Here is a 56,505-nt window from a genome sequence, read left to right as displayed (position 1 = left end):
GGCGCGCTCCAGCGCCCACTTGGTGACGGCCAGGCACGCGAGGACGTCGTTGCCGTCGACGCGGACGCCCGGGAAGCCGTAGCCCTGTGCGCGCTGGTAGAGCGGGACGCGGGTCTGCTTCTCGGTGGGCTCGGAGATCGCCCACTGGTTGTTCTGGCAGAAGAACACCACGGGCGCGTTGTAGACCGCGGAGAAGGTGAAGGACTCCGCGACGTCACCCTGGCTGGAGGCGCCGTCGCCGAAGTAGGCGATGACCGCCGAGTCCGCGCCGTCCTTGGCCACGCCCATCGCGTAGCCGGTGGCGTGCAGGGTCTGCGAGCCGATGACGATCGTGTAGAGGTGGAAGTTGTTGCCGTTCGGGTCCCAGCCGCCGTTGTTCACGCCGCGGAACATGCCGAGCAGGTTGGCGGGGTCCACCCCGCGGCACCAGGCGACGCCGTGCTCGCGGTAGGTGGGGAAGACGTAGTCGTCGTCCCGCAGGGCCCGGCCGGAGCCGATCTGGGCGGCCTCCTGGCCGAGCAGCGACGCCCACAGGCCCAGCTCGCCCTGGCGCTGCAGGGAGGTGGCCTCGGCGTCGAAGCGGCGGGTGAGCACCATGTCGCGGTACAGGCCGCGGAGCTCGTCGGGGGTGATGCCGGCGACGAACTTGTCGTACTCGGAGTTCTTGACGCGCTTGCCCTCGGGCGTCAGCAGCTGGACGAGCTCGGGCTCGCCGCTTGGCGATTTCTTTGCGGTCGGGCGCTTGCCGGCCGTGCTTTTCGTACCGGTCGTACCTGCGCTGCGTCGCGGTGTGCGCGCGGCAGTGCTCTCCACGGTCACGTGTGCTCCTCCGTCGGTCCGGCTACCCGGGTTCGCCGGGTGCCAGTGCGGCTCACCTGTGGCCCTCCGGACGCACGGGGTGGGTGCGGCTCGTTCGGGAACAGGCGTGACAGGTGCCCCGGCGAGCGCCCTGCAGTAGGCACGTTACCCAGTGCTCCACATTTCTGTGAAACCCCTTCTGACCTGCGTTTTTGCTTGGATTTCCAAGTAAAACCGCGAAATCGGGAACAGTTCCTGGTCACAGCCTTGCAGGGGGCCGGAACAACGGCACGTTATCTCGGTGACCCAGCTCACGGGAAGAGTCTCCCTGGGGCGGACCTCAGGGGCGTGTGTGACACCGACCGCGTGCGCGAAGACTGAAAAATCAGGGTATTTCTCATCGACGACCAGGAGGCCGTCCGGCGCGGCGTCCACGAGCTCCTGTCGGTCGGGGCGGACATGGAGGCGGCCGGCGAGGCCGGTACGGCGGCCGACGCGCTGGTAGGGATTCCGGCCACCCGGCCCGACGTCGCGGTGCTCGACGTACGGGTCCCGGACGGCAGCGGGGGCGCCCGGAGGGGCTTGGGGACCTGCCCTCCGGCGCGCTCTCATCTCCGGGAACCACGGGTACCACCGGGCGGGCGCCGTGAGCGTGGTCGCGTACGGCTCCGGTGGGTCGAGCCGCGGTCCGGCACCGTCCACTCGACCGGCGACGGTCTGGAAAGCCACTTCGAGCACATCCCGTGATCGAAAGCGACTTTCTGTGACAACTCCCAGCTCAGGGGCCTGAATTGTGCCCTAGCATCTGGCAGCGTGCCGCACTCTTGTGTACCACCCCTCGTGCCCCACGCGCCCCCGCTGGGCGCCCTCCTCCGCCAGTACGCCGCCGGGTCCGCCCTCACCTGCGAGCCCGTCGACCAGGGGCTACTCAACCGCGGTTACCGGCTCTGGACGACCCGCGGCCGCTACTTCCTCAAGCACCACTTCGACCCCGAGACCGCCGCCCCCGCCGCGATCGCCCGCCAGCACCGGGCGACCGAGTCCCTCGCCGCCCTGGGCGTCCCGGTCGCACCCCCGCTGCCCGGCCGCGACGGGCGTACGGTCGCGGTCGTCGGCGGCCACGCCTACGCACTGCACCCCTGGATCGACGGCAGGCACCGCCACGGCGGCCAGCTCACCACCGCCCAGTGCGGACGGCTCGGGGCGCTCCTGGGGATCGTGCACGCGAGCCTGGAGAGCGTGATGCGGACGTACGCGCGGGCGCGCGGGGAGTCGTCCGAGGCACCGGAGCCGGCGGGACCGGCCGACAGCCCCGACCCCGCCGACACCTTCGCCCTCATCGACGACCTGCTCGTCCACGTACGCCGCCACCGCCCCGCGGACTCCTTCGACGAACTGGCCCGGCACCGTCTCCTGGAGCGGCGCGCGCTCCTGGAACAGCACGCCGACCGGCGTCCGCGGCGCGGCGGTTCGGTGGGCTGGGTGCACGGCGACTTCCACCCGTTCAACCTGCTCTACAGGGGGGACGCCCCCGCCGCGATCGTCGACTGGGACCGGCTCGGCGTGAAGCCCCGAGCGGAGGAGGCCGTACGCGCCGCCGCGATCTTCTTCGTACGGCCCGCGGGGGCACTCGACCTGCCGAAGGTACGGGCCTACGCGCGCGCGTACCGGCGTACGACCGGCGCCACGCCCTCCGAACTCGCGGCGGCCGTGCACCGCGTGTGGTGGGAGCGCCTCAACGACTTCTGGATGCTGCGCTGGCACTACGAACGCGGCGACACCCGAGCCGACCCCCAGTTCCCGGCGGCCTCGGCGCTCGCGGTGTGGTGGACGCGGGAGTACGACACGGTGTGCGACGCGTTCGCGGACTGAGGCCCCGAGAGGGCCGCAAACCGGCACGCGCGCGTACAGCCCGTTTCCGGGTGCACGCGCGCGTGGATGCCGCTGCGGTCGGCCTCAGATCAGCCCCCGGTGGTTCCGCCGTTGCCCGTGACGCCCCCGACGGTCTCGCCCGTCGGGTCCGAAGTCGTCGGCTCGTCCGTCGGCTCGGTGGTCGTCGGCTCGTCCGTCGGCTCGGTGGTCGTCGGTTCGTCCGTCGGCTCGTCCGTCGGCTGCTGGGTGGCCGACTGCGACGGCGTGTACGAGGGCGTGTACGACGGCGTGTAGCCCGAGCCGCCGGTGTTGGTGCCGTCGTCCGTGGACGTGTCGGTGGGCTCTTCGGTGGGCTCTTCGGTCGGCGACTCGCTGGCCGTCTGATCGTCGGTGGTCTGCGAGGTGGTCGGCGACTTCGTGGTGTCCGCGCCCCCGCCGTTCCCGTCACCGCCGTTGAGCGCGAGTGCGACGCCCGCCGCGATGGCGATCACCGCGAGCACGGCGAGGATCCACAGCTTGCCGCGGCCGCCGCTCCGGTTGCCGTGTCCCTCGAAGCCGCCGTCGTCCCCGCCGCCGTAGCGGTTGGGCAGGATCGGCTGCGGGATCTGCGTGGTGCCGGAGGAGTCGCCGCCGGGGTGCGGCAGCACGGCCGTGCCGGCCATGCCCGCCATGCCCGCCGCCGGGGTGTGGCGGCCGTCGTGCATGTCGACGGGCCCGGTGTTCCAGGTGCCGGTGTGGCCGCCCTGCTCGTACAGCATCTGCAGGCCGTACTGGATCAGCCCGCGCATCTCCTCGGCCGTCTGGAAACGGTCGTCCGGCTCCTTGGCCAGCGAGCGCATGACAAGGCCGTCGAGCTCCGGCGGGACCGCGTCGGAGACCTCGGACGGAGGCGTCGGGATGTCCTGGACGTGCTGGTAGACGACCGACAGCGGGGTCTCGCCGGTGAACGGCGGGCGCAGCGCGAGGAGTTCGTAGAGCAGGCAGCCCGTCGCGTACAGGTCGGAGCGGTGGTCGACGGCCTTGCCGAGGGCCTGCTCCGGGGAGAGGTACTGCGGGGTGCCCATGACCATGCCGGTCTGCGTCATGGTCGACTGCGCGCCGTGCAGGGCGCGGGCGATGCCGAAGTCCATCACCTTCACGGCGCCGCTGTGCGTGATGATGACGTTGGCCGGCTTGATGTCGCGGTGCACGATGCCGTGCTGGTGCGAGTAGGCGAGCGCCTCCAGGACCCCGGAGACGATGATCAGGGCCTGCTCGGGGCCGGGCGCCTCGGCGTTGAGGAGCAGGTCGCGGATCGTGCGCCCCTCGACGATCTCCATCACGATGTACGGGACGGACTGGCCGCCCACGAAGTCCTCGCCGGAGTCGTACACGGCGACGATCGCGTGGTGGTTGAGGCCGGCCACCGACTGGGCCTCGCGCGTGAAGCGGGCCTTGGAGACGGGGTCCTCGGCAAGGTCGGCACGCAGCAGCTTGACCGCCACGGTGCGTCCGAGGCGTACGTCCTCGGCCGCGAACACCTCGGCCATGCCGCCCCGGCCGAGTCTGCGGGTCAGCCGATATCGGCCGTCCCCGACCAGTCCGCCGTTACCCCACATTTCCGGCGCGTCTGACATTCCGCCGCCAGTCGCCTCGGGGTCGGACGGGCCCTGAGCGCGCTGCTGCTGTGCCATCAGTCCTCGCCGTCGTTTCTGCCCGCGGTGCGCGCGGTGTTGTTACGGTCTCCGTCGGCCACGCTACAGCCTCCGCGCAAGCCTCCGGTCCGGGAAGACCCCGGGGACCGGCCCGCGACAGACCGGCCATCAAACCTGTAGTACGTGCAGGCGTGCAAATTCTGTGTACCGGCCGTACGCCCGCTGTAACGCTTGCGCGACCTTTCTTTCGCGTACGGTCACGGAACGGGCACCGCGCTTGACGTGTCAGTGGCCTCCGGCAGACTTGGCCGGGAATAGCACTTTGGATCAATGGCACGCACGGCGCCTGAAGGCCTACGGGGGACGCAGAGACATGAGCCAGGACGGCGCACAGGGCCGGTACGCGGGGCGGGCGCTCGCCGGCGGCCGCTATCAGCTGCGCGACTTGCTCGGCGAAGGCGGCATGGCCTCGGTGCACCTCGCGTACGACGCCGTGCTCGACCGCCAGGTCGCGATCAAGACTCTGCACACCGAGCTGGGCCGGGAACAGGCCTTCCGCGAGCGCTTCCGCCGCGAGGCCCAGGCCGTGGCCAAGCTCACGCACACCAATATCGTCTCGGTCTTCGACACGGGCGAGGACGATCTGGACGGCTCGACGATGCCGTACATCGTCATGGAGTACGTCGAGGGCCGGCCGCTCGGCTCGGTGCTGAACGAGGACGTGCGGCAGTACGGCGCGATGCCCGCCGACAAGGCGCTGAAGATCACCGCGGACGTGCTCGCCGCGCTGGAGATCAGCCACGAGATGGGCCTGGTCCACCGGGACATCAAGCCGGGCAACGTGATGATGACCAAGCGCGGCGTCATCAAGGTGATGGACTTCGGCATCGCCCGCGCCATGCAGTCCGGCGTCACCTCGATGACGCAGACCGGCATGGTCGTCGGCACCCCGCAGTACCTGTCGCCGGAGCAGGCGCTGGGCCGGGGCGTCGACGCCCGTTCCGACCTCTACTCCGTCGGCATCATGCTGTTCCAACTGGTCACCGGCCGGCTGCCGTTCGACGCGGACTCGCCGCTGGCGATCGCGTACGCGCACGTGCAGGAGGAGCCGGTCGCTCCTTCGTCGATCAACCGCGCCCTGCCGCCGTCGGTGGACGCGCTGGTCGCCCGCGCGCTGAAGAAGAACCCGAACGAGCGCTTCCCGAGCGCCGAGGCCATGCGCGACGAGTGCCTGCGGGTGGCCGCGTCCTTCCAGGCCGCCGCGCCGAGCATCGTCCCGGGCGCGCCGACGCAGAGCGGCGCGGGCGTCGGCTCCGCCGTGTTCCCACCTGTCGACCAGGCGACGCCGGGGCCCATGGGCAACGTACAGACGCCGTACCAGCAGGCTCCGACGCCGAATCCGTACGGCACCCCGCAGCCGGCGCCTTCTCCGGCGTACGGCTATCCGCAGCAGGCCGGCTACCAGACGCCGGGCCCGGCCGGCTATGCGCCGCAGCAGCACCCGTCGACCCCGCCGCCGTACAACCTCACGCCCCAGACCGCCTCGACGGCGTCCTCAGGCGGCGGCAAGGGAAACAGGCCGGTGATCATCGGCTCGATCGTGGTCTCGCTGGTCGCGGTCGGCGGGCTGATCGCGGCGCTGATGATGAACAGCGGCGGCGGAAGCGCCGACCCGAACGCCAGCGGCAGCCCCAGCGCGTCGACGTCGACCAAGGTGGCGGGCTACCGCGGGCCGGACACGTCGAAGACCATCGAGAAGACCGAGTGCACGGAGCCGGAGGAGTCGTACAACGACCCCGACCAGGTGCGGATGCCGGACTTCACGTTCAAGAACTGGGACTCGGTCCTCGCCTGTCTCCAGGCCGCCGGATGGCAGTACGACCCGACCCGCGTGGACGAGAACACCTACGGCGAGGACACGGTGATGAAGCAGTACCCCACGGCGGGGACGGACTTCGACCCGAAGAACCCGCCGGAGATGCAGTTCGACATCTCCACGGGCAACCCGGCGTCGTGAAGTGAACACCTGAAGCGAACGCCTGACGTGAAATCGTGAAGCGACATCGTGAAGTGAAATCGTGAAGGAAAGGGCCCGGCAGCTTCGGCTGCCGGGCCCTTTTCGTCAGTGGTCGGGGTGCCGGGCTTACAGGTACGGGCCGCCCGAACGGCCGCCCGTGCGCAGGTCGTCGCCCTCCTCGTGGCCGCCCACGCCCGGCGGGAGGGCGCGGCGCATCTGCTCCAGTTGGGCCCGCGCGGCCATCTGCTGGGCGAACAAGGTGGTCTGGATCCCGTGGAAGAGCCCTTCCAGCCAGCCGACCAACTGGGCCTGCGCGATGCGCAGTTCCGCGTCGCTCGGGGTCGCCTCGTCCGCGAACGGCAGGGACAGCCGCTCCAGCTCCTCGACGAGCTCCGGGGCCAGCCCGTCCTCCAGCTCCTTCACCGAGCTGGAGTGGATCTCCTTGAGCCGGGCCCGGCTCGCCTCGTCCAGGGGAGCCGCGCGCACCTCTTCGAGCAGCTGCTTGATCATGCTCCCGATCCGCATGACCTTCGCCGGCTGCTCGACCATCTCCGTCACGGGAACCTCGCGGGAGTCCTCGTCGCCTCCGCCGCCGAGAGCCATTCCGTCCTGCCCTACGACCAGGATCTGGGGGTTCTCCGGCGACCGTTCGTTCCTCGGCATCTCCATGCCGCCATTCTCTCGCACCCGTACACCTCATCACCGTGGTGCCCCCGGTAAGGGCTGATCCACCGTTTACGGGGGCATGTGCCTCGCCATCGATCTTCTGGAGCAGCCTGGAATGCCGGTATTGCGGGTGAATGTCAGTCTTGGTCCGTGACTTCATGGCTGCGATCGCTGCGCGTGACGGGGGTGCTCGTCGCGGCGGTCGTGATGGCGTACGGGGGTGAGTCGTCGTACGCCGCCGAGTCGTCGCCGACGGCCACAGCGTCGGCATCGGGATCGGCGTCCGCATCCGATACCGATACCGCATCCGATTCCGATTCCGGTTCCGATTCCGCACCCGGTCCCGCACGTGCCTCCGCCTCGCCCTCTCGGTCCCCCTCCGCCTCCGCCGCCGAGCCCTCCCGGGCGGGGAGCCGGCCGGGTGAGGGGCGCCAGCGGCCCGGGCGGCCGGACGAGGCGGCGGAGGCGGAACCGGTGGACACGGATCCGGCGGTGCCGGAGGACGAGGGTGCGGCGGACGAGGACGAGGACGCTGCCGCGGACACCGACCTCGACAGTGGGACGGACGGCGACCCCACCGCCGTACCGGAACCGCCGCGCGAGACCGCTGCCGTGCCCCCCGCACACCCGCAGCGGCCCGCGAGGGGGACCGTGGCCCGCCCCGCCGAGCCCAGGCTGCCGATCCTGCCGCTCGGCAGCGGGCTGATCCTCGTCGGGCTCGGCCTGGGCCTCGCCTTCGTGGCACTCAGGGTGCGGCGGAGGGTGTCGTAGAGGGCGCCTCCTGCCTCTCTGCCCCCTGCCTCTTGCCTCCTGCCGCGTGGAGGGCCTCCTACGGCGTGACGAGCAGGACCTTTCCGATGTGGCCGCTCTCCTCCACGACCCGGTGCGCGGCGGCCGCGTCGCTCATCGGGAGCTCGCGGTCGACGATCGGGCGCACGTGACCGGCGTCGATCAGCGGCCAGACGTGCTCGCGTACGGCCGCGACGATCGCCGCCTTCTCGCCCAGCGGGCGGGCACGCAGCGAGGTCGCGCTGATGGCGGCCCGCTTGCCCAGGAGCATGCCGATGTTCAGCTCGCCCTTGATGCCGCCCTGCATGCCGATGATCGCGAGCCGGCCGTTGACGGCGAGGGCCCTGACGTTGCGGTCGAGGTACTTGGCGCCCATGTTGTCGAGGATGACGTCGGCGCCGGCCCCGTCAGTGGCCTTCTTGACCTCTTCGACGAAGTCCTGGTCGCGGTAGTTGACCAGGATGTCGGCGCCCAGCTCGGCGCAGCGTTCCAGCTTCTCCGCGGTGCCCGCCGTGACGGCGACCTTGGCGCCCACGGCCTTGGCGAGCTGGATCGCCATGGTGCCGATGCCGCTGGAGCCGCCGTGCACGAGCAGGGTCTCGCCGGGGCGCAGGTGGGCGATCATGAAGACGTTCGACCAGACCGTGGACACCACCTCGGGGAGCGCCGCGGCCTGCTTGAGGTCGACGCCCTTGGGCAGGGGCAGCAGCTGGCCGGCCGGGACGGCGACCTTCTCGGCGTAACCGCCGCCCGCGAGCAGTGCGCACACCTCGTCGCCCACGTTCCAACCGGAGACGCCGGGGCCGACCTCGGTGATCCGTCCGGAGCACTCCAGGCCGGGGTGGCGGGAGGCGCCGGGCGGCGGGTCGTAGAAGCCCTGCCGCTGCAGTATGTCGGCGCGGTTGACGGCGCTGGCCGCCACCTCGACCAGTACCTCGCCCTCGCCGGGCACGGGATCCGGGACCTCGTCCCACACCAGCGCCTCGGGCCCACCAGGTTCGGGAATCGTGATCGCATGCATGCAGGGGACGCTACCCCTCGGTCCCCGGTCGGACCCTCGTCGGTCCTTGGACCGATCCCCTGAGAATTCCCTGTGCGGCGGCGATGAGTTTGCGCGACCGTAAAGGTCTCCCCATGCGTAACCCGAGTACGCGGAAGGACACCCCCATGAGCCAGCACACGTCCGGCCTGGCCATCGAGACCGCAGGCCTGGTGAAGACGTTCGGCGAGACACGGGCCGTCGACGGAGTCGACCTCGCGGTGCCGGCCGGCACGGTCTACGGCGTCCTCGGCCCGAACGGCGCCGGAAAGACGACCACGGTGAAGATGCTCGCCACCCTGCTACGACCGGACGGCGGCGAGGCCCATGTCTTCGGGCACGACGTCGTACGGGACGCCGACGAGGTCCGCAGCCGGGTCAGCCTGACCGGCCAGTACGCCTCCGTGGACGAGGACCTCACCGGCACCGAGAACCTGGTCCTGCTGGGGCGGCTGCTCGGTCACCACAAGAAGGCCGCGCGGGAGCGGGCCGCGCAGCTGCTGGAGGCCTTCGGCCTCACGGACGCGGCCGGGAAGCAGGTCAAGCACTACTCCGGCGGCATGCGGCGCCGTATCGACATCGCCGCCTCCATCCTCAACACCCCCGAGCTGCTCTTCCTGGACGAGCCGACGACCGGTCTCGACCCGCGCAGCCGCAACCAGGTGTGGGACATCGTGCGCGCGGTCGTCGCCCAGGGCACCACCGTGCTGCTGACCACGCAGTACCTGGACGAGGCCGATCAGCTGGCGTCCCGGATCGCGGTCATCGACCAGGGCAAGGTGATCGCCGAGGGCACCAAGGGCGAGCTGAAGGCGTCCGTGGGCGCCGGTTCGGTACATCTGCGGCTGCGCGATCCCGCGCAGCGGCCGCAGGCCGAGGAGGTGCTGCGGCTGGCTCTGGACGCGGACGTGCAGCTGGAGCCGGATCCGGTGGCCCTGACGGCCCGTGTCGGGGGCGGGGCGGCGAACGGGCAGGGCGCGGCCGAGCAGGCGGCCCGCGCGCTCGCCGAACTGGCCCGCACCGGGGTCGTCGTCGACAACTTCTCCTTGGGCCAGCCCAGCCTGGACGAGGTCTTCCTCGCCCTCACCGGACATGACACGAAGGCCAACGACACCACGAGCGAGGTGGCGGCATGAGCACCGCGACGACAACCGAGAGCAAGGACCTCGCCCCGGTCAGCGCCGAATCCCTCGCCGCGCTGCTCGTCACCGGTGAGCGGCCGCCGCGCCCGAGCGCCCTGTCGGCCTCGCTGACCTTCGGCTGGCGGGCCATCCTCAAGATCAAGCACGTGCCCGAGCAGCTCTTCGACGTCACCGCGTTCCCGATCATGATGGTGCTGATGTACACGTACCTGTTCGGGGGCGCCCTGGCCGGGTCCCCGAAGGAGTACATCCAGTTCCTGCTGCCGGGCATCCTCGTGATGTCGGTCGTGATGATCACGATGTACACCGGCGTCTCGGTCAACACCGACATCGAGAAGGGCGTCTTCGACCGGTTCCGCACCCTGCCGATCTGGCGGCCTTCGGTGATGGTCGGCTATCTCCTCGGCGACGCCCTGCGCTACACGATCGCCTCCGTCGTGATGCTCACGGTCGGCATGATCCTCGGCTACCGCCCGGACGGCGGGGTCGGCGGCGTGCTCGCCGGGATCGCGCTGCTGGTCCTGTTCTCGTTCGCGTTCTCGTGGATCTGGACGATGTTCGGGCTGCTGCTGCGCACCGAGAAGTCCGTGATGGGCGTCAGCATGATGGTGATCTTCCCGCTCACCTTCCTGTCCAACGTCTTCGTCGACCCGAAGACCATGCCGGGCTGGCTGCAGGCGTTCGTCAACAACAGCCCGGTGACCCATCTGGCGTCGGCGGTGCGCGGCCTGATGGCGGGCGACTGGCCGGCCGCCGAGGTCGCCTGGGCGCTGGGCTGGGCGGGCCTGTTCGTGGCTATCTTCGGGCCGATCACGATGCGGCTGTACAACCGCAAGTAGCCGGACCCTGCACTGTGATCAGTCCTGGGGCAGCGGGCGGACGTCGGGGGCGATCTGCGTGCCCGGCGTCGCCCGCACGATCGTGATCAGCCGGTCCGTCAGCTGCAGCGTACCGACGGCCACATCGTCGTATCCGAGCACCCGGTGCCCGCGTACGACGCTCACCACCAGGTCGACCGTCTCCTTCGGGCGCTTGCCCACCTCGGCCTTTATGACCGGCCGTTCGATGATGTCGAGTCCGCTGCCCTGCTGGATCAGGTCCTCCATCACCATGCCGGCCGCGGGGCTCAGCACGGACAGGCCCAGCAGCCGCCCGGCGGCGCTGGCGCTGGTGATCACCGCGTCGGCGCCGGACTGCTTCAGCAGCGGGGCGTTCTCCTCCTCCCGCACCGCGGCCACGATCTTGGCGCCCTTGTTGAGCTGCCGGGCCGTCAGCGTCACGAGGACGGCCGTGTCGTCGCGCTGGGTCGCGATGATGATCTTCCGGGCCCGGTGTACCTCGGCCCGCATCAGGACGTCGCTGCGCGTCGCGTCCCCGACGACCCCGGCATACCCGTCCGCGGTCGCCGCCTCGATCACCTTGGAGCTGGGGTCGACCACGACGACCTGCTCCTTCTTGAGCCCCGTCGCGCAGACGGTCTGGATCGCCGAGCGTCCCTTGGTGCCGAAGCCGATGACGACGGTGTGGTCGCGCAAGGTGGACCTCCAGCGGTTGAGTCGCCACTCCTCACGCGTGCGTTCGGTGAGGACCTCGAGCGTGGTGCCGACCAGGATGATCAGGAACAGCACGCGCATCGGCGTGATGACGAAGATGTTGGTCAGCCGGGCGGCGTCACTGACCGGGGTGATGTCGCCGTAGCCGGTGGTGGAGAGGGTGACGGTCGCGTAATAGCAGGCGTCGAGGAAGTCGACGGAGCCGTCGGAGTTGTCGTTGTAGCCGTCGTGGTCGGCGTAGACGATCACCGCGGTGGCCATGAGCAGGAACAGGGCCATGAGCACCCTCTTGGCGACCTGCCGGAACGGGTGCTCGACCACCTTCCGGGGGAGCAGCACCCGATGGGTCACGAGATGTTCGTCCGCCTGGCGGGCGATCGCGTCCTGGCCCGGAAGTTTCACGTGAAACACACCCCGATCCCGGCCGTGGCCCAGGGCAGGTCGAGCAGTTCCGTCTCCTGACCGGGCCGCACCCCGCCCGGAGGTACGACGGCGAGAGCGTCGGCCGCCGCGATGCCCCGCAGCATCGCCGGGCCGTTGTAGTGCAGCGGCCCGGCACTGTCACCGCGCAGGACCACGGGGATGAGCCGGGTGTCGTGCGGATGCCCGTGCGCCTCGTCCCGCAGCGGCAGCGTGTACGGCTCCGGGGCGGGGCGTGCCGCCAGGGTGCGCAGCAGCGGTTCGGCGAGCGTGAGCAGGCCGGAGACGGCCGCGAGGGGGTTTCCGGGCAGGCCGACGAGGTGCTGGTTCTCCTTGGTGCGGGCCAGCAGCATGGGGTGGCCGGGGCGCACCTTGACACCGTCGACCAGGAGTTCGGCACCGATGCGCCGAAGGGTGGGGTGCACGTGGTCGACGGGGCCGGAGGCGGTGCCGCCGGTGGTGACGATCAGGTCGGCGGCGGAGGTGGTGATCGCCTTGTGGAGTGCCTTGGCGTCGTCGCCGAGCCGGCGTACGGCGGTGACCTCGGCTCCGAGGGCCCGCAGCCAGGGCGGGAGCATGGGGCCGAGCGCGTCCCGGATCAGCCCGTCGTGCGGCTTGCCCTCGGTGAGCAACTCGTCGCCCAGGACGAGGACTTCGACGCGGGGACGGGGCACGGCGGTGACGGTGTCGTATCCGGCGGCCGCGGCGAGGCCGAGCACCGCCGGGGTGACGAGGGTGCCGGCCGGGAGGAGCTGGTCGCCGCTGCGGCACTCCTGTCCGCGCGGGCGGATGTCCTGGCCGTGCACGATCTCGCGCGTGGTGTGGAGGTGGCCCTTGTCGTCGGTGCGGCCGTGCTCGCTGCGCAGGACGGCGGTGGTGTCGAGGGGAATCCGGGCGCCGGTGGCGATCCGGACGCCCTCGCCGTCGGTGAGCCGCTCGGGCTCCGCGTGTCCGGCCAGCACGCCCTCGTCCCGTACGGCCCAGGGGCCGGGACCGGCGACCGCCCAGCCGTCCATCGCGGAGGTGTCGAAGGAGGGCAGGTCGGTGAGGGCGGCGAGGGGGGCGGCCAGGGTGAGGCCGAGGGCGTCGTCGAGGGCGACGGAGACGGGAGCGCGGCGGCCCCCGGAGCGGGCCGCGCGGGCCGCGATCGCCCGGGCCTCGGGCCAGGGGGTGGCCCGGTGGCGGGGGGTCGGTTGGTGGGACGCGTCGGGCCGGCCGGCCTGCGGGGCGGGTGCGGGCACGTGATCACCGGCGATGTGGCCGTTGCCTTCCTTCACGAGGGCGAGCACCTCCTCGACGTCGAAGTCCTCGGCGTCCTCGGCGTCCTCACCGGTCCGGGCGGCGCGGGCGGTCATCCGGCGTCCGGGCGGGTGTCGGGCGTGGCGTCGGGGGCCACGTCCGGCTTGGTGTCGGCGGTGTCCTCGTCGGCCCAGCGGAGGGCGAGGGCGGCCGCCTTGCGGGACGCCTCGGCCACCGCCTCGGGGCCTCCCCCGGCCTGCGCGGCCGCGTAGCCGACGAGGAAGGTGGTCAGCGGTGCCGCGGGCCTCGCCACACCGTGGGCGGCGTCACGGGCGAGGTCGAGCAGCACACCGGTGTCGACGTCGAGGTCGATGCCCAGCTCGTCCTTGACTGCGGAAATCCATTCATCCAACACGTGCCCATGCTCCCTGATACGTGCCCTGGCGGCGGCGATGTCGTCCCAGGTGTCGCAGTCGAAGGACGCGACGGGGTCCGGGACACGAGTGAGGTCGAGACCGGCGGTGAGCCTACGCAGGGCCAGCCCCGTAGTGCCGCCCTGCCCGCTGCTGAGGGCGGTCAGCTCGCGGCGCAGTGCGGGCGCGCGGTACGCGGCCACCAGCGGCTGGTCACGGCCGTCGGCGTCGGTGAGCAGCACGCCGTCGGCGCCGGTCGCCCGCAGGGCGGTCAGCAGCCGCCGTACCGTCGCCTCGCCGAGGAACGGCAGGTCGGCGGAGAGTACGACGACCTGCTCGGCCGTGGTGTGTCGCAGCCCGGCGTCCAGTGCGGCCACCGGCCCGCCGCCGGGCGGGTCCTCACGCGCCCAGGTCACGGGCCGCGCGGTCGGCCGGGGATCGGCGACGACGACGGTGGTGCGCGCGTCGGCGCAGGCGGCCAGCACCCGGTCGAGCAGCGCCCGCCCGCCCACACGCACGCCGGGCTTGTCGGCACCCCCGAGCCGCCGGGCGGCACCGCCGGCGAGTACGACGGCGTCGTACGCGGCGGCGGGGGGCGGTTCGCTGACGGTCACCCCCCGAGTATGCGTGCCGCCGTGATCACAGGGAACGCGGGGGAAGCCGCGCAATCACCGCGTGATCAGAGTGTGCGCAGCAGGACCGAGGGTTGTTCCACGCAGTCCGCCACGTACCGCAGGAAGCCTCCCGCCGTGCCGCCGTCGCACACGCGGTGGTCGAAGGTGAGCGACAGCTGGACGACCTGACGCACGGCCAGCTCGCCCTCGTGCACCCACGGCTTGGGGACGATGCGGCCGACGCCGAGCATGGCCGCCTCGGGGTGGTTGATGATCGGCGTGGAGCCGTCGACGCCGAACACTCCGTAGTTGTTCAGCGTGAAGGTGCCGCCGGTGAGTTCCCGGGGGGTGAGGGTGCCCACGCGGGCCGACTCGGTCAGCCTGGCGAACTCCGCGGTGAGCGACTCGGCGTCCCGCGTGTGCGCGTCGCGTACGACGGGCACGACGAGTCCCCGCTCGGTCTGCGCGGCGAACCCGAGGTGCACGGCGTCCAGCCGGACTATCTCCCTGGCCTCCATGTCGACGGTGGAGTTGAGCTCGGGGTGGCGGGCCAGGGCGGCGGTGCAGATGCGGGCCAGGAGGGCGAGGAGGGAGATCTTCGGCCCGCCCGCCGCGTTCATCGCCGTCCGCGCCCGCATCAGTTCGGTGGCGTCGGCGTCCACCCAGCAGGTGGCGTCCGGGATCTCGCGCCGGCTGCGGGAGAGCTTGTCGGCGACGGTGCCTCGGATGCCCTTGAGGGGGATGCGGGTGGCTCCGGCGGTTGCCGCGGAGGGGGCCGGGGTGGCGGTGGTGGTCGGCGCCGCGGGCGGGTGGGCCTCTGCGGCCGGCGCTGTCGTACGCCCCTGGGCCGCTGCGGCCCGCAGCGCGTACTCCACGTCCGCCCGCAGGATCAGCCCGTCGGGGCCGGAGCCGTTCAGCTCCTTGAGGTCGAGGCCGTTCTCACGCGCCAGGCGGCGCACCAGTGGCGAGATCACCGCGACCGGGCCGTCCGCCACCTCGGGGGCGCTGCCCTGCCCGTTCGCCGCTTCGGGCACCGGGTCCGGCTGCCCCGGCCGCACCCTGCGCCTGCGCGCGGGCGCCTGAGAGGTGCCATAACCCACCAGCACGTTCCCCGAGCCCTCGGTCTCCCCGCCCGAGGCCGCCGCACCCACGGCGACCGTGATCAGCGGAGCCCCGACGGGCAGTTCCGTGCCCTCCTCGCCGAAGCGGGCGGTGACGACACCGCCGTAGGGGCAGGGCACCTCGACCATCGCCTTGGCCGTCTCGACCTCGACGACCGGCTGGTCGACGGCGACGAGGTCTCCGACCTCGACGAGCCAACGGACGATTCCCGCTTCGGTGAGCCCCTCCCCGAGGTCGGGAAGCCTGAACTCCAGACTGTGCATTTCAGAAGCGTGTGCCATCAGCCCTCGGCCTCCCATTGCAGACGCCCCACGGCGTCCAGGATCCGGTCCACGCCGGGCAGGTGGTGACGCTCCAGCATCGGCGGCGGGTAGGGGATGTCGAACCCGGCCACGCGCAGCACCGGCGCCTCCAGATGGTGGAAGCAGCGCTCCGTGACACGGGCCGCGATCTCCCCGCCCGGGCCGCCGAACCCGCCCGACTCGTGTACGACGACCGCTCGTCCGGTCCGCCGTACCGAGGCGCAGACCGTCTCGTCGTCGAACGGCACCAGGGAGCGCAGGTCGACGACTTCGAGGTCCCAGCCCTCGTCCCGGGCCGCCTCGGCGGCTTCGAGGCAGACGGGCACGGACGGCCCGTACGTGATGAGTGTGGCGCTCCGGCCAGAGCGCCGCACCACCGCGCGGCCTATCGGTTCAACGGTCTGCGGATCGTCCGGGTTCCAGGAGTCCTTGGACCAGTACAGGCGCTTGGGTTCGAGGAAGACGACCGGGTCGTCGGAGGCGATGGCGGCGCGCAGCAGCCCGTAGGCGTCGGCGACCGTGGCGGGCGTGACGACATGGAGCCCGGGAGTCGCCATGTAGTACGCCTCGGACGAGTCGCTGTGGTGCTCGACGCCACCGATGCCGCCGCCGTAGGGGACGCGGATGGTGAGCGGGAGCGGCATCGTGCCGCGGGTGCGGTTGCGCATCCTCGACACATGGCTGATCAGCTGCTCGAACGCCGGGTAGGCGAACGCGTCGAACTGCATCTCCACGACCGGGCGCAGCCCGTACATCGCCATGCCGACGGCCGTGCCGAGGATGCCGGCCTCGGCCAGCGGGGTGTCCGTGCAGCGGTCCTCGCCGAACTCCTTGGCGAGGCCGTCGGTGACCCGGAAGACACCACCGAGGGTGCCGACGTCCTCGCCCATGACGTGCACGGCCGGGTCGGCGGCCATGGCATCGCGCATCGCGCGCGTGAGGGCCTGCGCCATGGTGGCCGGTTTGAGGGCGACGGTGGTCATCGGTGCGCCCCTTCCTGTTCCGCCGCCAGCTCGGCACGCAACTGGGCCTGCTGCTCGCGCAGCTGCGGGGTGGGCTCGGCGTACACGTGGGCGAACAGGTCCATGCGGTCCAGGAGCGGGTCCTGGTTCATGCGCTCGCGCAGGTCGGCGGCCATGGTCTCGGCGGCCTCGCGGGCTGCCTGGATGCCGCTGTCGTCGATCAGGCCGCGTTCGCCGAGCTCGTGCTCCAGGAGGGCGATCGGGTCGTGTCCGCGCCAGGTCTCGACCTCGGCGTCGCCGCGGTAGCGGGTCGCGTCGTCGGCGTTGGTGTGCGCCTCCACCCGGTAGGTGACGGCCTCGACCAGGGTGGGGCCGCCTCCCTCGCGCGCGTGCCGTACGGCGTCGGCGAGCACCTCGTGCACGGCGACGGCGTCGTTGCCGTCCACCAGGCGGCCGGGCATGCCGTAGCCGACGGCCTTGTGGGCCAGCGACGGGGCCGCGGTCTGCTTGGCGAGCGGGACGGAGATCGCGAAGCCGTTGTTCTGGACGAGGAAGACGACCGGGGCCTGCCAGACGGCGGCGAAGTTCAGCGCCTCGTGGAAGTCGCCCTCGCTGGTGCCGCCGTCGCCGACCATCGCCAGCGCGACCACGTCGTCGCCCTTGAGGCGGGCGGCGTGCGCGAGGCCGACGGCGTGCGGGAGCTGGGTGGCGAGCGGGGTGCACAGGGGGGCGACGCGGTGCTCGCGCGGGTCGTAGCCGGTGTGCCAGTCGCCGCGCAGGAGGGTGAGGGCCTGGACGGGGTCCACACCGCGGGCGATGACGGCGAGGGTGTCGCGGTAGCTGGGGAAGAGCCAGTCCCGCTCCTCGAGGACCAGCGCGGCGGCGACCTCGCAGGCCTCCTGGCCGGTGCTGGACGGGTAGACCGCCAGGCGGCCCTGCTTGGTGAGGGCGGTGGCCTGTGCGTTGTAGCGGCGGCCTCGCACCAGTTCGGCGTACAGCCGGCGCAGCAGCCCGGGATCGGCCTGGGCGGCCGCCTCCGTGCCGAGGACGCGGTACGGACGCGCGTCGGGCAGCAGCGGCGCGGGATCCGTGCGGGGCTGCCAGGCGGGCGGCGGGGTCGGCTTGTACCCGCCCCGCTGCTCCATGACCGTCATGACGGCACCTCCTCGTGGGAGCGGCTTCAGGCGCGCCAGGGGTGTGATGCGCGCCTCACCTACCGATTGTTCGGTCGTCGGCACATTTTGGCTACAGGCACCCTCAGGCTGTGGACAATCGGTTCTGCACAACCTGAAATGAACGCAGTACGTCCATGGTAGAGAGGCGGGGGGACATGGCATCTGAACAAATGGCCGAGAGCCCGGAAGGCAGCGGCCCCCTGCCGCCCGCGCGCCCGCTCGACGCCATCGATCTGGACATCCTGCAGATGCTCCAGGCGGACGGCCGCGCGTCCATAAGGTCGGTGGCCGAACGGGTCCATGTCTCGCGCGCCAACGCCTACGCACGTATCAACCGCCTCATCGAGGACGGCGTCATCCGCGGCTTCGGGGCCCGCGTCAACCACGAACGCGCAGGTCAGGGCACTTCGGCTTATATCACCCTGAAGATCGTCCAGAACTCCTGGCGCACGGTGCGCGAACAGCTCAGACAGCTGCCCGGCGCCTCCCACATCGCCCTGGTGGGCGGCGACTTCGACGTGCTGCTCCTGGTGCACACGTCCGACAACCGGGCCCTGCGGGAGCTGGTGCTGACCCGGCTCCAGGCGATCCCCGAGGTGCTCAGTACCCGCACGCTGCTGGTGTTCGAGGAGGAGGACCTGGAGCCGCAGGGCTGAATCTCAGGCTTCTCGCAGCCCCGAGAAGACCAACTGCGCCACCGCGTCGGAGACTTCCCGCTCGTTCATGCCCCGCCCGTCCGGCCGGTACCACTCCACTATGGAGTTGATCATCCCGAAGACCAGCCGCGTCGCGAGCCGCACCTCCACGTCGCCGCGCACGTCCCCGTCGGCGGCGGCCGCCTTCAGGAGCTCGGCGACCTGGTGGTCGAAGTCGCGGCGGCGCTCCAGGGCCCACCGCTCGGTGCCGGTGTTGCCGCGCACGCGCAGCAGCAGGGTCACGTACGGCAGCTCGGCGATGAGCACCTCGACCATGCGCCGCACGACGTACTCCAGGCGCCCGGCGGCAGGCCCCACGCGCGCGTGCTCCTCGTCGAGGATCCCGAAGAGGCCGTCCAGCGCCCGGCTGACGGCGCGGCGCAGCAGCTCCTCCTTGCCGGAGACGTGGTGGTAGATCGACGACTTGGAGATGCCGGCCGCCTTGGAGAGGTGCTCCATGGAGGTGCCGTCGTAGCCGCGTTCGTTGAAGACCTGGACGGCGACGGACAGCAGCGTCTCCGGCGTGTACGTGTCGCGCTTGGCGGTGGTCATGAGGTGCTGCCCTCCCGCTTGTCGGTGGCGTACGCGTGGCGGTACAGCGCGAGGGACGGCGCGTAGCGCCCCGAGGGGTCGCGCAGGTGCAGGTCGTCGAGGAGGGCGTAGGCCCAGTTGCGGCCGAGCCGGCGGCTCCACTCGAAGGGACCCAGAGGGTAGTTGACCCCGAGGCGCATCGCGGTGTCGATGTCCTCCTCGGTGGCCACGCCCTTGGCGACGGCGTCGTGCGCCAGGTCGACGATGCGCGCGACCGTGCGCGCCACGATCATGCCGGGGACGTCACCGATGACGCTGACCTGCTTGCCGAGTGCCTGGAAGAGGCCGACGGCCTCGGCGAGGGTCGGCTGGGAGGTGTCCTGGGAGGCGGACAGGGCGATGCGGGTGGCGCGGCGGTAGTCGAGCGCGAGGTCGAAGTAGACGACGTCGCGGAACTCGACCGAGGTCTGCCCGTCGGCGAGGGCCAGCTGGCCGCCGCTCGGCAGCACCAGGCGGGTGCCGTGGTCCTCGTCGTCCTCGCGGACCGGGATGCCCGCCTCGCGGATCAGGGCGAGCAGCTCGGAGGCGGGGCCCAGGTCGCCCTCGACGACGACGTACGCCGGCGGCTGGGCCGGTTCCGCGGTGTGCGGCTCGGGACGGTCGGCGTCCTCGGCGTGGTCGTACCAGCCGTGTCCGGTCTTGCGTCCGAGCCTGCCCGACTCGACCAGGCGGCGCTGGGCGAGCGACGGCGTGAAGCGCACGTCCTGGAAGAAGGCCTGCCACACGGAGTGCGTGACCGACTCGTTGACGTCCTGACCGATGAGGTCGGTGAGTTCGAAGGCGCCCATCTTGAAGCCGCCGCACTCGCGCAGGACCGCGTCGATCGTGGCGGGTTCGGCGCCCTGGGCCTCGTAGACCGCGAAGGCCTCCGCGTAGAAGGGCCGCGCGATGCGGTTGACGATGAAGCCCGGGGTGTCGGCGCAGGCCACGGGAGTCTTGCCCCAGGCGCGGGCCATCTCGTACGCGCGCGTGGCCGACGAGACGTCGGTCGCGAACCCGGAGACGACCTCCACGAGGGGGAGCAGCGGGGCGGGGTTGAAGAAGTGCAGGCCCACCAGGCGGCCCGGGTTGCGCAGGGCGCCGCCGATGGCCGTCACCGACAGGGACGAGGTGTTGGTGGCGAGCAGACAGTCCTCGCCGACGACGTCCTCCAGCGCGCGGAACAACTCCTGCTTGACGTCCAGCCGCTCCAGGACGGCCTCGACGACCAGGGCGCAGTCCGCGAGGTCGGCGAGGTTCTGCGCGGGCAGCAGGCGGGCACGTGCCGCGTCCCGGTCGGCGCCGCCGAGCCGGTCCTTCTCGACGAGCCGGTCGAGGCGCGCGGCGATCGCGTCGGCCGCCTCCTGGGCCCGGCCGGGAGCGGCGTCGTACAGCCGTACGGAATGGCCGGCCACCAGCGCGACCTGGGCGATGCCCTGGCCCATGGTGCCGGTGCCGACGACGGCCACGGGGCTGCTGAGGTCGAGTGCTGTCATGTGCGCGATCCTCCCGCACGGGGTTTTCCACAGATGCGGCGGACCCCCTTGTCCCGACCGATCGTTCGGTTACTCTAACTCTCACTGGCCCACCCGTCACCCGCCACCACCCAGACCGAGGCGCTTCGCGCCGCACCTCTCGATTTCCTGCCCATGTTTCTGCCCAGGTCATGAGCTCGACGAAGAGTTCTTGAGACGAGGAGTTGGTCCCGCATGGCCGCCGAACTCACCGCGCACGATCTGATCGCCAAGCACCGGCCTACCCTCGACCAGGCGCTGGAAGCGATCCGCACACGCGCGTACTGGTCCCCGCACCCCGAACACCCCAAGGCCTACGGCGAGAACGGCAGCCTGGACATGGCGGCGGGCAAGGCCGCCTTCGACACCCTCCTGGGCACCCGCCTCGACCTCGGTCAGCCCGGCACGGACGACTGGGTGGGCGGCGAGGTCTCGCCCTACGGCATCGAGCTCGGGGTGAGCTACCCGCACGCGGACGTCGACGAGCTGCTGCCCGCCATGAAGGCCGGCCAGAAGGCCTGGCGGGACGCGGGCGCGGAAATGCGCGCGGTGGTGTGTCTGGAGATCCTCAAGCGGATCAGCGACCGGACGCACGAGTTCGCGCACGCGGTCATGCACACCTCCGGCCAGGCCTTCATGATGGCGTTCCAGGCGGGTGGCCCGCACGCGCAGGACCGCGGCCTGGAGGCGGTGGCGTACGCGTACGTGGAACAGGTCCGCACGCCCGACACGGCGGAGTGGACCAAGCCGCAGGGCAAGCGCGACCCGCTGGCGCTCACCAAGCAGTTCACGCCGGTCCCGCGCGGGATCGCGCTGGTCATCGGCTGCAACACCTTCCCGACGTGGAACGGCTATCCGGGCCTGTTCGCCTCCCTCGCCACCGGCAACGCGGTCCTGGTGAAGCCCCACCCGCGCGCGGTACTGCCGCTCGCGCTCACCGTGCAGGTCGCGCGCCAGGTCCTCGCCGAGGCCGGCTTCGACCCGAACCTCGTGGCGCTGGCCGCCGAGCGTCCCGGCGAGGGCGTCGCCAAGACCCTGGCCACCCGCCCCGAGATCCGGATCATCGACTACACCGGCTCGACGGCCTTCGGCGACTGGCTGGAGGCCAACGCCCGCCAGGCGCAGGTGTACACGGAGAAGGCCGGCGTCAACACGGTGATGGTCCACTCCACGGACGACTACAAGGGGATGTTGTCCAACCTGGCCTTCTCGCTGTCCCTGTACAGCGGCCAGATGTGCACGACTCCGCAGAACCTCCTGATCCCCAGGGACGGCATCCGCACCGAAGAGGGCCCCAGGACCTTCGACGAGGTGGTCGCCGACCTCGCCCGCTCGGTCGACGGCCTGCTCGGTGACGACACGCGCGCGAACGCCCTGCTCGGCGCGATCGTCAACCCGGACGTCAAGGCCCGCCTGGAGGCCGCGGCCGGTCTCGGCGAAGTCGCCCTCGCCTCGCGGGAGGTGAGCAACCCGGAGTTCCCCGGAGCGGTCGTGCGCACTCCCGTCATCGTGAAGCTGGACGGCGCGCGGAAATACTGGGAGGGCGCCGACGACGAAGCCGCCTACATGAGCGAGTGCTTCGGGCCCGTCTCCTTCGCCGTCGCGATCGACTCGGCGTCCGACGCGGTGGAGCTGCTGCGGCGCACGATCCGCGAGAAGGGCGCGATGACGGTCGGCGCGTACACCACCGACGAGGAGGTCGATCAGGCCGTGCGGGAGGTCTGCCTGGAGGAGGCGGCCCAGCTGTCGCTGAACCTCACGGGCGGGGTGTACGTCAACCAGACGGCCGCCTTCTCCGACTTCCACGGCTCGGGCGGCAACCCGGCGGCCAACGCGGCGCTCACCGACGGGGCGTTCGTGGCGAACCGCTTCCGGGTGGTCGAGGTGCGCCGCGAAGCCTAGGGGCTAGCCGATCGCGCCCCCGGTGGCGCTCCAGTGGTACAGCGTCATGGCCACGCTGGTCGCGAGGTTGTAGCTGGAGACCTGGGGGCGCATCGGCAGCGCCACCAAGTGGTCGGCACGCGCGCGTAGTTCGGCCGACAGCCCGCTGCGTTCCGAGCCGAAGGCGAGGATCGCGTCGTCCGGGAGCTTGGTGCCGCGGATGTCCTCGCCCTCCGGGTCCAGAGCGAACACCGGTCCCGGCGGCAGCTCCTGCACCGTCAACCGTTCCACGGCGGTCGCGAAGTGCAGCCCGGCGCCGCCGCGTACGACCGTGGGATGCCAGGGGTCGAGCGTTCCGGTGGTGACCACTGCGGTCGCGCCGAAGCCGGCGGCCAGCCGGATCACCGCCCCCGCGTTGCCCAGGTTGCGCGGGTTGTCGAGGACCACGACGGGCGCGGTGCGGGGGGTGTGCGCCAGCCTCTCAAGGTTGGCCGCGCGGGACGGACGTACGGCCAGGGCGGCGACCGCGGTGGGGTGCGGGCGTGGGACCAGACTCCGGTACACCGGCTCCGGCACCTGTGTCAGGAGCGCGTCCAGCGTGTCCCGTACGTCCGGCGCCAGCTCCTCGGCGAGGGCGAGCGCGGCGGCCCGGTCGACGGTGACCGCCACCGGGACCTCGGCGCCGAAGCGCAGCGCGTGCTTGAGGGCGTGGAAGCCGTCGAGGAGCACGGAGGTGTCGGCGAGCCGGTGCCAGACGTCGAGGGGATCGGGGGCACTCATGCCCTGAAGCCTACGGGCGCGTCGCCCACGTCCCCCGCGTCCGTCGCGTCTTCCGCGCTCTCCGGGGCCCGCGGCTTCGGCAGCGTCGTACGGCCCGTGCCCGCGACCAGCCGTCCACGCGCGCGTGCCGCCCAGCCGCCGAGCCGGCGCAGGAACGACGTCGGCAGGAAGACCGCGTCGGCGGCGATCATCGCCAGCGAGAAGAACGGCAGCCCGAGAAGCACGGCGATCGCGGCGTGCTCGAACATCATGACCGCCAGCAGAACGTTCTTGACGCGCCGGTTGAAGAGCGTGAAGGGGAAGGCGACCTGCGCGACGACGGTGCCGTACGTCACCAGCATCACCATCGTGCCGCTGGCCGCCAGCACGTCGGCGAGCGCGGGCCACGGGGAGAAGTACTCGAGGTGCAGGGGGTAGTAGACGGCGGTGCCGTCCTGCCAGCGCGAGCCCTGGATCTTGTACCAGCCCGCCGTGGCGTAGATCAGACAGGCCTCGGCCATGATCACCAGGAGGGCGCCGTTGTGGACGATGTTGGCGACGACGTCGAGCAGGATCCGGGGTTCGCCGCTCCTCGCCCGGCGGCCTATGAGCCACCACAGGGCCTGCGCGAGCCAGACCGTCCAGAGCAGCAGCGGCACGAACTCCTCGCCGTCGAACAGCCGGCCCGACAGGGTCACCGCCGCCAGCGCCAGGCCGAGCACGCCCCACAGGGCCGGCCCGGCCCGGTCCGGAACGTGTTCCCCACGCGCGCGTGCCTCGCGGCCGGGCCGAGCCCGCCGCGCGTCCAGCGACCACACCTGGCCGCAACGCGTGAAAGCCAGGTAGATGCACATCAGGTGCAGGACGTTGTCGCCGCCGTCCCCCATGAAGATGCTGCGGTTCTGCAGCGAGAGCACGCCGACCATGAACAGCACGGACATCGTGCGGGTGCGCCAGCCCAGCAGCAGCAGAGCGCTCGTCAGGACGGCCAGCGCGTAGACGGTCTCGAACCAGAATCGGCCGTCGGACCACATCAGGGCCGAGAAGGCGCCGTTGTTCGAGACCAGCTGCTGGGCGAGGTCCCAGCTCCAGGGGCCGTCGGGGCCGTACATCTCCTCGCGGTGCGGAAACTCGCGCAGCAGGAACAGCAGCCAGGTCGCACTGAAGCCGATGCGGATCACGGCGGTCTGGTACGGGCCGAGGGCGGCCCCGGTGACACGGGCGATGGCGGAGGAGAAGCAGAGCGCGAAACGGTTCACTTCACGTACCCCTCGGCGCTGTCCGCCGGAATCGACCACCAGGCCAGCACCCGGTACACCGGCTGGTCCGACACCTTCTCCTCGCTCCACTCGGGCGGGCGAACATTGGTGGTGCGGGAACGGATCTGGACGAGATCGATCGTGCCGCCCTTCCCGGCCGCGTCCTCGCGCTCCAGTCGCAGCAGCACGATGCGCCGCAGATACGTCTCGGACAGGGAGCCGCGCAGGCCCACAGGCCGGTTCTCGCCGTCGTGCGTGGCGACGAAGAAGTCCCAGGCACGGCGCAGCTCGTTCTGCTGGGTGTGGCTCGGCAGCAGATTGCCGTCGATGGCCCGGCCGTCCTCGGCGGAGAGGTCGTACCAGCCGGTCATCCGCGTGCTGCCGTCCGCGCTGTCGATCTGAGCCCGGACCTGGACGGCGATGTTCTGCTGCAACGGGTTCGGCGCGAACAGCTTCCAGTTCTGCTCGAACTCCGGGTAGATCCAGTCGTCGATCGCCCTGCCGTGCTGCTTGGTCACCGTGTTCGAGGGCGCGACGTGCAGGAACACTATGCCTATGTGCACACAGACGGCCACGGCGACGACCGCGAGGGCCACGGCGGCGGCGATCTGGTAGCGCAGGGAGAGGGCAGCGACGCCTGTGCGAGCTTCGCGGGGTGCCTCGCGGGGCACCTCGCGGGGTGGAGGGTCGGCCGGTCGGCCGGTCGCCGGGGCCGGGTCGGGCCGGGAGCCCTGGGAAGCGGGTGGGTCGGCGGGCGCGGCGCCCGGCTCGACCTGCCCGTGCAGGGCGTTCGAGCCTCCGTCGTGCACGTCCATTCCGCCCCGTTTCCGATTCCGGTCCGTCTTCCGGCCGCCCTGCCGCCTGGCACTCGGCGCCTGCCGTCCGCCGCAGGCGCCGTACCACCCACGTGCCACCACGCCCGCGACGCTCGCACGGAACGGTACTCAGGCCCGCGCGCCCGGCACAGCCCCCACCGGCCCTTCCGCGAAGCCACCCCGGTTGTCCACAGGCGGAGCGCCCGGACGCCCGCAGGTTATCCACAGCGGTTGACACCTTACGGCGCCCGTCCCACCATGGAATCGCACGAACCGAACGATCGGTCGGGAGCAAGACCGGCAGAGCCCAGGTCGAGGGGGACCTCATGGCGACAGCAGCCGCGCACAGGACGGCGCGCACCCAGGCGTACGACGGCCAGGACGGCACAGAGGCCGGCGGCGACACCGCCGCGTACGAGAGGGCCTTCGACGCCGCCGTGGCCGCCGACGAGCGCGTCGAGCCACGCGACTGGATGCCCGACGCCTACCGCGCGACGCTCGTCCGGCAGATCGCGCAGCACGCCCACTCCGAGATCATCGGCATGCAGCCGGAGGCGAACTGGATCACACGCGCGCCCTCACTGCGCCGCAAGGCCATCCTGATGGCCAAGGTCCAGGACGAGGCCGGGCACGGGCTCTACCTCTACAGCGCGGCAGAGACCCTCGGCACCGGCCGCGACGAACTGCTCGACAAGCTCCACACCGGACGCCAGAAGTACTCCTCCATCTTCAACTACCCGACGCTGACCTGGGCGGACGTCGGCGCGATCGGCTGGCTGGTGGACGGCGCCGCGATCACCAACCAGGTGCCCCTGTGCCGCTGCTCGTACGGCCCTTACGCGCGCGCGATGGTCCGTGTCTGCAAGGAGGAGTCCTTCCACCAGCGCCAGGGGTACGAACTGCTGCTGGCCCTCAGCCGCGGCACCCCCGAGCAGCACGCGATGGCGCAGGACGCGGTGGACCGCTGGTGGTGGCCGTCCCTGATGATGTTCGGCCCGCCCGACGACGAGTCCGCGCACTCCGCGCAGTCGATGGCATGGAAGATCAAGCGCCATTCGAACGACGAGCTGCGTCAGCGCTTCGTCGACATCTGCGTCCCCCAGGCCGAGTCCCTGGGCCTCACACTCCCCGACCCGGACCTGACGTGGAACGAGGAACGGGGGCACCACGACTTCGGCCCGATCGACTGGACGGAGTTCTGGGACGTCCTCAAGGGCAACGGCCCTTGCAACGAACAGCGGATCACGCAGCGCAGGCGGGCCCACGAGGAGGGCACCTGGGTGCGGGAGGCGGCCTCGGCGTACGCGGCGAAGCACGGTGCCGGAAGGGGAGTGGAGCAGGCATGACGAACACCGACTGGCCCCTGTGGGAGGTTTTCGTGCGCTCTCGTCGCGGCCTCTCGCACACCCACGCCGGCAGCCTGCACGCGCCGGACGCGGAGCTCGCCCTGCGCAATGCCCGTGATCTGTACACCCGGCGTGGCGAGGGCGTCTCGATCTGGGTCGTCCCGTCGTCCGCGATCACCGCGTCCTCGCCCGACGAGAAGGACCCGTTCTTCGAGCCGTCCGCCGACAAGCCGTACCGGCACCCGACGTTCTACGAGATCCCGGAGGGGGTGAAGCACCTGTGACCGCGGATGTGAGCGTGAACTCCGCCGCCCTCGCCCTCGGCGACGACGCCTTGGTGCTCTCCCACCGTCTCGGGGAGTGGGCGGGCCACGCCCCCGTCCTCGAAGAAGAAGTGGCCCTCGCCAACATCGCGCTGGACCTCCTCGGCCAGGCCCGGGTGCTGCTGTCGCTGGCCGGCGACGAGGACGAACTGGCGTATCTGCGCGAGGAGCGCGCCTTCACCAACCTCCAGCTGGTGGAACAGCCCAACGGCGACTTCGCCCACACCATCGCCCGCCAGCTGTACTTCTCCACCTACCAGCACCTGCTCTACGCCGAACTGGCCGCCGGGGAAAGCCTGTTCGCCCCGCTTGCCGCGAAGGCTGTCAAGGAGGTCGCCTACCACCGCGATCACGCCGAACAGTGGACCCTGCGGCTCGGCGACGGCACGGACGTCAGCCATGAGCGGATGCAGCGGGCGTGCGAGACGCTGTGGCGGTTCACCGGGGAGATGTTCCGGCCCGTGGCAGGGGTGGACGCCGACTGGGCGGGGATGGAGTCGACTTGGTCCGAGTCCGTCGAAGACATCCTGCGCCGCGCCACCCTCACCGTCCCCGAAGGCCCGCGGTCCGGGGCATGGACGGCCGGGGCGGGCCGTCAGGGCCTGCACACCGAGTCCTTCGGGCGGATGCTCGCCGAGATGCAGCATCTGCACCGCAGCCACCCGGGGGCGTCATGGTGACGACCACTCCGCTGGAGGCGGAGCTCCTGAAGGTGGCCGGTGCCGTACCCGACCCCGAACTGCCCGTGCTCACCCTCCAGGAGCTCGGCGTCCTGCGCGCGGTGCACGTCCACGGTCCCGACTCGGTGGAGGTCGAGCTGACTCCGACGTACACCGGCTGCCCGGCCGTCGAGGCGATGTCCCTGGACATAGAGCGGGTGCTGCACGAACACGGCATACGAGACGTCACCGTGCGCACGGTTCTCGCGCCGGCCTGGTCGACGGACGACATCACGGACGAAGGGCGGCGCAAACTCCAGGAGTTCGGCATCGCCCCGCCGCGCACGGGGCGGGCAGCCGGCCCGGTCGGCCTGCAGCTGGGGCCCACCCGCACGCTCGCTCCGGAAGCCGAAGAGGCCGCCGACCCCGTCCGCTGCCCGCACTGCGGCTCCGCCGACACCGAGCTGCTCAGCCGTTTCTCCTCCACCGCCTGCAAGGCGCTGCGCCGGTGCCTGTCGTGCCGTGAACCCTTCGACCACTTCAAGGAGTTGTGATGGCCCGCTTCCACGCGCTCCCCGTGGCCGCGGTCGACCGGCTCACCGACGACTCCGTGGCCCTGACCTTCACCGTGCCCGAGGATCTGCGCGAGGAGTACCGGCACGCCCCCGGCCAGCATCTCGCCCTGCGGCGCACGGTGGACGGTACGGAGATCCGGCGCACCTACTCGATCTGCTCCCCGGCACCGGCGCCGGACGGCGAGGGGCCCCGCACCCTGCGCGTCGGAGTGCGGCTGGTCGACGGCGGCGCCTTCTCGACGTACGCGCTGAAGGAGATCAACATCGGCGACGAGCTGGAGGTGATGACCCCGGCGGGCCGCTTCACCCTCGAACCGGCGCCCGGTCTGTACGCGGCGATCGTCGGCGGCAGCGGCATCACCCCGGTGCTGTCGATCGTGGCGACGCTGCTGGCGCGCGAGCCGGAGGCCCGGTTCTGTCTGATACGCAGCGACCGCACGTCCGCCTCGACGATGTTCCTGGAGGAGGTCGCCGACCTGAAGGACCGCTATCCGCAGCGGCTGCACCTGGCGACTGTGCTGTCCCGGGAGGAGCAGCAGGCGGGTCTGCCGTCCGGGCGGCTCGACAAGGAGCGGCTCGGCGGGCTGCTTCCGGCACTGCTGCCCGTGGAGGACGTGGCGGGGTGGTTCCTGTGCGGGCCGTTCGGGCTGGTGCAGGGGGCCGAGAGAGCACTGCGGGAGCTCGGCGTTTCCCGCACCCGCATCCACGAGGAGATCTTCCATGTGGACGCCGCGCCCGTGACCACCGCGCCCGTGACGGCTCCCGCACACAGCACGGTGACCGCCCGGCTCGACGGCCGCGGTGGAAGCTGGCCGGTCCAGCAGGGCGAGTCGCTCCTGGAGGCGGTTCTGCGCAACCGGGCCGACGCGCCCTACGCCTGCAAGGGCGGGGTGTGCGGGACCTGCCGGGCCTTCCTGGTCTCCGGCGAGGTGCGCATGGACCGCAACTTCGCGCTGGAGCCGGAGGAGACGGAGGCGGGATATGTGCTGGCGTGCCAGTCGCATCCGGTGACCGAGCGGGTGGAGCTGGACTTCGACAGGTGAGGGGCTGAGAAGCGCCCGGCGTTCCCCAGCTGGTCCTCGGCAGCCCGTTCCCTTCTTCTAGAACCTGTTCTATCTTGACGGACCGTCAGATCGGCGGCCCGGCGGAAGGACAGGACCGTGGACTTCACCTTCACCGAGGAGCAGGAGGCGGCAGCCGAGGCGGCGCGGGGGGTGTTCGCCGGGGTCGCCCCGGACGCGGTGCCCAGTCCCGCGCTCACCGCGGGCGCCGTCGCGGACGACTTCGACCGTGCGCTGTGGGCGAGGCTCGCCGACGCGGACCTGTTGAGCCTGCTGCTGGACCCGGAGTTCGGCGGCGCGGGACTGGACGCCGTCGCCCTGTGCCTGGTGCTGCGCGAGGCGGCAAAGGTGCTGGCACGGGTGCCACTGCTGGAGAGCAGCGCCGCGCTGGCCGCCGTACAGGCCTTCGGCGGCGAGGAGTTGAAGGCCGGCCTGGCGGCGCGGGCGGGCCGCGGGGAGGTCGTCCTGACCGTCGCCGCGAGCGGCCGCACCGGCCACGACCCGGCCGAACTCGCGGTGACCGCACGGCAGGAGGGCGAGGTGTGGGTGCTGGACGGAGTACAGACGGCGGTGCCGTGGGTGTACGGCGCCGACTTCGTCCTCGTCCCCGCACACACGGCCGCCGACCGGACCCTGCTCGCCCTGGTCCCCCGGGTGCACGCGGGAGTCGGGCTCGCCGAGCAGATCTCCACGACCGGTGAGCGGCTGGGCGAACTGCGCCTGGACGCCGTACGGATCGCGGACCGGGACGTCATCGACGCCGACGGCGCGTGGGAGTGGCTGCGGGACCTGCTGGCCACCGGGACGTGTGCGCTGGCGCTCGGTCTGGGGGAGCGAGTGCTGCGGATGACCAGTGAATACACCGGCAAGCGAGAGCAGTTCGGGTTCCCGGTGGCCACGTTCCAGGCCGTCGCCGTGCAGGCCGCCGACCGCTACATCGACCTGCGGGCCATGGAGGTCACACTGTGGCAGGCCGCGTGGCGGATCGCCTCGGGAGCGCCGGGCGCGCTGCCCGCGTCCGGTGACGTGGCCGTCGCCAAGATCTGGGCGTCGGAGGGCGTGCGTCGGGTCGTGCAGACGGCGCAGCACCTGCACGGCGGGTTCGGCGCCGACGTGGACTACCCCCTGCACCGATACCACGCCTGGGCCAAGCACCTGGAACTGTCGCTCGGCCCGGCAGCGGCACACGAGGAGACCCTGGGTGACCTGCTGGCGGCCCACCCGCTGGCCTGAACCTCAGGACACGCCCCTCGGGAAGGGCTCCGCTCAGAGGACGAAGCCCGGCTGTCCCTCGTCGGTCACGACGGGGCGGCCCGCCGCTGCCCAGACCTGCATGCCGCCGTCGACGTTCACGGCGTCGATGCCCTGCTGGACGAGGTACATCGCGACCTGCGCCGAGCGCCCGCCCGAGCGGCAGATCACGTTGACCCGGCCGTCCTGCGGCGCGGCCTCGGTCAGCTCGCCGTACCGGGCGACGAAGTCACTGATGGGAATGTGCAGCGCCCCTTCGGCGTGACCCGCCTGCCACTCGTCGTCCTCACGGACGTCCAGCAGGAAGTCACTGTCCTTGAGGTCCGTGACCTCGATCGTGGGCACACCCGCTCCGAAATGCATGCCTCCGACGCTACCCGACGCCGGTACCGACGCGGACGGGGCCCAGGTGGGCCGACGGCCACAGCCTCAGGCCCCGCCCCGGGCCCTGACACCGCCCCGGGCCGCTACCCGAGCAGCTCCGCCAGCTCCGCCTCGCGTGCGGCGACGTCGGCCAGGAGCTTCTCGGCGACCTCTTCCAGAAGGCGGTCCGGGTCTTCCGGGGCCATCCGGAGCATCGAGCCGATCGCGCTCTCCTCCAGTTCCCGCGCGACCACGGTGAGCAGTTCCTTGCGCTGGGCGAGCCATTCGAGGCGGGCGTAGAGCTCCTCGCTGGGCGTCGGCCCCTGCTCCGGGGGCTTCGGCCCGGCGGCCCACTCCTCGGCCAGCTCGAGCAGAAGCGCCTCGTCGCCACGGGCGTAGGCGGCGTTGACCCGGGTGATGAACTCCTCGCGACGCCCCCGCTCGGTGTCGTCCTGGGCGAGGTCGGGGTGAGCCTTGCGGGCCAGCTCGCGGTAGCGCTTGCGGGCCTCCTCGCTGGGCCGCACCCGCTGCGGTGGCCGTACCGGCTGATCGGTGAGCATCGCCTCGGCCTCCGGGAACAGGCCCTCGCCGTCCATCCAGCCGTGGAAGAGCTCCTCGACACCGGGCATCGGCATGACCCGGGCCCGCGCCTCGTCCGCCTTGCGCAGGTCCTCGGGGTCACCGGTGCGGGCGGCCCGGGCCTCAGCGATCTGGGCGTCCAGCTCGTCGAGGCGGGTGTACATGGGGCCGAGCTTCTGGTGGTGCAGCCGAGAGAAGTTCTCGACCTCGATACGGAAGGTCTCGACCGCGATCTCGTACTCGATCAGCGCCTGCTCGGCGGCCCGTACGGCCCGTTCCAGCCGCTCCTCGGGCCGGGGCACACCGGCGTCCGGCGTCGGCCGGTCCTCACCGGCGACACCACCCTGCTCAGCTTCCGGGGTCGTCACCCGACCAGCGTAGGCCACGGCGACAGGAGCCCTCCGGGCACACCGTCTTCAGGGCCCCGGGGACACCGCGCCCAGCGCGTGCCAGGACGTCCCCGGCGCACGCCCTCCTCACACCCCGACCTCCGCCGCGATCCGCCCGGACCGCACCGCCGCCACCAGCTGCGCGTGGTCCGCCTCCGTGCGGTCGGCGTAGGCGACGGCGAACGCGGTGATCGCCTCGTCCAGTTCCTCGTTCTTGCCGCAGTAGCCGGCGATCAGGCGCGGGTCGGCGCTGTGGGCGTGGGCGCGGGCCAGGAGGGCGCCGGTCATCCGGCCGTAGTCGTCCAGCTGGTCGGCGGCGAGGGCGGCGGGGTCGACGCTGCCCTTGCGGTTGCGGAACTGCCGTACCTGGAACGGCAGTCCGGCGACCGAGGTCCAGCCCAGCAGGATGTCACTGACCACCTGCATGCGCTTCTGCCCCATGACCACCCGCCGACCCTCGTGTTCGGCCTTCGGCACCTCGAACCCGGCGCTCACCAGATGCGGCACCAACACGGAGGTGCGGGCCTCCTTGACCTGGAGGACGAGCGGTTCGCCCCGGTGGTCGAGGAGCAGGACGACGTACGACCGGGTGCCGACGCTGCCCGTGCCGACGACGCGGAACGCGACGTCGTGCACCGCGTGGCGGGCCAACAGGGGGAGGCGGTCCTCGGAGAGCGAGGTCAGGTACTCCTCCAGGGACACCGCCACCGCAGCGGCCTCCGCGTCCGGCACGCGCCGCAGCACCGGCGGGGCGTCCACGAAGCGGCGCCCGCCGTCCTCGGTCGGCTCCGTCGACTTCGCGGCGAAGCGCCCGCTGGTGTTGGCCCGCGCCTTCTCGGAGACCCGCTCCAGGGTGCCGAGCAGGTCGTGGGCGTCGGTGTGGGAGACCAGCTCCTCATCCGCGATGGCGTTCCACGCGTCCAGGACCGGGAGCTTGGCCAGCAGCCGCATGGTGCGACGGTAGGCACCCGTCGCGTCGTACGCCGCCTTGCGGCAGGTGTCCTCGTCGGCGCCCGCCTCACGGGCGGCGAGCACGAGGGAGGCGGCAAGCCGCTTGAGGTCCCACTCCCAGGGGCCGTTCACCGTCTCGTCGAAGTCGTTCAGATCGATGACCAGGCCACCGCGCGCGTCGCCGTACAGCCCGAAGTTGGCGGCGTGGGCGTCGCCGCAGATCTGGGCGCGGATCCTCGTCATGGGGGTGCGTGCCAGGTCGTACGCCATGAGGCCGGCCGAGCCGCGCAGGAAGGCGAAGGGCGTGGCCGCCATCCTGCCGACCCGTATCGGCGTGAGCCCGGGGATACGGCCCCTGCTGGACTCCTCGACCGCGCTCACCGCGTCGGGCCGTCCGCCGTCCAGGTCGAGGTCGGCGTGCGCACTGCGCGGAACGCTTCGCCGCAGCGCCTTGCCCTCCTCCTTGGGCGTGCCCTGGGCGGGCCCGACGGCGAAGCCGCGGACCAGGGGGAGCCGGCGGGTGCTCTCGGCACCAGCCGCCGCCTGCCGAACGGGGACCGCGTCCCCATCAACCGTCTCCGCACCGACCTCGGTCATGTCGACCGCCTCCCCCGCGCACGCACGAACATCAACTCGTGCCGACCGTACAGCCGGTGGCCGAAACGCGTCAGACCCTGTGGACAACTCCACAACTGTGGAAAACGCCGACAGCCCTCAGCACGCAAGCAGGACGGAGGCAGTGCACAGGCAGCACACAGAAAGCGCACACGCAGCGCACCGGCCGCACACCGTCAGCACCCGGTCGGCCGCTCCGACTCCGGCAGATGCTCCTTCGCCCACTCCCCGAGCAGCCGCAGCGCCGGCGCCAGCGCGGCCCCCGCCTCCGTCAGCCGGTACGACACCCGCAGCGGCGGCCCCTCGTCGACCTCGCGCACTACGAGATGTGCGGCACCCAGCTCGGTGAGGCGGTCGGAGAGCATGCGTTCGCTGATGCCGGGGACCGCCCTGCGCAGGTCGACGAAGTACGCGGGTCCGTTGACGAGGACGGACACGATCGGGCCGGTCCAGCGCTTTCCGAGCAGCTGGAAGACACGCGTGATGCCCTCGTCGACCCGCTTGCACGCCGCCGTGTCGTGACTCTGCTCGACCGCCATGCCCTCAGGTTACTACCTTTCCCAACGTGGATGAAAAAAAGTAAGTACCTGTGTTATCCATAGTCGAGTACGAATTACGAGTGCGGGTCACGAGCATCCGTCACGAGTACGTCGAGTACGTCCACCGCTCCCCTGGAGAACCCATGGCCACGCTCCTGCACATCGACTCCTCCGTCTTCTCCGCCGACGCCTCCGCATCACGCGCGGTCACGGACGCCTTCCGCAAGTCCTGGGAGGAGCAGCATCCCGAGGGCACGGTGATCTACCGCGACCTCGCCGCGAACCCCGTCCCGCACATCACCGCCGACGCCCACACCGCCGGCTTCGCCGATCCCGCCACGCACACCCCGGAGCAGGAGGCAGCCTTCTCCGCGCGCGTGCAGCTGATCGAGGAGCTGGAGCAGGCTGACGCGGTGCTGATCGGCGCCCCGATGTACAACTTCTCGATCCCGTCGACCCTCAAGGCCTGGCTGGACAACGTGGTCCTCATAGGCCGGACCGCCATGACCGAGGAATCGAAGGTCAAGGGCACCCCGGTCACCGTCGTCGCCAGCCGCGGCGGCTCCTACGCGCCGGGCACCCCGCGCGAAGGCTACGAGTACGTGCAGACCTACCTGAAGGCGATCTTCGCCGACACCCTCGCCGTGGACCTCCACTTCATCGTCCCGGAGCTCACGATGGCCCCGCAGAACCCGGCGATGGCCGAGCTGGTCCCGCTCTTCGAGGCCTCCCGCGAGCGCGCCCTCCAGGACGCGGCCGCCAAGGCCAAGGAAGTGGCCGAGCGCGTCGCGGCGTAAGCCTGTCGGCCGGGGTGGGGGCAGGCGTCCGCCCCCACCCCGGCGAATCCACCCCGGCGAACCCACGCCGCTTCCCCGACACCGCGAAACCGGCACCACGACGCCGACACCAGCGACACCGAAGCCGTACGGGGAAGGCGAGTGCCGCATCAACCGCGCCCGGCCACCGGCCCCACAGACCACCCCACCCCCACCCCCACCCGGTCTCCGAGCGCGCCGAGCGCGCCGAGCAAACCGGCCACCCAAACTCACCGCCCGCCCTCAGGCCCTCTCCTGCCGCAGGTCCCGCCCATTGTGCGAGTCTTCGCCAGAGCAACACGAGGGGCAGGCGATGACCGAGAGTGCGAAGGCGGCACCCCGTCGGCGGCACGCGCAGGCGAACCGGCGGCGCATTCTGGACACGGCGCGCGAGACGCTGAGCGCGGATCCCGAGACCACCATCGACGACATCGCCCGCGCTGCCGGGGTCGCCCGCCGCACCCTCTACGGCCACTTCGCCAGCCGGGAGGACCTCGTCACCGCCCTCGCCGACGACGCCGTGGAGTCGCTCCGGCAGGCCTTCGTCGACGAGCACAGCCCTGCCGAGCCCCCCGACCTGGCCCTGGCCCGCTACATCATGGCCGTCTGGGGCATCGGCGACCGCTTCCGCATGCTGATCGCGCTCGGCCGCCGCGACCTGGACGGCGACATCCGCGGCGCGCTGACCCCCGTACGGGATCTGGCCGGTGAACTGCTCGCGCAGGGGCAGCGGGACGGAGTGTTCGCCGACCACCTGCCCGCGCCGGTGCTGGCCCACGTACTGGAGTCGGTCGTCGTGTCGATGCTCGAGTCGATGGACGACGAGATGTGGGAGGGATCCGCCCCGGCCGCCGCCACGGCGGTGCTGCTGGCCGCCGGAAGGACCCGCCCCGAGGCGGAAGCCGCCCTGCGGCACCTGCGCGCGGACGGCTGCGTCACGTAGAACCACCGATACGGACGGCTGCGTCACATAGACCCGTCACGCAGAACCACAGAACGGCAGAACGGCAGGCCCCGACCGTGAGATACCTCACCGCCGGGCCCCTGCCACCACAACGAGAAACGGGCCCTCACCGTGACTTTCGTCACTGGTGAAGACCCGTTCCGTCGGTTCTTCGCTGTGCGCGAGGGGGGAGTTGAACCCCCACGCCCTTGCGGGCACTGGAACCTGAATCCAGCGCGTCTGCCTATTCCGCCACCCGCGCATTGGGTGTGTCCTCGGGCTCCGTTCCCCTTGGGGCCTGGCGCCTTCCGACACGCAGAACATTAGCACGCTGGACGGGGTGGGTTCACATCCCTTATGGCCGGGCAGCCGCCCACCAGCACACTCTGCGTCCGCCCGCCACCCCGCCCCCGATTTCCGCCGACTACGTATCAACGCCGACCGGTTCACGTATCAACCTCGTACCGGTCCCGGTCGTCTCCGCAGGAGCCGGTCCAGGTCCACAGCCCGGTGCGGGACACTGGTCTACGGCCGCCTCTACGATCCTTGGCAGGACTATGTCCGAGAAGAGTTCGAAGGAGAGCTCCGGAGGGAACTTCGGAGGCGTCGACACCCGTCGACCGGGCCGACAAGGGGAACCAGCCGATTCGACGGCGCGTGGATACGATCAGTAAGCAGTACCAGCAGCACGAGGCAAGGCAGCGCCCGCTCAGCGGGGCGCAGGACGGCAGCAGCATCGGAGGAGGTGCCCCATGGGAGTCCTGAAGAAGTTCGAGCAGCGTCTCGAAGGTCTGGTCAACGGCACCTTCGCCAAGGTGTTCAAGTCCGAGGTACAGCCCGTGGAGATCGCGGGAGCACTCCAGCGCGAGTGCGACAACAACGCGACCATCTGGAACCGCGACCGGACGGTCGTACCCAACGACTTCATCGTGGAGCTGAGCACGCCGGACTTCGAGCGGCTCAGCCCCTACTCCGGCCAGCTCGGCGACGAGCTCGCCGGCATGGTGCGCGACTACGCCAAGCAGCAGCGCTACAGCTTCATGGGCCCCATCAAGGTCCACCTGGAGAAGGCGGACGACCTCGACACCGGCCTGTACCGGGTGCGCAGCCGTACGCTCGCCTCCTCCACCAACCAGCAAGCTCCCGGCGGCGCCCCGGCGGCTCCGGCCCCAGGCCGGCCGGCCCTCGGCGGATACGGCTACCCGCCCGCCGCCGCGCCCACGGGCGCCCCGCCCATGCCTGCCGCGCCGCCTCCCGGCGGCCGCGGCGGCGGTTACGGCGGTTACGGCTACCCGCAGCCCGCGGGCGGACAGCGGCCCCCGGCCGCCGCACCCGCCACCGCGGCCGGCGGTCGCATGCGCCACTGGATCGAGATCAACGGCAACCGCCATCAGATCTCCCGCGCGACGCTCGTGCTGGGCCGCAGCACCGAGGCCGACGTGCGGATCGACGACCCCGGCGTCTCGCGCCGGCACTGTGAGATCCGGACCGGAACGCCCTCGACGATCCAGGATCTCGGGTCCACCAACGGCATCGTGGTGGACGGGCAGCACACCACCCGCGCTACGCTCCGCGACGGCTCGCGGATCGTCGTGGGCAGTACCACCATCATTTACCGGCAAGCCGAAGGGTGAAGCGGGGGCAATGTCAGAGCTGACCCTCACGGTCATGCGGCTGGGTTTCCTGGCCGTACTGTGGCTGTTCGTGATCGTGGCCGTGCAGGTCATCCGCAGCGACCTGTTCGGTACGCGTGTCACCCAGCGCGGTTCGCGCCGGGAGAGCGGACGGCAGCAGCAGGCCGCCGCCCGCCAGGCGGCCGCGCCTCCGCAACAGCGCCAGCAGGCCGCCGGCGGCCGCCAGCGTCGTAACGCACCCACCAAGCTGGTGGTGACCGAGGGCACACTCACCGGCACCACCGTCGCCCTCCAGGGGCAGACCATCACCCTGGGCCGGGCGCACGACAGCACCATCGTGCTGGACGACGACTACGCCTCCAGCCGCCATGCCAGGATCTACCCGGACCGAGACGGCCAGTGGATCGTCGAGGACCTGGGCTCCACCAACGGCACGTACCTCGACCGATCGCGGCTGACGACCCCCACACCGATTGCGCCGGGCGCGCCCCTCCGCATCGGCAAGACCGTCATCGAGCTGCGGAAGTAGTGCCACGTCATGAATGAGCGCGAGCGGAGCGAGCACGCAGCGGCGCCCGGCACCCCGGGCCCCGGCGCGCTCCCGACCGGAGGGTGGGCACCGTGCGGATGTACCCGGAGCCGACGGGCGAGGTGCGCATGAGTCTGTCACTGCGCTTCGCCGCCGGATCGCACAAGGGCATGATCCGGGAGGGCAACGAGGACTCCGGATACGCCGGTCCACGCCTGCTCGCCATCGCCGACGGCATGGGCGGCGCCGCAGCCGGTGAGGTCGCCTCCTCCGAGGCCATCTCCACGATCGTCGCCCTCGACGACGACGTGCCCGGCTCCGACATCCTCACCTCCCTCGGCACCGCCGTTCAGCGCGCCAACGACCAGCTGCGCGCGATGGTCGAGGAGGACCCGCAGCTGGAGGGCATGGGCACCACGCTCACCGCCCTCCTGTGGACCGGCCAGCGCCTCGGCCTCGTACACGTCGGCGACTCGCGCGCCTACCTGCTGCGCGACGGCGTCCTCACGCAGATCACGCAGGACCACACGTGGGTGCAGCGCCTGGTCGACGAGGGCCGTATCACCGAGGAAGAGGCCACCACCCACCCGCAGCGCTCCCTGCTGATGCGCGCGCTGGGCAGCGGCGAGCATGTCGAGCCCGACCTCTCCATCCGTGAAGTCCGCGCCGGCGACCGCTACTTGATCTGCTCCGACGGCCTGTCCGGGGTCGTGTCCCACCAGACCCTCGAGGACACCCTCGCCAGCTACCAGGGCCCCCAGGAGACCGTCCAGGATCTGATCCAGCTCGCGCTGCGCGGCGGCGGCCCCGACAACATCACGGTCATCGTCGCCGACGTCCTCGACCTCGACACCGGGGACACCCTCGCCGGGCAGCTGTCCGACACCCCCGTCGTGGTCGGCGCGGTCGCCGAGAACCAGCTCCAGCTGCACGACAACGGCATCATGCAGACCCCCGCGGGCCGCGCCTCCGGGCTCGGCCGCCAGGTGCCCGGACAGGGCGGGGGCGGCGAGTTCGGCCCGCCCGGCTCCGGCGACACCACCGGATACATCTCCACGTCCGGCTTCGGCGACTACGGCGACGACGACTTCGTCAAGCCCCGCAAGGGCCGCAAGTGGCTCAAGAGATCCTTCTACATCGCGCTCGCGCTGGCCGTCGTCGGCGGCGGCCTGTACGGCGGCTGGCGCTGGACGCAGACGCAGTACTACGTCGGCGCCAACGGCGAACACGTCGCCCTGTACCGCGGCATCAGCCAGGACCTCGCCTGGGTCTCGCTGTCCAAGGTGCACAAGGACCACCCCGAGATCGAACTCAAGTACCTGCCCACGTACATGCAGAAGCAGGTCAAGGCGACGATCACCGAGGGCGGGCTCAAGGACGCCCAGACGAAGATCGACGCCCTGGCGGTCCAGGCATCCGCGTGCGAGAAGGAAGCCGCGCGCGAGGAGGCCGAGGCCGAGAACAACGCCAAGACCGGTGAGGGCGAGGCCGGCGGCACCACGGGAACCACACCCGCCTCTCTGTCGTCCAAGGCCTCGCCGACGCCGAATCCATCGACGTCGACCTCCCCGTCCCCGACTGCGCCCACGCCCACCCCCGGCCCCAGCCTCTCCGACCAGGAGCAGAAGGTCGTCTCGCAGTGCGACAAGCAGTAGCCGAGCCGTGAGAGGCCCTGTCACACGATGAGCAGTACTACCAACTCACCGACGCACCACACGTCCACGATCGGCTCGATCGGCACGCCGAGCCGTCGCAACACCGAGCTCGCGCTGCTGGCGTTCGCCGTCGTCATCCCGGTCTTCGCGTACGCCAACGTGGGCCTGGCCATCAACGATTCGGTGCCGCCCGGCCTGCTGGGCTACGGCCTCGGACTCGGTCTGCTCGCCGGCGTCGGTCATCTCGTCGTACGGAAGTTCGCACCGTACGCCGACCCGCTGATGCTGCCGCTGGCGACCCTGCTGAACGGGCTCGGGCTGGTCGTCATCTGGCGCCTGGACCAGTCGAAGCGGCTCAGCAACTACGCCGACGCGGCACCGCGCCAACTGCTGTACTCCGCGATGGGCGTCGCCCTGCTGGCGGTAGTGCTGATCTTCCTGAAGGACCACCGCGTCCTGCAGCGCTACACCTACATCTCCATGGCCGGCGCGCTGTTCCTGCTGGTCCTGCCGCTCGTGCCCGGACTCGGCGCGAACATCTACGGCGCCAAGATCTGGATCAAGATCCCCGGCCTCGGCACGCTCCAGCCCGGTGAGTTCGCGAAGATCGCCCTCGCGGTGTTCTTCGCCGGCTATCTCATGGTCAAGAGAGATGCCCTGGCCCTGGCCAGCCGCCGCTTCATGGGTCTTTACCTGCCGCGCGGCCGCGACCTCGGTCCGATTCTCGTCGTCTGGGTCATCTCGATCCTCATCCTGGTGTTCGAGACCGACCTCGGTACGTCCCTGCTGTTCTTCGGAATGTTCATCATCATGCTGTACGTCGCCACCGAGCGGACCAGCTGGATCGTCTTCGGTCTGCTGATGTCCGCGGTCGGCGCCGTCGGCGTGGCGAGCTTCGAGCCGCACATCCAGACGCGTGTGCAGGCCTGGCTCGACCCGATGCGCGAGTTCCAGCTCAGCCGCGCAGGGACCCAGGACGGCATCATCCACTCCGAGCAGGCCATGCAGGCCCTGTGGGCCTTCGGTTCCGGCGGCACGCTCGGCACCGGTCTCGGGCAGGGCAACTCCGACCTCATCGGCTTCGCCGCCAACTCCGACTTCATCCTCGCCACCTTCGGCGAGGAGCTGGGCCTGGCGGGCGTCATGGCGATCCTGCTGCTCTACGGCCTGATCGTCGAGCGCGGGGTACGAACCGCGCTCGCGGCCCGCGACCCGTTCGGCAAGCTGCTGGCCATCGGCCTGTCCGGCGCCTTCGCCCTCCAGGTCTTCGTCGTGGCCGGCGGTGTCATGGGCCTCATCCCGCTGACCGGTATGACGCTGCCCTTCGTGGCCTACGGCGGTTCGTCCGTCATCGCCAACTGGGCCCTGATCGGCATCCTGCTGCGCATCAGCGACACCGCACGCCGCCCGGCGCCCGCCCCCGCTCCCAACCCCGACGCCGAGATGACCCAGGTGGTCCGCCCGTGAACAAGCCCCTGCGCCGGATCGCGATCTTCTGTGGACTGCTCGTCCTGGCACTGCTCGTCCGCGACAACTGGGTCCAGTACGTCCAGGCCGACGAGCTCAAGTCCGACAAGGACAACCGCCGCGTCATCATCGAGCGGTACGCCACTCCACGCGGCGACATCATCGTCGACGGCAAGTCGATCACCGGCTCCAAGGAAACCTCCGGCAGCGACTTCAAGTACAAGCGCACCTACACGAACGGCCCCATGTGGGCGCCCGTCACCGGGTACGCCTCGCAGGCCTTCGGGGCCAACCAGCTGGAGAGCATCGAGGACGGCATCCTCACCGGCAACGACGACCAGCTGTTCTTCCGCAACACCCTCGACATGTTCACGGGCCGGGAGAAGGAGGGAGGCAACGTGGTCACCACCCTCAACGGCGCCGCACAGAAGGCCGCGTACAACGGTCTGAAGAAGCAGGGCGGCAAGGGTGCCGTCGTGGCACTCGACCCCTCCACCGGCGCGATCCTGGCGCTGGCGTCCTACCCGTCGTACGACCCCTCCTCGTTCGCCGGCAACTCCACGACGACCGACACCGAGGCGTGGCAGAAGCTCCAGAAGGCGAACAACGACGAAGACCCGATGCTCAACCGCGCCCTGCGCGAGACCTACCCGCCGGGCTCCACCTTCAAGGTCGTCACCGCCGCCGCCGCGCTGGAGAACGGCCTGTACACCACGGCGGACGAGAACACCAAGTCGCCACTGCCCTGGACCATGCCGGGCACCACGACCGAGCTGCCCAACGAGGGCAACATCCCCTGCAAGAACGCCACGCTGCGGGTCGCCCTCCGAGACTCCTGCAACACCGTCTTCGGCAAGGTCGGTTCCGACCTCGGCAACGACAAGATGCTCGCGGAGGCCAAGAAGTTCGGCTTCGACGAGGAGCACTTCACGCCGATCCGTTCCAGCGCCTCGGTCTTCTCCGACGACATGAACCCGTCGCAGACCGCGCTGTCCTCCATCGGCCAGTTCAACACCGCCGCGACCCCGCTCCAGATGGCGATGGTCGCCTCGGCGGTCGCCAACGACGGCACGCTGATGAAGCCGTACATGGTCGACGAACTCCAGGCGCCGAGCCTCGACCCCATCGAGAAGACCGAGCCGGAGAAGCTGAGCCAGCCGCTGTCGGCGAAGAACGCCCAGATCCTCCAGTCGATGATGGAGACCGTCGTCAAGGACGGCACGGGCAAGAACGCGCAGATCGGCGACGGCGTCACGGTGGGCGGCAAGACAGGTACCGCCCAGCACGGCGAGAACAACAGCAAGAACCCCTACGCCTGGTTCCTCTCGTACGCCAAGCTCAGCGACGGCAGCTCGCCGGTCGCCGTGGCCGTGGTCGTCGAGGACGACAACGCCGTCCGTGACGACATCTCCGGCGGTGGCCTCGCGGCCCCGATCGCGAAGAACGTGATGGAGGCGGTCATCAACAGCAAGCAGTGACCCCGATCACGTCCCCTTCACATCGGTGCACGTTGCGATACCGGTCCTGTATCGGGTGACGGGCTTGGCCAGGTCACACAAAGCCAGCCGGGTACGGTAGGCCCGGACGGCAGCCACCCGACCGCACTAATGTGCCGGTCGGGACCGACGGAGAGGGCTGGTAGGAAGCTATGGAAGAGCCGCGTCGCCTCGGCGGCCGGTACGAGCTGGGCCAGGTGCTCGGTCGTGGTGGCATGGCAGAGGTCTACCTCGCGCATGACACCCGCCTCGGCCGCACCGTGGCGGTGAAGACGCTGCGCGCGGACCTCGCGCGCGACCCGTCCTTCCAGGCCCGGTTCCGCCGGGAGGCCCAGTCGGCCGCCTCGCTCAACCATCCCGCGATCGTCGCGGTCTACGACACGGGCGAGGACTACATCGACGGGGTCTCGATCCCGTACATCGTCATGGAGTACGTCGACGGCTCCACCCTCCGTGAGCTCCTTCACAGCGGCCGCAGGCTGCTGCCGGAGCGCACGCTGGAGATGACCATCGGCATCCTCCAGGCCCTGGAGTACTCCCACCGGGCCGGCATCGTCCACCGCGACATCAAGCCGGCCAACGTCATGCTGACGCGCAACGGCCAGGTCAAGGTCATGGACTTCGGCATCGCCCGCGCCATGGGCGACTCCGGCATGACGATGACGCAGACGTCCGCGGTCATCGGCACCGCCCAGTACCTCTCCCCGGAGCAGGCCAAGGGCGAGCAGGTCGACGCGCGGTCCGACCTCTACTCCACGGGCTGTCTGCTCTACGAACTCCTGACGGTCCGCCCGCCCTTCGTCGGCGACTCACCGGTAGCGGTCGCGTACCAGCACGTACGGGAAGAGCCCCAGGCCCCGTCCGTCTTCGACCCCGAGCTCACGCCCGAGATGGACGCCATCGTCCTGAAGGCACTGGTCAAGGACCCGAACTACCGCTACCAGTCCGCCGACGAGATGCGCGTCGACATCGAGGCCTGCCTCGACGGCCAGCCGGTGGCGGCCACGGCCGCGATGGGCTCGGTCGGCTACGGCGGCTACCCCGACGACCAGCCGACGACGGCCCTGCGCGCCGACGCGGGCGCCACGACGATGCTGCCGCCCATGAACCCGGACGACGGCGGCTACGGCTACGACGACCGCCCCGACCGGCGCCGCCAGAAGAAGTCGAACACCTCGACGATCCTGCTGGTCGTGGCGGGTGCTCTGGTGCTGGTCGGCGCGATCCTCATCGGCAAGTGGATGTTCGACAGCGGCGGGGTGAGCAACAACAAGGTCGCCGTGCCCGGTTTCGTCAGCGAGACGGTGGAGGACGCCAACAAACTGGCCGAGAACGCCGGACTGAAGGTCGTGGTCACGGAGAAACCCTGCGAGGACCAGAGCAAGGGCAAGGTCTGCGACCAGGACCCGGACCAGGGCAAGGAGGTCGAGAAGGGCTCCACGGTCAACCTGACCGTCTCGACCGGCGCCCCGAAGGTCACCGTCCCCAGCGTGATCGGCCTGACCCTCGACGAGGCCAAGGAAAAGCTCAGCGGCGACGACTACGAGTTCACGATCAAGACGGAGAGCCGGGAGTCCTCGGACGACCCGAACTCCGTCCTCGACCAGGACCCGGTCAAGGGCGAGGAAGTGGAGAAGGGCTCCACGATCACCCTCACCATCGCCAAGGCCGAGGAGAAGGCCACCGTCCCGGACGTCCTCGGCAAGACCTGTGACGAGGCCAAGGCCCAGATGACGGCCAACAACCTGGTCGGCAACTGCACCGACGTCGAGACCGACGACGTCAACCAGATCGGCAAGGTCATCCAGACCACGCCGTCGGCCGGATCCCAGGCCGACAAGAACTCCTCGGTGAACATCCAGGTCGGCAAGGCGGCGGACAAGACGGAGGTCCCGAACGTCGTCGGCCAGACCGTGGGGCAGGCCAAGCAGATCCTCAACGCCGCCGGCTTCAACAACATCCAGTTCGCCAACGGCAGCGACCAGAGCGACACGGCGTTCGTCTCCGACCAGGATCCGGACCCGGGCAACGAGGTCGACGACCCCGCCGGCACGCAGATCACCCTGACGACCATCGGCGTCGGGAACAACGGCGGGAACAACGGCGGCGGCGGCAACGACGGCAACATCTTCGGCGGAGCCACCGGAACGGCGGCCCGCACGGAGGACTGACCCCACCCGCCCTGTACGACCGGAGCCCCGGCACCCTCACCACGAGGGCGCCGGGGCTCCGGTCTTCTCTTCGCCCTGCCACGGGAGCCGGTTCCGCAACCGCTCACTAGGGCAGCCCCCTGACCGCCGCCCTGCCCTGGGCCGCCGCAATCATGCGCGTGCATCGATCGTGTCTTCATATGTCATGACTCGTTGATCGGGTGGGGTGGGGTGTCGAGCTCTGCCCTGGCCCTACGGCCACACCGCGAACGGAAGGGCAGAGCATGATCAACGAATCGGCACTGCTGGAATCGAAGACCCTGCGCGACAGCGTGCTGGAACGCACGGAGGTGCTGGACAGGGTCAAGGCGCTGTCGCTGCTGCCGGACGGGATGCATGTGACCACGGCGATGGTGGCGGCCTACTTCGAGGTCACCGCCGATGCCATCCGGCAGCTCGCCAAGCGCCACCGCGCAGAGCTGGAAGTCAACGGCATGGCTGTGCTGCGGGGCGCTGTTCTGCGGAAGTTCGAGAGTGACAACATGTCACTCTCGCTCGGCAGTCATCCACAAGCCCGCCGCAGCCTCACCATCTACTCCCGTCGCGCCATCCTCAACATCGCCATGCTCCTCCGCGACAGCGCAGTCGCCCGTCAGGTACGCACGTACCTGCTCGACATGGAGTACCTGGCGCGCACACAGCCTGTGGAAAACCCGGACCTGACAGACGAGCTCTCCCTCGACGACCGCATCGACCAGCGCATCACCCACATCCTCGGCAAGACGGTCGTCCCGATGTTCAACGCCCTGATCGAAACGTCCGGCGAACACCGCAGGGAGCTGATCGCCCTACGGGCGGGAGTCCAGCACATCGAACGACGGCTCCACCAGCACCACACACGGCTGCGGAGGCTCGAAGGAACAGTTCGTCGGGTCGGCCAAGGTTCTGTGCGCCGCGGAAGTGGCCCTCTTCGTGGCGACATGCCCCTTCACCCCTGATGCCCTGAGCATCGCAGCCGAAGGCGGCATCACCGCCGTACACCGTGGACTGCTGGAGCAGTGGAGCACAGGGGAACCACTGAACGTGCTGGAGTAGGCGCGGGGTGATGCACGAAGGCCCGAAGCCGCAAGGATTGGTTGCGGCTTCGGGCCTCCGCCATGCTAGGTGACTGAGCTCCTCAAAGGAGTTCAGTCACCTCAGTTCCTCTGGCGGCGTCCGCTCACTGTCCACCTTGTCGGTGCGCACCAGCTCCCCCCAGACGACGTACCGGTACCGGGACGTGAACACCGGCGTACAGGTCGTCAGGGTGATGTAGTGGCCCGCCTTCGTCTTGCCGGACTCCTCGGGGAGCGCCGACAGGACCTTGACGTTGTACTTCGAGGTCTCGGGAAGGATGGCGTAGACCTTGTAGACGTACCACTTGTCCTTCGTCTCGAAGACGATGGGGTCGCCCTCTTTGATCTTGTCGATGTTGTGGAACTTCGCGCCGTGGCCGTCGCGGTGGGCGGCGAGGGTGAAGTTGCCCTTCTTGCCCGACGTGGGCAGCGTCGCCTTGCCCGGGTCGGTGTAGTAGCCGGCCACACCGTCGTTGAGGATCTTCGACGACGTGCCCTTCTCCACCAGGACCTCGCCGTTCTTCATCGCGGGCACGTGCAGGAAGCCGATGCCGTCCCCGGTGTCCAGCGCGCCGGGACCGGTGTCCTTCTGGGCGGCCCAGTTGTCACGGACCTTGTCGCCCTGCTGGTTCGCCTTGCGGTCGGCGAGGACGTTCGTCCACCACAGGGAGTAGACGACGAAGAGGCCGAGGATCAGGCCCGCCGTGATGAGGAGTTCGCCGAAGACACTGACCGCCATGGCGATCCGGCCCATGCCGCGGCGGCGCGGTGCGGGCGCGTGCCCGGGCATCTCGGTCTGCTCTGCGGTGCCGTCGGTGGTCGCTGCCACTTGTCATCTGCCCTTACTCGACGAGCGCATCCGGCTTGCCCTTGCTGCGCGGCCGTTCCTCGACCATCTTGCCCCAGACGATCAACCGGTACTTGCTGGTGAACTCCGGAGTGCACGTGGTCAGGGTGATGTAGCGACCCGTCTTCGTGAAACCCGACCCCGGCGGAACAGGATCCAGCACGCTCGTGTTGCTCGGCGACGTCACCGGCAGCATCGACGCCATCTTGTAGACGAAGTACTTGTCCTGCGTCTCCACGACGATCGCGTCGCCCGGCTGCAGCTTGTTGATGTACCGGAACGGCTCGCCGTGCGTGTTGCGGTGGCCCGCGAGCCCGAAGTTGCCGGTCTTCGCGTCGGGCATCGCCGTCTTCAGCTCGCCCTCGCCGTAGTGACCGACCATGCCCCGGTCCAGCACCTTCTTGTTGCTCACGCCCTCCGCTATCGGCACCACCACGTCCAGCTTCGGAATGTGCAGGAGCGCGAAGCCCTGCCCCGGCGAGAACGTCCCAGGGTTCCGCTTCCCGCTCGCCCAGTCGTCCTGAAGGCTGCTCGCCTCCTTGTCCGCCTGCGCATGCGCCCGCACGTTCGTCCACCACAGCTGGTAGGTGACGAACAGCAGCATGAGAACGCCGGTCGTGATGAACACCTCACCGATCGCCCGGCTCGCGACGACCGCCGCGCCGGGCTTGCGCGCCCGCGCCTGCCGCCGCGCCTCGACCCGGGAGAGCGGCCTGCCGTCATCGGCCGGAGACTCCGGTGCCGGCTCCGCACCGCCCCCATGACGCCCACCACGGCGCTTGGCGGCCCTTCTGCGGGCCGCACGACCGCCCATGGGAGTTCCTGTGGCAGACGAGGCGGATGAGGCGTCAGGGGCGGATATGGGCTCCCCCCCGACCGGACGCGCCGGCGGCTCGGGGATCCGCAACGCCACCGTCTCGTCGTCGAGGGGCGGTTCGTACGGCACCGAGTCGTACGACTCGTACGGCACACCGCCGTACGAGTCCTCGCGCTCGGGGCGCAACGCGGTCACGCCGTGGCCCTGCCCACCACCGGGGCGAGCCCCGCCGACCTCGCCACCGCGCCCTGGTCCCCGCACTCCACGAGCCAGTTGGCCAGCATCCGGTGCCCGTGCTCCGTCAGCACCGACTCGGGATGGAACTGCACACCCTCGACGGGCAGTTCCCGGTGGCGCAGGCCCATGATGATGCCGTCGTGGGTACGGGCGGTGACCTCCAGCTCGGCCGGAACCGTCGCCGGCTCGGCGGCCAGCGAGTGGTACCGGGTCGCGGTGAAGGGCGTCGGCAGCCCGGCGAAGACGCCCCTGCCCTCGTGCTCGACCAGCGAGGTCTTGCCGTGCAGCAGCTCGGGTGCACGGTCCACGACACCGCCGTAGGCCACCTGCATCGACTGCATGCCCAGGCACACACCGAACACGGGCACACCGGTCGCCGCGCAGTGCCGCACCATCTCGATGCAGACCCCGGCCTCCTCGGGCGTCCCCGGCCCCGGCGACAGCAGCACGCCGTCGAAGCCGTCCTGGGCGTGCGCCGTCGACACCTCGTCGTTGCGCAGCACCTCGCACTCGGCGCCCAGCTGGTACAGGTACTGGACCAGGTTGAAGACGAAGCTGTCGTAGTTGTCGACGACGAGAATCCGCGCACTCACTGGTTGTCCACCGTCACATCGTTGAAGGGCAGCAGCGGCTCGGCCCACGGGAAGACGTACTGGAACAGGACGTAGACCCCAGCAACGACCAGCACGAGTGAGACAAACGCCTTCACCCACGCGTTCCCCGGCAGATGCCGCCAGATCCAGCCGTACATGCCGTCCCTTCCGTCGCACCACGGCACCAGACTCACGCCGTACCGCACCAGACTAACGGCGCAGCGCCGCTGGTTTCCCTGCCTCCACAGGCTGTGTGGAGTCAAGATGCGCCCAGACGATCAGCCGGTGGCTGTGCCCCCACTCCGGATCGCACGTGGTCAGTGTGAGGTAGCGGCCCGGGCGCGTATACCCCGACTTACGTGGCACAGGGTCGATCACCTCGACGTCCGAGGGCACGGTTTTGTAGGGGCCTTTGTCGATCCGATACGTGAACCAGGTGGTCCCGTCCGTCAGCACGACCGCATCACCCCGCCGCAGCTTCGGAAAGTCCTTGAAGGGGTCCCCGTACGTACGCCGATGGCCGGCGACCGCGAAGTTCCCCTTCTGGCCGAGTTGCGCGGTGCGCGCGTAGTGCCCGAGGCCCTTCTTCAGGGTGTCGGTGGCGGTGTTCTCCAGGACCGGCTTGTTCCACGTGAAACCAAGGCGCGGGATGTACATGATCGCGAAAGGCTTGCCCGCCTTGTACGACACCGGCTCGGACGGACTCTCGGAGGCACTGGCCGAAGCGGTGGGCCGCACGGGCTCCTGCGCCCACTGGTTCTGTAACCGGTCGATCTGGTCGTCCATCACATGGTCGGCCTTCACACCGGTCCAGAACAGCACATAGACGACGAACAGCACGATCAGGGCGCCGACGGTGATGCACAACTCACTGACCGACCTGACGACGACGCGCACCGGCAGCTCCTGAGGGGCCTACTCGGGACTCACTCCACGGGCTTCGCGTACTGCAGATCCACTGTGCCCGAGTAGCCGGGCAGAGTCACCGCCCCGTCCTCCTCGACTTTCCAGCCGAGCCCGTACACGTTGACGTACACCATGTAGTTCTGGATCGACGCACTCTCCGCCAGCGCCTTCTGCAAGGCGTCCGGGTCGCCGACCGCCGTGATCTTGTACGGCGGTGAGTAGACGCGGCCCTGCAGGATCAGCGTGTTGCCCACGCAGCGCACGGCGCTGGTCGAGATCAGCCGCTGGTCCATGACCTTGATGCCCTTGGCCCCGCCCTGCCACAGGGCGTTCACCACGGCCTGGAGATCCTGCTGGTGGATGACCAGGTAGTCGGGCTGCGGCTCGGGATAGCCGGGGAGCTTGGCCGTCGCGTCCGGCGGGGCGTCGTTGAGGGTCACCGAGATCGCCTTGCCCGTGAGCTTCTGCGTGCCCGCGTTCTCCTCCAGGGCCGCGAGCTTGTCGTCCTCGGCCTTGGTACTGCCGTCGTCGCGCTCGGCGAGCGACTCGATGTCGCGCCGCAGGGCACCGTTGGACTCGTCCAGCTCGCCGTTCTTCTGGCTGCGCTCGTGGATGAGGTCCGACAGCTTCAGCAAGGACGTGTCCGTCCGGATATTGGTGCCCTTGGCCGTATTGAAACTCGTGAAGAAAATGAGCCCCGCGAGCGCGAAGACGCATGCCGTGAGCACCCGCACGGGCCGGAAACCTCGCCGGCCGGCAGGACTGGATCCCGTCCCGGGGGAGTCGGCAGAATTGGTCAACGTACCCTTATCTCCTTCGGCGCCGCGGAAGCACTACGCTAACGGACGCCCGGGGGAGCACTAAGTGTCCCCTTGTACGCTGCCCCGGAGCCCGCCCCAGTTCCCTGCGCGGCCACGCAGCGCATCGACAGGAGAGACCCTCGTGCCGAAGTCACGTATCCGCAAGAAGGCCGACTACACGCCGCCCCCGGCGAAGCAGGCGACCACCATCAACCTGAACAGCCGCTCCTGGGTCGCACCCGTGATGCTGGCCATGTTCCTCATCGGCCTCGTCTGGATCGTCATCTTCTACGTGACTGACGGTTCGCTGCCGATCGACTCCCTGAACAACTGGAACATCGTGGTGGGCTTCGGCTTCATCGCGGCCGGGTTCGGCGTCTCCACGCAGTGGAAGTAGCTCTGCCCAGGGCTATCCGCTGAGTTATCCACAGCCCTGCAGAAATTTCCACAGCTCGCTGGGGAAAAGACGACGATCTGTGGATAACCCATCGAGTGTTGACGCCGGTACGACTGACACACCGGTAACCGAAGGCATGTTCGCCCCCTGCCTGACCTGCGAAAACACAGGTCAGCGACAGGGGGCACAGCTGTTCCCGCACGGTATGCACAGGACTCGCCACGCACTGTGGACAAAGCCCGCTCAGCTGCAGGAACGCACGGCTCAGGTGAGCTGCGCGGTCCTCAGCAGCGTCATGATCACGATCACGGCCAGGACCAGCGCACAGGTGCCGTACTGGACCAGCGCGCGGCGTTCGCGCGGGGCGTGGACCATGGCGTAGCCGGTGATGACGCCGGCGACGAGGCCGCCGATGTGGGCCTGCCAGGAGATGTTGAAGCCCGGGTTGAAAGTGAAGATGAGGTTGATCACCAGCAGGGCGATGATCGGCCGCAGGTCGTAGTTGAGGCGGCGCATGAGGACGGCGGTGGCGCCGAAGAGGCCGAAGATGGCGCCGGAGGCTCCGAGGGTGGCCGTGCTCGGGGAGGCGAGCAGGTAGGCGAGGGCACTGCCGGCGAGGCCCGAGACGAAGTAGAGGGCCAGGTAGCGGGCTCGGCCGAGGGCCGCTTCCAGAGGGCCGCCGAGCCACCACAGGCTGAGCATGTTGAACGCGATGTGCCAGATCTCCTGGTGCGTGAACATCGAGGTGACCAGGCGGTACCACTCGCCGCCGGCGACGCCCTCGGTGGGCGCGAAGGGGGCGGGCGGCCAGGCACCGATGAGGACCAGGTCGTTCAGGAGCGACGTCGACGCCTGGACCGCGATGAACACCGCGAGGTTGATGCCGACGAGGATCTTGGTGATCAGCCGGGGGTCGGCCGCGATGGTGCCGCCGGCGATGGTGCGGGGCTGGGTGGCGGTGCGGGCGTGGCCGGTGCCGGAGCCGCCGCGGACGCAGTCGGGGCACTGGAAGCCGACGGAGGCGCTGACCATGCACTCGGGGCAGATCGGCTTCTCGCAGCGGGTGCAGCGGATGCCGGTCTCGCGGTCCGGGTGCCGGTAGCAGCCGGGCGCGCTCTGGGCGTCCTGCGAACTGCCTGCCGCCTGGTCCATGACATCCCCTAAGTCGTCGTACGCACATGCACCGCCCCGTCCATCCTTACGGATGAACGGGGCGTTTGGTTCCCTTCGCGCGGTCCTTTCGCGCAGGCCGGAGAGGTTACCGGTCGCGCGGATCGCGGGGCCTTCGGGGGTCTCAGCCCTCGCGGTTCTCGATGACGACCGATTCGATGACGACGTCCTTGACCGGGCGGTCGTTCGGGCGCGTGGTCGGGACGGTGGCGATCGCGTCCACGACCTTCTGGCTCGCCGGGTCGGTGACCTCGCCGAAGATGGTGTGCTTGCGGTTCAGCCAGGCCGTCGGGGAGACGGTGACGAAGAACTGCGAGCCGTTGGTGCCCGGGCCGGCGTTGGCCATGGCCAGCAGGTAGGGCTTGTTGAAGGAGAGGTCCGGGTGGAACTCGTCCTCGAACTCGTAGCCCGGGCCGCCGATGCCGGTGCCGAGCGGGTCGCCGCCCTGGATCATGAAGCCGCTGATCACACGGTGGAAGACCGTACCGTCGTAGAGCTTCTTGGTGGACTTCTCGCCGGTGGCGGGGTGGGTCCACTCGCGCTCGCCCTGGGCGAGTTCGACGAAGTTGCGGACCGTCTTGGGGGCGTGGTTCGGCAGGAGCCGGACTTCGATATCGCCGTGGTTCGTCTTCAGGGTGGCGTAAAGCTGCTCGGCCACGATCTGCCTTCCGTTGTCCTTCTGTGCCCTTCCGATCCTTGCACGGTTCGTGCCGTGCGTCGCCCGGCACCCGCCCGTGCGCCGGGCGTGCGGCGTTTTCGCATGCAGAAATCCGGTCGAGTGGCCCCGGGCCGGGGGCGTCTGGCGGCGATCCGTGGCATTGTCGACGACAAGCTCCTGTTGCCCTGTATTCATCCGCTATTGCACGTGATCGGATCTTGAGCATTCCTTGATGGGAGATCGTCCGGAGTCTGTGTCTGTGACCCGGATGCCCGCCCTCACATGCCCCGGGGCTGCCGGACAGGCATGATCCGTAAAAGGGTGGAAAGTCGAAATACCGTACGCCACCGAGGAGGAGGAACCCGTGACCCGCATCGACAGCGTGCGCGCCGCGACCGGCTCGGCGAAGGACAGCGTGATGCACGCCGCGGAAGTGGTGGCGCCCTACGCCGACACGGCCAAGGACCGGGCCGCGCACTACGCACAGGAGGCGCGCGTACGGCTCGCGCCGAAGGTGTCGCAGGCCGCCGAACAGGCTCGTGTCCAGTACGACGCCCATCTCGCGCCGCGTCTGGAGTCAGCCCGTTCGCAGGCTCTCGCACATGTCCCGCCGAAGGTCGACCAGGCCGCCCACGAGGCCGCGACCCGTACCCGTAAGGCCGCCAAGCAGGCAGCCGACTACTCCCGACCGCGAATCGAGCAGGCGGTGGCCGCGACCGGTCCCGTTCGCGACGAGGCCGCTGCCCGTAGTGCGGCCGCGCTGGCCGCGCTACGGGGCCAGGTCTCGCCCAAGGAGATCCAGAAGCTGGTCCGCAAGCACGAGCGGCGGGCGCGGGCCGGCCGGCTCGCCAAGGCGCTGGCGGTGGCGGGCCTGGTCGCAGGCGGCGCCTTCGCCGCCTGGAAGTGGTGGGACAAGCAGGCCAACCCTGACTGGCTGGTCGAGCCGCCCGCTGCGACGGAGGTACCGGAGTCGAGCCGCCTGACCTCGGTCGACGGCACCGGACAGGCCGTACTCGACCCGGAGGTGCAGGCCAAGGAGGCCGAGGAGGAGGCAGCACACCGCGACGACCGCGGCTGAGCAAGGCTCTTGCTGTGGGGCGGAGGACCAATTGAGTCCTCCGCCCCACAGCGGTCTCGAGCGCGTCACGGGTTGCGCGGTTTCACGTGAAACAGTGCCCGCTTGCCCGCCGCTCCGAATTCCGCGGTACTACAAGTGAGTTGCGCGTACCGTCACGACCATCCAGCGCAGTGGTCCGCGCCGTCGGCGAGTTGATTTCGCCCGTACCAGGTGATGGTTCCGACCGGAGAAGCCATCGGGACGACGTACACGGGTGTCACGTACCTCCGGCACAACCGGACGCGGCCGACGGCGAGCAGCGCGCCCTCGCCGAAGACGACCCCGTCGTCCTGCACTGCCATCAGATCTGGCCGGAGGAGGAGTACGCGGGCATCGACGCCTTCCGCCAAAACGCCCCCCGAAACTGCGTTTCCGCAGATCAGGGGGCGTTTTACGTGAGTGGAGCCTAGGGGAGTCGAACCCCTGACATCTGCCATGCAAAGACAGCGCTCTACCAACTGAGCTAAGGCCCCGAAAAGTGGTCGCCCGCCCGGAAGAACCGCGTACCGGGTGGCGACGCAGACCAGAGTACCGGGTCACCCCCGGGATCTCGCAAAAAGATTGGGGGTCCCCGTGGAAGACCACTCTCCGTAAGATGCTCGGCGTGGTTCGCTACAGCGAACCACCGTTTTTGGGGAAGCGATGGGGAGACGCAATGGACGCCGCACAGCAGGAAGCCACCGCAAGAGCGCGGGAACTGCAGCGGAACTGGTATGGGGAGCCGCTGGGGGCGCTCTTCCGTAAGCTCATAGACGATCTTGGACTCAACCAGGCTCGTCTCGCGGGGGTCCTGGGACTGTCCGCACCGATGCTGTCGCAGCTGATGAGCGGCCAGCGGGCGAAGATCGGCAATCCTGCCGTGGTCCAGCGGGTGCAACTGCTCCAGGACCTGGCGGGGCAGGTCGCGGACGGCAGCGTCAGCGCGGCCGAGGCGACCGACCGCATGGACGAGATCAAGAAGTCGCAGGGGGGTTCGGTGCTCAGCAACACCACACAGACGACCAGCAGTTCGGGAGCGCCCACGGTCAAGCGGGTGGTCCGCGAGATCCAGTCGCTGCTGCGCTCGGTGGCGGCCGCGGGAGACATCATCGAGGCGGCCGACACTCTCGCCCCGACCCACCCGGAACTGGCAGAGTTCCTCCGGGTGTACGGCGCCGGCCGCACCTCCGACGCGGTCACGCACTACCAGTCCCACCAGAGCTGAACCGGCGGCCCGGCCACCGAAGGGGGTTCGGCAGCCGGGCCGACGGCCGAGGAGGAACGCGAGGGGGCCGTGTCCCTCGCCGACGGGACACGCGGGGGTGTGTCCCGAATCGACGAGGGCGCGAGAGGGGTCGTATCGCTCATCACGGGGGAAGCAGGGAGAAGCAAGGGGGTAACCGAAGGGGGAGGGGCGACGCACAGCCATGGGTGAGGTCTTCGCCGGCCGGTACGAACTGGCCGATCCGATCGGACGCGGAGGAGTGGGCGCCGTCTGGCGCGCCTGGGACCACCGCCGCCGCCGGTACGTCGCCGCCAAGGTTCTGCAACAGAGCGACGCGCACGCGCTGTTGCGCTTCGTCCGTGAACAGGCGCTGCGGATCGACCATCCCCATGTACTCGCGCCCGCCAGCTGGGCCGCCGACGACGACAAGGTCCTGTTCACGATGGACCTGGTCGCCGGCGGTTCGCTGGTCCACCTGATCGGCGACTACGGCCCTCTCCCACCCGCCTTTGTCTGCACCCTGCTCGACCAGCTCCTGGCCGGGCTCGCCGCGGTTCACGCGGAAGGTGTCGTCCACCGCGACGTCAAGCCCGCCAACGTGCTCCTCGAAGCCACCGGCACGGGCCGCCCCCGGCTACGCCTGTCCGATTTCGGCATCGCGATGCGGCTGGGCGAACCGCGCCTGACGGAGACCAACCTCGTGGTCGGTACGCCCGGCTATCTCGCGCCCGAGCAGATGATGGGCGCCGAACCGGACTTCCCCGCGGACCTGTTCGCCGTGGGGCTGACCGCGCTGTATCTCCTGGAGGGCGCCAAGCCGGACGCCAAGGCCCTCATCCAGTACTTCACCGCGCACGGCACACCGAGCGCCCCACAGGGCATTCCCGACCCGCTGTGGCAGGTCGTGTCCTCTCTCCTCCAGCCCGACCCACACGCCCGCTTCCGCACGGCCACCGGAGCGCGCAAGGCACTGGCCTCGGCCGCCGAACTCCTTCCGGAACCCGGCCCCGACGACGAGACCATCGAAATCTTCGACCAACTCGGGCCGCTGCCACCCGGCTTCGCCCCTACCGGCCCACTCAAGCGGGCACCGGGCGTGGAGACGGGGGCGACTTCGCGGTGGCCGGCAGAGGGAACCTCCCCTTCGGCAGAGGGAGTTCGGTCGGTGGTGGGCGCTGCCGATCCGGCAGTTGGGCCCCGGCCTGTGGAGGATGGGGCCGGGCAGGTGGAGGCACCCTCGCCTCTGGAGGGAGCTGCCGGGTCGGCAGCGGGCCCTTGGCCGGTGGAAGGAGCAGCCGCGCCGCCAGATGGTGCCGCCGGGCCGGCCGGCGGTGGTGTCTCGTCCACAGCGGGGGATGGTGCGCACCTCGGCCCCGGCGCAGCTCCGCCCGCCCCGCCCGAAGCCGCAGGCATCCCCTTCCGTTTCCGCCCGGAGGAAGGGCACGCGTCCTCTTTGCCGGAAGATGTGCCCTCGGGATCCGGATCGGGCGGTGCTGCGTCGGCCGCACGACAGAGCACCGCACGACAAAGCAACGCCCCCATGGCCGCCCGCCCCGGCACTGCCCCTTTCGCGCCCGCCCCGGGCACGGACTCCATGGGCGCCCAGATCGGCTCGGGCCACGCACCCCCGATCCCCGGTACAGGCTTCGCACCCCCGCCCGAGCCGAGCACAGCCGATCCAGTCGGCCCGGGCGCAGGGGCCGTGTCCCCCGATCACCGGCAAGGGACCGGGTGGACATCGGCTCCTGCAGGCGCAACCCCGTCGCGGCCCACCCCCGCGCCGGCCCCACCCGCCGTCCCCCCGCAGCCGTCCGCCCCCACGCAACCGCCCACCATGTCGGACACGGGCAGCTTCCACCTGCCGCCCCCGCAGACCGCTGCCACCCACTCCCCCCAGGCACCCACCCCACAGCCCCGCCACGGACAACAACAGCCACAGACACGGCCGCAGGCACAGGCACACGCTCAGCCCGATCCGGCTCCCCCGTCCCCCCCCCCCCCCCCCTTCCCCCCCCCCTCCCCCCCCCCGCCCCCCCCCCTCCTCCCCCCCCCCC

54 protein-coding genes, 2 tRNA genes and 1 pseudogene (1 of these 57 only partly in view) are annotated in these 56,505 nt (G+C 70.4%); 27 read left to right on the top strand and 30 right to left on the bottom strand.

The genetic code is table 11. From position 1 onward, the window contains the following. Positions 1-819, bottom strand: partial view of a pyruvate dehydrogenase (acetyl-transferring) E1 component subunit alpha gene (pdhA, locus tag ADK57_RS36095; RefSeq protein WP_053753911.1) — the 5' portion only. The gene continues 372 nt to the left of window position 1, outside the view; only the first 819 of its 1,191 coding nucleotides appear in the window; it begins with the start codon at positions 817-819; the stop codon falls past the left edge of the window. A gap of 363 nt (positions 820-1,182) precedes the next feature. On the opposite strand from pdhA (ADK57_RS36095), the pseudogene ADK57_RS48275 reads away from it, so the two are divergent. Further along, a pseudogene (locus tag ADK57_RS48275) lies at positions 1,183-1,365 on the top strand (response regulator); the annotation flags it as partial. Between the two features lie 273 nt (positions 1,366-1,638). Further along, positions 1,639-2,670 (top strand): phosphotransferase, encoded by a 1,032-nt coding sequence (locus ADK57_RS36080; protein WP_078973539.1) that lies wholly within the window; start codon positions 1,639-1,641, stop codon positions 2,668-2,670. Between the two features lie 89 nt (positions 2,671-2,759). Here the strand turns inward: ADK57_RS36080 and ADK57_RS36075 are convergent, their stop codons facing one another. After that, positions 2,760-4,343: a protein kinase domain-containing protein gene (locus ADK57_RS36075; protein ID WP_078973538.1), complete on the bottom strand. Its 1,584-nt coding sequence runs from the start codon at positions 4,341-4,343 to the stop codon at positions 2,760-2,762. Positions 4,344-4,677: 334 nt separating this feature from the next. On the opposite strand from ADK57_RS36075, the gene ADK57_RS36070 reads away from it, so the two are divergent. After that, positions 4,678-6,321: a protein kinase domain-containing protein gene (locus ADK57_RS36070; RefSeq protein ID WP_053753907.1), complete on the top strand. Its 1,644-nt coding sequence runs from the start codon at positions 4,678-4,680 to the stop codon at positions 6,319-6,321. 126 nt (positions 6,322-6,447) lie between these two features. On the opposite strand, the gene ADK57_RS36065 is transcribed toward ADK57_RS36070, so the two are convergent. Then, complete coding sequence (locus ADK57_RS36065; RefSeq protein ID WP_053753906.1) at positions 6,448-6,990, bottom strand: bacterial proteasome activator family protein; 543 nt, start codon at positions 6,988-6,990, stop codon at positions 6,448-6,450. Positions 6,991-7,461: 471 nt separating this feature from the next. On the opposite strand from ADK57_RS36065, the gene ADK57_RS51680 reads away from it, so the two are divergent. Further along, positions 7,462-7,758 (top strand): hypothetical protein, encoded by a 297-nt coding sequence (locus ADK57_RS51680; protein ID WP_053753905.1) that lies wholly within the window; start codon positions 7,462-7,464, stop codon positions 7,756-7,758. 58 nt (positions 7,759-7,816) lie between these two features. On the opposite strand, the gene ADK57_RS36055 is transcribed toward ADK57_RS51680, so the two are convergent. After that, on the bottom strand, positions 7,817-8,797 hold the full coding sequence (locus tag ADK57_RS36055) for an NAD(P)H-quinone oxidoreductase (protein WP_053753904.1): 981 nt from the start codon (positions 8,795-8,797) through the stop codon (positions 7,817-7,819). 146 nt (positions 8,798-8,943) lie between these two features. Here ADK57_RS36055 and ADK57_RS36050 point away from each other — a divergent pair, with 146 nt between their 5' ends. Both ADK57_RS36050 and ADK57_RS36045 read left to right on the top strand, forming a co-directional pair. After that, the gene (locus tag ADK57_RS36050) at positions 8,944-9,951 is read left to right on the top strand and encodes an ATP-binding cassette domain-containing protein (RefSeq protein ID WP_053753903.1); all 1,008 of its coding nucleotides are present in this window, start codon (positions 8,944-8,946) and stop codon (positions 9,949-9,951) included. Then, positions 9,948-10,796 (top strand): ABC transporter permease, encoded by an 849-nt coding sequence (locus ADK57_RS36045; protein WP_053753902.1) that lies wholly within the window; start codon positions 9,948-9,950, stop codon positions 10,794-10,796. The genes ADK57_RS36050 and ADK57_RS36045 overlap by 4 nt, the downstream gene beginning before the upstream one ends. Before the next feature lie 18 nt (positions 10,797-10,814). Here the strand turns inward: ADK57_RS36045 and ADK57_RS36040 are convergent, their stop codons facing one another. The 6 genes from ADK57_RS36040 to pdhA (ADK57_RS36015) form a co-directional block, all read right to left on the bottom strand. Next, entirely contained in the window at positions 10,815-11,912 is a 1,098-nt protein-coding gene (locus ADK57_RS36040) for a potassium channel family protein (protein WP_053753901.1), read from the bottom strand. After that, positions 11,909-13,285 (bottom strand): molybdopterin molybdotransferase MoeA, encoded by a 1,377-nt coding sequence (locus ADK57_RS36035; protein WP_053753900.1) that lies wholly within the window; start codon positions 13,283-13,285, stop codon positions 11,909-11,911. The genes ADK57_RS36040 and ADK57_RS36035 overlap by 4 nt, the downstream gene beginning before the upstream one ends. Further along, complete coding sequence (locus ADK57_RS36030; RefSeq protein ID WP_053753899.1) at positions 13,282-14,196, bottom strand: NTP transferase domain-containing protein; 915 nt, start codon at positions 14,194-14,196, stop codon at positions 13,282-13,284. Before ADK57_RS36030 ends, ADK57_RS36035 begins: the two co-directional genes overlap by 4 nt. Before the next feature lie 65 nt (positions 14,197-14,261). Then, positions 14,262-15,599, bottom strand: a complete 1,338-nt coding sequence (locus ADK57_RS36025; RefSeq protein ID WP_078973537.1) for a dihydrolipoamide acetyltransferase family protein — start codon at positions 15,597-15,599, stop codon at positions 14,262-14,264. Further along, positions 15,599-16,603: an alpha-ketoacid dehydrogenase subunit beta gene (locus ADK57_RS36020; protein ID WP_053753897.1), complete on the bottom strand. Its 1,005-nt coding sequence runs from the start codon at positions 16,601-16,603 to the stop codon at positions 15,599-15,601. The genes ADK57_RS36025 and ADK57_RS36020 overlap by 1 nt, the downstream gene beginning before the upstream one ends. Further along, complete coding sequence (gene pdhA, locus ADK57_RS36015; RefSeq protein ID WP_053753896.1) at positions 16,600-17,736, bottom strand: pyruvate dehydrogenase (acetyl-transferring) E1 component subunit alpha; 1,137 nt, start codon at positions 17,734-17,736, stop codon at positions 16,600-16,602. The genes ADK57_RS36020 and pdhA (ADK57_RS36015) overlap by 4 nt, the downstream gene beginning before the upstream one ends. 191 nt (positions 17,737-17,927) lie before the next feature. Here pdhA (ADK57_RS36015) and ADK57_RS36010 point away from each other — a divergent pair, with 191 nt between their 5' ends. Next, a complete protein-coding gene (locus tag ADK57_RS36010) occupies positions 17,928-18,413 on the top strand; it encodes an Lrp/AsnC family transcriptional regulator (protein WP_053753895.1) in 486 nt (161 codons plus the stop codon). Between the two features lie 3 nt (positions 18,414-18,416). On the opposite strand, the gene ADK57_RS36005 is transcribed toward ADK57_RS36010, so the two are convergent. Together ADK57_RS36005 and ADK57_RS36000 are read right to left on the bottom strand one after the other, a co-directional pair. Further along, a complete protein-coding gene (locus ADK57_RS36005) occupies positions 18,417-19,004 on the bottom strand; it encodes a TetR/AcrR family transcriptional regulator (RefSeq protein WP_053753894.1) in 588 nt (195 codons plus the stop codon). Continuing rightward, complete coding sequence (locus ADK57_RS36000; protein ID WP_053753893.1) at positions 19,001-20,518, bottom strand: 3-hydroxyacyl-CoA dehydrogenase; 1,518 nt, start codon at positions 20,516-20,518, stop codon at positions 19,001-19,003. The genes ADK57_RS36005 and ADK57_RS36000 overlap by 4 nt, the downstream gene beginning before the upstream one ends. A 213-nt stretch (positions 20,519-20,731) precedes the next feature. Here ADK57_RS36000 and paaN point away from each other — a divergent pair, with 213 nt between their 5' ends. Then, entirely contained in the window at positions 20,732-22,438 is a 1,707-nt protein-coding gene (paaN, locus tag ADK57_RS35995) for a phenylacetic acid degradation protein PaaN (protein WP_053753892.1), read from the top strand. 3 nt (positions 22,439-22,441) lie between these two features. Here paaN and ADK57_RS35990 read toward each other — a convergent pair whose 3' ends face one another. From ADK57_RS35990 to ADK57_RS35980, 3 genes are read right to left on the bottom strand one after another with little or no spacing between them, the layout of a single operon-like run. Then, positions 22,442-23,197, bottom strand: a complete 756-nt coding sequence (locus ADK57_RS35990; RefSeq protein ID WP_053753891.1) for a TrmH family RNA methyltransferase — start codon at positions 23,195-23,197, stop codon at positions 22,442-22,444. Further along, a complete protein-coding gene (locus ADK57_RS35985) occupies positions 23,194-24,435 on the bottom strand; it encodes an HTTM domain-containing protein (protein ID WP_053753890.1) in 1,242 nt (413 codons plus the stop codon). Before ADK57_RS35985 ends, ADK57_RS35990 begins: the two co-directional genes overlap by 4 nt. Further along, on the bottom strand, positions 24,432-25,250 hold the full coding sequence (locus tag ADK57_RS35980; protein WP_053753889.1) for a DUF5819 family protein: 819 nt from the start codon (positions 25,248-25,250) through the stop codon (positions 24,432-24,434). The genes ADK57_RS35985 and ADK57_RS35980 overlap by 4 nt, the downstream gene beginning before the upstream one ends. Positions 25,251-25,576: 326 nt before the next feature. Here ADK57_RS35980 and paaA point away from each other — a divergent pair, with 326 nt between their 5' ends. The 6 genes from paaA to ADK57_RS35950 all read left to right on the top strand — a co-directional run bounded on the left by paaA (position 25,577) and on the right by ADK57_RS35950 (position 30,447). Beyond that, on the top strand, positions 25,577-26,596 hold the full coding sequence (gene paaA / locus ADK57_RS35975; protein ID WP_053753888.1) for a 1,2-phenylacetyl-CoA epoxidase subunit PaaA: 1,020 nt from the start codon (positions 25,577-25,579) through the stop codon (positions 26,594-26,596). Beyond that, positions 26,593-26,880, top strand: a complete 288-nt coding sequence (paaB, locus tag ADK57_RS35970) for a 1,2-phenylacetyl-CoA epoxidase subunit PaaB (RefSeq protein WP_020119451.1) — start codon at positions 26,593-26,595, stop codon at positions 26,878-26,880. Before paaA ends, paaB begins: the two co-directional genes overlap by 4 nt. Next, positions 26,877-27,599, top strand: a complete 723-nt coding sequence (gene paaC, locus ADK57_RS35965; protein WP_053753887.1) for a 1,2-phenylacetyl-CoA epoxidase subunit PaaC — start codon at positions 26,877-26,879, stop codon at positions 27,597-27,599. Before paaB ends, paaC begins: the two co-directional genes overlap by 4 nt. Further along, positions 27,593-28,132: a 1,2-phenylacetyl-CoA epoxidase subunit PaaD gene (paaD, locus tag ADK57_RS35960; RefSeq protein ID WP_053753886.1), complete on the top strand. Its 540-nt coding sequence runs from the start codon at positions 27,593-27,595 to the stop codon at positions 28,130-28,132. The genes paaC and paaD overlap by 7 nt, the downstream gene beginning before the upstream one ends. Then, a complete protein-coding gene (locus ADK57_RS35955; protein WP_053753885.1) occupies positions 28,132-29,196 on the top strand; it encodes a 2Fe-2S iron-sulfur cluster-binding protein in 1,065 nt (354 codons plus the stop codon). Before paaD ends, ADK57_RS35955 begins: the two co-directional genes overlap by 1 nt. 117 nt (positions 29,197-29,313) lie before the next feature. Continuing rightward, on the top strand, positions 29,314-30,447 hold the full coding sequence (locus tag ADK57_RS35950) for an acyl-CoA dehydrogenase family protein (RefSeq protein WP_053753884.1): 1,134 nt from the start codon (positions 29,314-29,316) through the stop codon (positions 30,445-30,447). A gap of 33 nt (positions 30,448-30,480) precedes the next feature. Here ADK57_RS35950 and ADK57_RS35945 read toward each other — a convergent pair whose 3' ends face one another. The 4 genes from ADK57_RS35945 to ADK57_RS35930 form a co-directional block, all read right to left on the bottom strand. Continuing rightward, a complete protein-coding gene (locus tag ADK57_RS35945; protein ID WP_053753883.1) occupies positions 30,481-30,810 on the bottom strand; it encodes a rhodanese-like domain-containing protein in 330 nt (109 codons plus the stop codon). 122 nt (positions 30,811-30,932) lie between these two features. Then, positions 30,933-31,775, bottom strand: a complete 843-nt coding sequence (locus ADK57_RS35940; RefSeq protein WP_053753882.1) for a J domain-containing protein — start codon at positions 31,773-31,775, stop codon at positions 30,933-30,935. 108 nt (positions 31,776-31,883) lie between these two features. Further along, positions 31,884-33,344, bottom strand: coding sequence for a DUF2252 domain-containing protein (locus ADK57_RS35935; RefSeq protein WP_053753881.1), 1,461 nt, complete (start codon positions 33,342-33,344; stop codon positions 31,884-31,886). A 194-nt stretch (positions 33,345-33,538) separates the two neighbouring features. After that, entirely contained in the window at positions 33,539-33,901 is a 363-nt protein-coding gene (locus ADK57_RS35930; RefSeq protein WP_053753880.1) for a winged helix-turn-helix transcriptional regulator, read from the bottom strand. Positions 33,902-34,044: 143 nt separating this feature from the next. Between ADK57_RS35930 and ADK57_RS35925 the strand changes: the two genes are divergently transcribed. Both ADK57_RS35925 and ADK57_RS35920 read left to right on the top strand, forming a co-directional pair. Further along, a complete protein-coding gene (locus ADK57_RS35925) occupies positions 34,045-34,698 on the top strand; it encodes an FMN-dependent NADH-azoreductase (protein WP_053753879.1) in 654 nt (217 codons plus the stop codon). A 331-nt stretch (positions 34,699-35,029) separates the two neighbouring features. Further along, positions 35,030-35,659 carry a TetR/AcrR family transcriptional regulator gene (locus ADK57_RS35920; protein ID WP_053753878.1) on the top strand — a complete coding sequence of 210 codons (630 nt, stop codon included), beginning with the start codon at positions 35,030-35,032 and terminating at the stop codon, positions 35,657-35,659. A gap of 178 nt (positions 35,660-35,837) precedes the next feature. Here the strand turns inward: ADK57_RS35920 and ADK57_RS35915 are convergent. Continuing rightward, positions 35,838-35,921, bottom strand: a tRNA-Leu gene (locus tag ADK57_RS35915). A gap of 490 nt (positions 35,922-36,411) precedes the next feature. Between ADK57_RS35915 and ADK57_RS35910 the strand changes: the two genes are divergently transcribed. The 7 genes from ADK57_RS35910 (at position 36,412) to ADK57_RS35880 (ending at position 45,588) form a co-directional block, all read left to right on the top strand. After that, positions 36,412-37,293: an FhaA domain-containing protein gene (locus ADK57_RS35910; protein WP_053753877.1), complete on the top strand. Its 882-nt coding sequence runs from the start codon at positions 36,412-36,414 to the stop codon at positions 37,291-37,293. Positions 37,294-37,303: 10 nt separating this feature from the next. Beyond that, complete coding sequence (locus tag ADK57_RS35905) at positions 37,304-37,822, top strand: FHA domain-containing protein FhaB/FipA (protein ID WP_053753876.1); 519 nt, start codon at positions 37,304-37,306, stop codon at positions 37,820-37,822. 128 nt (positions 37,823-37,950) lie between these two features. Beyond that, entirely contained in the window at positions 37,951-39,477 is a 1,527-nt protein-coding gene (locus ADK57_RS35900) for a Stp1/IreP family PP2C-type Ser/Thr phosphatase (RefSeq protein ID WP_234390520.1), read from the top strand. A gap of 27 nt (positions 39,478-39,504) precedes the next feature. Beyond that, a complete protein-coding gene (locus ADK57_RS35895) occupies positions 39,505-40,944 on the top strand; it encodes an FtsW/RodA/SpoVE family cell cycle protein (protein ID WP_053753875.1) in 1,440 nt (479 codons plus the stop codon). Then, on the top strand, positions 40,941-42,422 hold the full coding sequence (locus ADK57_RS35890) for a peptidoglycan D,D-transpeptidase FtsI family protein (protein WP_053753874.1): 1,482 nt from the start codon (positions 40,941-40,943) through the stop codon (positions 42,420-42,422). The genes ADK57_RS35895 and ADK57_RS35890 overlap by 4 nt, the downstream gene beginning before the upstream one ends. A gap of 170 nt (positions 42,423-42,592) precedes the next feature. Beyond that, a complete protein-coding gene (pknB, locus tag ADK57_RS35885) occupies positions 42,593-44,611 on the top strand; it encodes a Stk1 family PASTA domain-containing Ser/Thr kinase (RefSeq protein WP_053753873.1) in 2,019 nt (672 codons plus the stop codon). 263 nt (positions 44,612-44,874) lie between these two features. Then, positions 44,875-45,588, top strand: a complete 714-nt coding sequence (locus ADK57_RS35880; RefSeq protein ID WP_234390519.1) for a restriction endonuclease — start codon at positions 44,875-44,877, stop codon at positions 45,586-45,588. Between the two features lie 193 nt (positions 45,589-45,781). Here ADK57_RS35880 and ADK57_RS35875 read toward each other — a convergent pair whose 3' ends face one another. Genes ADK57_RS35875 through ADK57_RS35855 form a run of 6 tightly spaced genes read right to left on the bottom strand, consistent with a single transcriptional unit; the run spans position 45,782 to position 49,905 of the window. After that, entirely contained in the window at positions 45,782-46,534 is a 753-nt protein-coding gene (locus ADK57_RS35875) for a class E sortase (protein ID WP_053753872.1), read from the bottom strand. 13 nt (positions 46,535-46,547) lie between these two features. After that, on the bottom strand, positions 46,548-47,564 hold the full coding sequence (locus ADK57_RS35870; protein ID WP_053753871.1) for a class E sortase: 1,017 nt from the start codon (positions 47,562-47,564) through the stop codon (positions 46,548-46,550). After that, positions 47,561-48,199 (bottom strand): aminodeoxychorismate/anthranilate synthase component II, encoded by a 639-nt coding sequence (locus ADK57_RS35865; RefSeq protein ID WP_053753870.1) that lies wholly within the window; start codon positions 48,197-48,199, stop codon positions 47,561-47,563. The genes ADK57_RS35870 and ADK57_RS35865 overlap by 4 nt, the downstream gene beginning before the upstream one ends. Beyond that, a complete protein-coding gene (locus tag ADK57_RS48265) occupies positions 48,196-48,393 on the bottom strand; it encodes a hypothetical protein (protein ID WP_199830761.1) in 198 nt (65 codons plus the stop codon). The genes ADK57_RS35865 and ADK57_RS48265 overlap by 4 nt, the downstream gene beginning before the upstream one ends. A 16-nt stretch (positions 48,394-48,409) precedes the next feature. Further along, on the bottom strand, positions 48,410-49,096 hold the full coding sequence (locus tag ADK57_RS35860) for a class E sortase (RefSeq protein WP_053753869.1): 687 nt from the start codon (positions 49,094-49,096) through the stop codon (positions 48,410-48,412). Positions 49,097-49,125: 29 nt separating this feature from the next. Then, positions 49,126-49,905 (bottom strand): DUF881 domain-containing protein, encoded by a 780-nt coding sequence (locus ADK57_RS35855; RefSeq protein ID WP_053753868.1) that lies wholly within the window; start codon positions 49,903-49,905, stop codon positions 49,126-49,128. Positions 49,906-50,047: 142 nt separating this feature from the next. Between ADK57_RS35855 and crgA the strand changes: the two genes are divergently transcribed. After that, positions 50,048-50,302, top strand: coding sequence for a cell division protein CrgA (gene crgA, locus ADK57_RS35850; protein WP_053753867.1), 255 nt, complete (start codon positions 50,048-50,050; stop codon positions 50,300-50,302). 264 nt (positions 50,303-50,566) lie between these two features. Here the strand turns inward: crgA and ADK57_RS35845 are convergent, their stop codons facing one another. Continuing rightward, positions 50,567-51,454 (bottom strand): rhomboid family intramembrane serine protease, encoded by an 888-nt coding sequence (locus tag ADK57_RS35845; RefSeq protein WP_053753866.1) that lies wholly within the window; start codon positions 51,452-51,454, stop codon positions 50,567-50,569. 142 nt (positions 51,455-51,596) lie between these two features. After that, positions 51,597-52,130 (bottom strand): peptidylprolyl isomerase, encoded by a 534-nt coding sequence (locus ADK57_RS35840; protein ID WP_053753865.1) that lies wholly within the window; start codon positions 52,128-52,130, stop codon positions 51,597-51,599. Between the two features lie 364 nt (positions 52,131-52,494). Between ADK57_RS35840 and ADK57_RS35835 the strand changes: the two genes are divergently transcribed. Next, positions 52,495-53,208: a DUF5324 family protein gene (locus tag ADK57_RS35835; RefSeq protein WP_053753864.1), complete on the top strand. Its 714-nt coding sequence runs from the start codon at positions 52,495-52,497 to the stop codon at positions 53,206-53,208. Positions 53,209-53,360: 152 nt separating this feature from the next. Here the strand turns inward: ADK57_RS35835 and ADK57_RS50210 are convergent, their stop codons facing one another. Together ADK57_RS50210 and ADK57_RS35825 are read right to left on the bottom strand one after the other, a co-directional pair. Further along, positions 53,361-53,549 carry a hypothetical protein gene (locus ADK57_RS50210; protein WP_159050210.1) on the bottom strand — a complete coding sequence of 63 codons (189 nt, stop codon included), beginning with the start codon at positions 53,547-53,549 and terminating at the stop codon, positions 53,361-53,363. A 98-nt stretch (positions 53,550-53,647) separates the two neighbouring features. After that, positions 53,648-53,720, bottom strand: a tRNA-Ala gene (locus ADK57_RS35825). 182 nt (positions 53,721-53,902) lie between these two features. Here ADK57_RS35825 and ADK57_RS35820 point away from each other — a divergent pair. Further along, a complete protein-coding gene (locus ADK57_RS35820) occupies positions 53,903-54,451 on the top strand; it encodes a helix-turn-helix domain-containing protein (protein WP_053753862.1) in 549 nt (182 codons plus the stop codon). 202 nt (positions 54,452-54,653) lie between these two features. Beyond that, positions 54,654-56,505: serine/threonine-protein kinase (locus ADK57_RS48255; protein WP_107091729.1), on the top strand; the 1,852-nt coding region annotated here is incomplete at its 3' end.

It is taken from the genome of Streptomyces sp. MMG1533 (assembly GCF_001279775.1).
Taxonomy (GTDB): Bacteria; Actinomycetota; Actinomycetes; order Streptomycetales; family Streptomycetaceae; genus Streptomyces.
Note: the sequence above shows the minus strand (reverse complement) of the source record. Positions and strands in the feature narration are given on the sequence as shown.

Excerpts from the sequence above, each read along its gene's own strand:
- ADK57_RS36075 (WP_078973538.1), bottom strand. The coding sequence starts at position 4,343 with ATGGCACAGCAGCAGCGCGCTCAGGGCCCGTCCGACCCCGAGGCGACT.
- ADK57_RS36070 (WP_053753907.1), top strand. The coding sequence starts at position 4,678 with ATGAGCCAGGACGGCGCACAGGGCCGGTACGCGGGGCGGGCGCTCGCC.
- ADK57_RS36065 (WP_053753906.1), bottom strand. The coding sequence starts at position 6,990 with ATGGAGATGCCGAGGAACGAACGGTCGCCGGAGAACCCCCAGATCCTG.
- ADK57_RS36055 (WP_053753904.1), bottom strand. The coding sequence starts at position 8,797 with ATGCATGCGATCACGATTCCCGAACCTGGTGGGCCCGAGGCGCTGGTG.
- ADK57_RS36050 (WP_053753903.1), top strand. The coding sequence starts at position 8,944 with ATGAGCCAGCACACGTCCGGCCTGGCCATCGAGACCGCAGGCCTGGTG.
- ADK57_RS36045 (WP_053753902.1), top strand. The coding sequence starts at position 9,948 with ATGAGCACCGCGACGACAACCGAGAGCAAGGACCTCGCCCCGGTCAGC.
- ADK57_RS36035 (WP_053753900.1), bottom strand. The coding sequence starts at position 13,285 with ATGACCGCCCGCGCCGCCCGGACCGGTGAGGACGCCGAGGACGCCGAG.
- ADK57_RS36025 (WP_078973537.1), bottom strand. The coding sequence starts at position 15,599 with ATGGCACACGCTTCTGAAATGCACAGTCTGGAGTTCAGGCTTCCCGAC.
- ADK57_RS36020 (WP_053753897.1), bottom strand. The coding sequence starts at position 16,603 with ATGACCACCGTCGCCCTCAAACCGGCCACCATGGCGCAGGCCCTCACG.
- pdhA (WP_053753896.1), bottom strand. The coding sequence starts at position 17,736 with ATGACGGTCATGGAGCAGCGGGGCGGGTACAAGCCGACCCCGCCGCCC.
- ADK57_RS36010 (WP_053753895.1), top strand. The coding sequence starts at position 17,928 with ATGGCCGAGAGCCCGGAAGGCAGCGGCCCCCTGCCGCCCGCGCGCCCG.
- ADK57_RS36005 (WP_053753894.1), bottom strand. The coding sequence starts at position 19,004 with ATGACCACCGCCAAGCGCGACACGTACACGCCGGAGACGCTGCTGTCC.
- ADK57_RS36000 (WP_053753893.1), bottom strand. The coding sequence starts at position 20,518 with ATGACAGCACTCGACCTCAGCAGCCCCGTGGCCGTCGTCGGCACCGGC.
- paaN (WP_053753892.1), top strand. The coding sequence starts at position 20,732 with ATGGCCGCCGAACTCACCGCGCACGATCTGATCGCCAAGCACCGGCCT.
- ADK57_RS35990 (WP_053753891.1), bottom strand. The coding sequence starts at position 23,197 with ATGAGTGCCCCCGATCCCCTCGACGTCTGGCACCGGCTCGCCGACACC.
- ADK57_RS35980 (WP_053753889.1), bottom strand. The coding sequence starts at position 25,250 with ATGGACGTGCACGACGGAGGCTCGAACGCCCTGCACGGGCAGGTCGAG.
- paaA (WP_053753888.1), top strand. The coding sequence starts at position 25,577 with ATGGCGACAGCAGCCGCGCACAGGACGGCGCGCACCCAGGCGTACGAC.
- paaB (WP_020119451.1), top strand. The coding sequence starts at position 26,593 with ATGACGAACACCGACTGGCCCCTGTGGGAGGTTTTCGTGCGCTCTCGT.
- paaD (WP_053753886.1), top strand. The coding sequence starts at position 27,593 with ATGGTGACGACCACTCCGCTGGAGGCGGAGCTCCTGAAGGTGGCCGGT.
- ADK57_RS35955 (WP_053753885.1), top strand. The coding sequence starts at position 28,132 with ATGGCCCGCTTCCACGCGCTCCCCGTGGCCGCGGTCGACCGGCTCACC.
- ADK57_RS35935 (WP_053753881.1), bottom strand. The coding sequence starts at position 33,344 with ATGACCGAGGTCGGTGCGGAGACGGTTGATGGGGACGCGGTCCCCGTT.
- ADK57_RS35930 (WP_053753880.1), bottom strand. The coding sequence starts at position 33,901 with ATGGCGGTCGAGCAGAGTCACGACACGGCGGCGTGCAAGCGGGTCGAC.
- ADK57_RS35925 (WP_053753879.1), top strand. The coding sequence starts at position 34,045 with ATGGCCACGCTCCTGCACATCGACTCCTCCGTCTTCTCCGCCGACGCC.
- ADK57_RS35920 (WP_053753878.1), top strand. The coding sequence starts at position 35,030 with ATGACCGAGAGTGCGAAGGCGGCACCCCGTCGGCGGCACGCGCAGGCG.
- ADK57_RS35910 (WP_053753877.1), top strand. The coding sequence starts at position 36,412 with ATGGGAGTCCTGAAGAAGTTCGAGCAGCGTCTCGAAGGTCTGGTCAAC.
- ADK57_RS35905 (WP_053753876.1), top strand. The coding sequence starts at position 37,304 with ATGTCAGAGCTGACCCTCACGGTCATGCGGCTGGGTTTCCTGGCCGTA.
- ADK57_RS35900 (WP_234390520.1), top strand. The coding sequence starts at position 37,951 with ATGAGTCTGTCACTGCGCTTCGCCGCCGGATCGCACAAGGGCATGATC.
- ADK57_RS35895 (WP_053753875.1), top strand. The coding sequence starts at position 39,505 with ATGAGCAGTACTACCAACTCACCGACGCACCACACGTCCACGATCGGC.
- pknB (WP_053753873.1), top strand. The coding sequence starts at position 42,593 with ATGGAAGAGCCGCGTCGCCTCGGCGGCCGGTACGAGCTGGGCCAGGTG.
- ADK57_RS35880 (WP_234390519.1), top strand. The coding sequence starts at position 44,875 with ATGATCAACGAATCGGCACTGCTGGAATCGAAGACCCTGCGCGACAGC.
- ADK57_RS35845 (WP_053753866.1), bottom strand. The coding sequence starts at position 51,454 with ATGGACCAGGCGGCAGGCAGTTCGCAGGACGCCCAGAGCGCGCCCGGC.
- ADK57_RS50210 (WP_159050210.1), bottom strand. The coding sequence starts at position 53,549 with ATGGCAGTGCAGGACGACGGGGTCGTCTTCGGCGAGGGCGCGCTGCTC.
- ADK57_RS35820 (WP_053753862.1), top strand. The coding sequence starts at position 53,903 with ATGGACGCCGCACAGCAGGAAGCCACCGCAAGAGCGCGGGAACTGCAG.